Annotated in this window: 50 protein-coding genes and 2 tRNA genes (1 of these 52 running past the window's edge); 27 read left to right on the top strand and 25 right to left on the bottom strand. The window is 45.7% G+C overall.

Annotated elements, in window-relative coordinates:
• From OL444_RS00255 to OL444_RS00245, 3 genes are all read right to left on the bottom strand, one after another.
• On the bottom strand, positions 1-2063 hold the 5' portion of the coding sequence (locus tag OL444_RS00255; RefSeq protein WP_264735257.1) for a sensor histidine kinase. 55 nt of this gene lie to the left of the window's left edge; only the first 2063 of its 2118 coding nucleotides appear in the window; its start codon is at positions 2061-2063; the stop codon falls past the left edge of the window.
• Positions 2064-2178: 115 nt separating this feature from the next.
• Complete coding sequence (locus tag OL444_RS00250; RefSeq protein ID WP_264735258.1) at positions 2179-2808, bottom strand: hypothetical protein; 630 nt, start codon at positions 2806-2808, stop codon at positions 2179-2181.
• Positions 2809-2921: 113 nt separating this feature from the next.
• Positions 2922-4019 (bottom strand): ThiF family adenylyltransferase, encoded by a 1098-nt coding sequence (locus OL444_RS00245; RefSeq protein ID WP_264735259.1) that lies wholly within the window; start codon positions 4017-4019, stop codon positions 2922-2924.
• A gap of 490 nt (positions 4020-4509) precedes the next feature.
• Here OL444_RS00245 and OL444_RS00240 point away from each other — a divergent pair, with 490 nt between their 5' ends.
• Positions 4510-5241, top strand: a complete 732-nt coding sequence (locus OL444_RS00240) for a superoxide dismutase (RefSeq protein WP_264735260.1) — start codon at positions 4510-4512, stop codon at positions 5239-5241.
• An 82-nt stretch (positions 5242-5323) separates the two neighbouring features.
• On the opposite strand, the gene OL444_RS00235 is transcribed toward OL444_RS00240, so the two are convergent.
• The 3 genes from OL444_RS00235 to OL444_RS00225 form a co-directional block, all read right to left on the bottom strand.
• The gene (locus tag OL444_RS00235; RefSeq protein ID WP_264735261.1) at positions 5324-6958 is read right to left on the bottom strand and encodes an ArnT family glycosyltransferase; all 1635 of its coding nucleotides are present in this window, start codon (positions 6956-6958) and stop codon (positions 5324-5326) included.
• Between the two features lie 124 nt (positions 6959-7082).
• Positions 7083-7760, bottom strand: coding sequence for a phosphatase PAP2 family protein (locus OL444_RS00230; RefSeq protein WP_264735262.1), 678 nt, complete (start codon positions 7758-7760; stop codon positions 7083-7085).
• A 12-nt stretch (positions 7761-7772) separates the two neighbouring features.
• Positions 7773-9212 carry an LptF/LptG family permease gene (locus tag OL444_RS00225; RefSeq protein ID WP_264735263.1) on the bottom strand — a complete coding sequence of 480 codons (1440 nt, stop codon included), beginning with the start codon at positions 9210-9212 and terminating at the stop codon, positions 7773-7775.
• Positions 9213-9379: 167 nt separating this feature from the next.
• Between OL444_RS00225 and OL444_RS00220 the strand changes: the two genes are divergently transcribed.
• Entirely contained in the window at positions 9380-9997 is a 618-nt protein-coding gene (locus tag OL444_RS00220; RefSeq protein WP_264735264.1) for a hypothetical protein, read from the top strand.
• Here the strand turns inward: OL444_RS00220 and OL444_RS00215 are convergent.
• On the bottom strand, positions 9994-10374 hold the full coding sequence (locus tag OL444_RS00215; RefSeq protein ID WP_264735265.1) for an START-like domain-containing protein: 381 nt from the start codon (positions 10372-10374) through the stop codon (positions 9994-9996). The two genes, OL444_RS00220 and OL444_RS00215, sit on opposite strands and share 4 nt — an antisense overlap.
• Before the next feature lie 364 nt (positions 10375-10738).
• Between OL444_RS00215 and OL444_RS00210 the strand changes: the two genes are divergently transcribed.
• The 9 genes from OL444_RS00210 (at position 10739) to OL444_RS00170 (ending at position 18839) form a co-directional block, all read left to right on the top strand.
• Positions 10739-11605: a sigma-70 family RNA polymerase sigma factor gene (locus OL444_RS00210; protein WP_264735266.1), complete on the top strand. Its 867-nt coding sequence runs from the start codon at positions 10739-10741 to the stop codon at positions 11603-11605.
• Positions 11606-11821: 216 nt separating this feature from the next.
• On the top strand, positions 11822-13147 hold the full coding sequence (gene ffh / locus OL444_RS00205) for a signal recognition particle protein (RefSeq protein ID WP_264735267.1): 1326 nt from the start codon (positions 11822-11824) through the stop codon (positions 13145-13147).
• A gap of 108 nt (positions 13148-13255) precedes the next feature.
• Positions 13256-13717 (top strand): 30S ribosomal protein S16, encoded by a 462-nt coding sequence (rpsP, locus tag OL444_RS31745; RefSeq protein WP_307734751.1) that lies wholly within the window; start codon positions 13256-13258, stop codon positions 13715-13717.
• Between the two features lie 141 nt (positions 13718-13858).
• A complete protein-coding gene (gene rimM, locus OL444_RS00195) occupies positions 13859-14380 on the top strand; it encodes a ribosome maturation factor RimM (protein ID WP_264735268.1) in 522 nt (173 codons plus the stop codon).
• Positions 14381-14427: 47 nt separating this feature from the next.
• Positions 14428-15099, top strand: a complete 672-nt coding sequence (gene trmD / locus OL444_RS00190; protein WP_264735269.1) for a tRNA (guanosine(37)-N1)-methyltransferase TrmD — start codon at positions 14428-14430, stop codon at positions 15097-15099.
• Between the two features lie 118 nt (positions 15100-15217).
• The gene (rplS, locus tag OL444_RS00185) at positions 15218-15565 is read left to right on the top strand and encodes a 50S ribosomal protein L19 (protein ID WP_127044102.1); all 348 of its coding nucleotides are present in this window, start codon (positions 15218-15220) and stop codon (positions 15563-15565) included.
• Between the two features lie 210 nt (positions 15566-15775).
• Positions 15776-16009 (top strand): Sec-independent protein translocase subunit TatA/TatB, encoded by a 234-nt coding sequence (locus tag OL444_RS00180; RefSeq protein WP_264735270.1) that lies wholly within the window; start codon positions 15776-15778, stop codon positions 16007-16009.
• A gap of 63 nt (positions 16010-16072) precedes the next feature.
• The gene (gatA, locus tag OL444_RS00175) at positions 16073-17518 is read left to right on the top strand and encodes an Asp-tRNA(Asn)/Glu-tRNA(Gln) amidotransferase subunit GatA (RefSeq protein WP_264735271.1); all 1446 of its coding nucleotides are present in this window, start codon (positions 16073-16075) and stop codon (positions 17516-17518) included.
• A gap of 10 nt (positions 17519-17528) precedes the next feature.
• Positions 17529-18839, top strand: a complete 1311-nt coding sequence (locus tag OL444_RS00170) for a lytic transglycosylase domain-containing protein (RefSeq protein ID WP_264735272.1) — start codon at positions 17529-17531, stop codon at positions 18837-18839.
• Positions 18840-19102: 263 nt separating this feature from the next.
• Here OL444_RS00170 and OL444_RS00165 read toward each other — a convergent pair whose 3' ends face one another.
• The 3 genes from OL444_RS00165 to gap all read right to left on the bottom strand — a co-directional run bounded on the left by OL444_RS00165 (position 19103) and on the right by gap (position 22994).
• Positions 19103-20518 carry a cation:proton antiporter domain-containing protein gene (locus tag OL444_RS00165; RefSeq protein WP_264735273.1) on the bottom strand — a complete coding sequence of 472 codons (1416 nt, stop codon included), beginning with the start codon at positions 20516-20518 and terminating at the stop codon, positions 19103-19105.
• A 103-nt stretch (positions 20519-20621) separates the two neighbouring features.
• Positions 20622-21821 (bottom strand): phosphoglycerate kinase, encoded by a 1200-nt coding sequence (locus OL444_RS00160; RefSeq protein WP_264735274.1) that lies wholly within the window; start codon positions 21819-21821, stop codon positions 20622-20624.
• 156 nt (positions 21822-21977) lie between these two features.
• Positions 21978-22994 carry a type I glyceraldehyde-3-phosphate dehydrogenase gene (gene gap, locus OL444_RS00155; RefSeq protein ID WP_264735275.1) on the bottom strand — a complete coding sequence of 339 codons (1017 nt, stop codon included), beginning with the start codon at positions 22992-22994 and terminating at the stop codon, positions 21978-21980.
• Positions 22995-23135: 141 nt separating this feature from the next.
• Between gap and OL444_RS00150 the strand changes: the two genes are divergently transcribed.
• The 4 genes from OL444_RS00150 (at position 23136) to OL444_RS00135 (ending at position 27743) form a co-directional block, all read left to right on the top strand.
• Positions 23136-23207, top strand: a tRNA-Glu gene (locus tag OL444_RS00150).
• A 144-nt stretch (positions 23208-23351) separates the two neighbouring features.
• Positions 23352-24038: a DUF1345 domain-containing protein gene (locus OL444_RS00145; protein WP_264735276.1), complete on the top strand. Its 687-nt coding sequence runs from the start codon at positions 23352-23354 to the stop codon at positions 24036-24038.
• A 248-nt stretch (positions 24039-24286) separates the two neighbouring features.
• Positions 24287-24358: transfer RNA gene (locus tag OL444_RS00140), tRNA-Glu, on the top strand.
• Between the two features lie 229 nt (positions 24359-24587).
• On the top strand, positions 24588-27743 hold the full coding sequence (locus OL444_RS00135; RefSeq protein ID WP_264735277.1) for a ligand-binding sensor domain-containing protein: 3156 nt from the start codon (positions 24588-24590) through the stop codon (positions 27741-27743).
• A 65-nt stretch (positions 27744-27808) separates the two neighbouring features.
• Here OL444_RS00135 and OL444_RS00130 read toward each other — a convergent pair whose 3' ends face one another.
• Genes OL444_RS00130 through OL444_RS00110 form a run of 5 tightly spaced genes read right to left on the bottom strand, consistent with a single transcriptional unit; the run spans position 27809 to position 33528 of the window.
• Positions 27809-29215 (bottom strand): MBL fold metallo-hydrolase, encoded by a 1407-nt coding sequence (locus OL444_RS00130; RefSeq protein ID WP_264735278.1) that lies wholly within the window; start codon positions 29213-29215, stop codon positions 27809-27811.
• Positions 29216-29247: 32 nt separating this feature from the next.
• Positions 29248-29757: a DUF4442 domain-containing protein gene (locus tag OL444_RS00125; RefSeq protein WP_264735279.1), complete on the bottom strand. Its 510-nt coding sequence runs from the start codon at positions 29755-29757 to the stop codon at positions 29248-29250.
• 7 nt (positions 29758-29764) lie between these two features.
• On the bottom strand, positions 29765-30268 hold the full coding sequence (locus OL444_RS00120) for a thioredoxin family protein (RefSeq protein WP_264735280.1): 504 nt from the start codon (positions 30266-30268) through the stop codon (positions 29765-29767).
• Positions 30269-30297: 29 nt separating this feature from the next.
• Positions 30298-32289, bottom strand: coding sequence for a polyphosphate kinase 1 (gene ppk1 / locus OL444_RS00115; RefSeq protein WP_264735281.1), 1992 nt, complete (start codon positions 32287-32289; stop codon positions 30298-30300).
• Positions 32290-32295: 6 nt separating this feature from the next.
• Positions 32296-33528, bottom strand: a complete 1233-nt coding sequence (locus tag OL444_RS00110; protein ID WP_264735282.1) for a Pycsar system effector family protein — start codon at positions 33526-33528, stop codon at positions 32296-32298.
• A 161-nt stretch (positions 33529-33689) separates the two neighbouring features.
• Between OL444_RS00110 and OL444_RS00105 the strand changes: the two genes are divergently transcribed.
• The 3 genes from OL444_RS00105 to OL444_RS00095 all read left to right on the top strand — a co-directional run bounded on the left by OL444_RS00105 (position 33690) and on the right by OL444_RS00095 (position 38757).
• Positions 33690-34538, top strand: coding sequence for a hypothetical protein (locus tag OL444_RS00105; RefSeq protein WP_264735283.1), 849 nt, complete (start codon positions 33690-33692; stop codon positions 34536-34538).
• Positions 34535-38188 (top strand): BamA/TamA family outer membrane protein, encoded by a 3654-nt coding sequence (locus OL444_RS00100; RefSeq protein WP_264735284.1) that lies wholly within the window; start codon positions 34535-34537, stop codon positions 38186-38188. The genes OL444_RS00105 and OL444_RS00100 overlap by 4 nt, the downstream gene beginning before the upstream one ends.
• Before the next feature lie 107 nt (positions 38189-38295).
• Positions 38296-38757, top strand: coding sequence for a nuclear transport factor 2 family protein (locus OL444_RS00095; RefSeq protein ID WP_264735285.1), 462 nt, complete (start codon positions 38296-38298; stop codon positions 38755-38757).
• Between the two features lie 21 nt (positions 38758-38778).
• Here the strand turns inward: OL444_RS00095 and OL444_RS00090 are convergent, their stop codons facing one another.
• Positions 38779-38964: a hypothetical protein gene (locus OL444_RS00090; RefSeq protein ID WP_264735286.1), complete on the bottom strand. Its 186-nt coding sequence runs from the start codon at positions 38962-38964 to the stop codon at positions 38779-38781.
• 298 nt (positions 38965-39262) lie between these two features.
• On the opposite strand from OL444_RS00090, the gene OL444_RS00085 reads away from it, so the two are divergent.
• A complete protein-coding gene (locus OL444_RS00085; RefSeq protein ID WP_264735287.1) occupies positions 39263-39454 on the top strand; it encodes a hypothetical protein in 192 nt (63 codons plus the stop codon).
• Positions 39455-39466: 12 nt separating this feature from the next.
• On the opposite strand, the gene OL444_RS00080 is transcribed toward OL444_RS00085, so the two are convergent.
• From OL444_RS00080 to OL444_RS00055, 6 genes are all read right to left on the bottom strand, one after another.
• Positions 39467-40114 carry a hypothetical protein gene (locus tag OL444_RS00080; protein WP_264735288.1) on the bottom strand — a complete coding sequence of 216 codons (648 nt, stop codon included), beginning with the start codon at positions 40112-40114 and terminating at the stop codon, positions 39467-39469.
• A gap of 178 nt (positions 40115-40292) precedes the next feature.
• Positions 40293-42623 carry a GAF domain-containing protein gene (locus tag OL444_RS00075; protein WP_264735289.1) on the bottom strand — a complete coding sequence of 777 codons (2331 nt, stop codon included), beginning with the start codon at positions 42621-42623 and terminating at the stop codon, positions 40293-40295.
• A gap of 358 nt (positions 42624-42981) precedes the next feature.
• Positions 42982-44202: a diaminopimelate decarboxylase gene (lysA, locus tag OL444_RS00070; protein ID WP_264735290.1), complete on the bottom strand. Its 1221-nt coding sequence runs from the start codon at positions 44200-44202 to the stop codon at positions 42982-42984.
• Between the two features lie 352 nt (positions 44203-44554).
• On the bottom strand, positions 44555-44956 hold the full coding sequence (locus OL444_RS00065) for an RNA-binding S4 domain-containing protein (protein ID WP_264735291.1): 402 nt from the start codon (positions 44954-44956) through the stop codon (positions 44555-44557).
• A gap of 86 nt (positions 44957-45042) precedes the next feature.
• Positions 45043-46413 carry a dipeptidase gene (locus OL444_RS00060; RefSeq protein WP_264735292.1) on the bottom strand — a complete coding sequence of 457 codons (1371 nt, stop codon included), beginning with the start codon at positions 46411-46413 and terminating at the stop codon, positions 45043-45045.
• Positions 46414-46583: 170 nt separating this feature from the next.
• Positions 46584-47048, bottom strand: coding sequence for a response regulator (locus tag OL444_RS00055; RefSeq protein ID WP_264735293.1), 465 nt, complete (start codon positions 47046-47048; stop codon positions 46584-46586).
• Between the two features lie 388 nt (positions 47049-47436).
• Between OL444_RS00055 and OL444_RS00050 the strand changes: the two genes are divergently transcribed.
• The 4 genes from OL444_RS00050 to OL444_RS00035 all read left to right on the top strand — a co-directional run bounded on the left by OL444_RS00050 (position 47437) and on the right by OL444_RS00035 (position 50339).
• The gene (locus OL444_RS00050; protein WP_264735294.1) at positions 47437-48015 is read left to right on the top strand and encodes a LemA family protein; all 579 of its coding nucleotides are present in this window, start codon (positions 47437-47439) and stop codon (positions 48013-48015) included.
• 105 nt (positions 48016-48120) lie between these two features.
• A complete protein-coding gene (locus OL444_RS00045; RefSeq protein ID WP_264735295.1) occupies positions 48121-48576 on the top strand; it encodes a TPM domain-containing protein in 456 nt (151 codons plus the stop codon).
• A gap of 39 nt (positions 48577-48615) precedes the next feature.
• Positions 48616-49401 carry a TPM domain-containing protein gene (locus OL444_RS00040; protein ID WP_264735296.1) on the top strand — a complete coding sequence of 262 codons (786 nt, stop codon included), beginning with the start codon at positions 48616-48618 and terminating at the stop codon, positions 49399-49401.
• Between the two features lie 20 nt (positions 49402-49421).
• Positions 49422-50339, top strand: coding sequence for a hypothetical protein (locus OL444_RS00035; protein WP_264735297.1), 918 nt, complete (start codon positions 49422-49424; stop codon positions 50337-50339).
• Between the two features lie 182 nt (positions 50340-50521).
• Here OL444_RS00035 and OL444_RS00030 read toward each other — a convergent pair whose 3' ends face one another.
• Together OL444_RS00030 and OL444_RS31865 are read right to left on the bottom strand one after the other, a co-directional pair.
• Positions 50522-50761 carry a helix-turn-helix domain-containing protein gene (locus tag OL444_RS00030; protein ID WP_264735298.1) on the bottom strand — a complete coding sequence of 80 codons (240 nt, stop codon included), beginning with the start codon at positions 50759-50761 and terminating at the stop codon, positions 50522-50524.
• A gap of 18 nt (positions 50762-50779) precedes the next feature.
• The gene (locus OL444_RS31865; protein WP_371878169.1) at positions 50780-51010 is read right to left on the bottom strand and encodes a helix-turn-helix domain-containing protein; all 231 of its coding nucleotides are present in this window, start codon (positions 51008-51010) and stop codon (positions 50780-50782) included.
• A 203-nt stretch (positions 51011-51213) separates the two neighbouring features.
• Here OL444_RS31865 and OL444_RS00025 point away from each other — a divergent pair, with 203 nt between their 5' ends.
• Positions 51214-51390: a hypothetical protein gene (locus OL444_RS00025; protein ID WP_264735299.1), complete on the top strand. Its 177-nt coding sequence runs from the start codon at positions 51214-51216 to the stop codon at positions 51388-51390.
• Between the two features lie 99 nt (positions 51391-51489).
• Here OL444_RS00025 and OL444_RS00020 read toward each other — a convergent pair whose 3' ends face one another.
• The gene (locus OL444_RS00020) at positions 51490-54039 is read right to left on the bottom strand and encodes a M1 family aminopeptidase (protein WP_264735300.1); all 2550 of its coding nucleotides are present in this window, start codon (positions 54037-54039) and stop codon (positions 51490-51492) included.
• Positions 54040-54175: 136 nt separating this feature from the next.
• On the opposite strand from OL444_RS00020, the gene OL444_RS00015 reads away from it, so the two are divergent.
• From OL444_RS00015 to truA, 3 genes are all read left to right on the top strand, one after another.
• Positions 54176-54673, top strand: a complete 498-nt coding sequence (locus OL444_RS00015; protein WP_264735301.1) for an acyl-CoA carboxylase biotin carboxyl carrier protein subunit — start codon at positions 54176-54178, stop codon at positions 54671-54673.
• 36 nt (positions 54674-54709) lie between these two features.
• Complete coding sequence (locus OL444_RS00010; protein ID WP_264735302.1) at positions 54710-56185, top strand: DUF4476 domain-containing protein; 1476 nt, start codon at positions 54710-54712, stop codon at positions 56183-56185.
• A 123-nt stretch (positions 56186-56308) separates the two neighbouring features.
• On the top strand, positions 56309-57067 hold the full coding sequence (gene truA / locus OL444_RS00005) for a tRNA pseudouridine(38-40) synthase TruA (RefSeq protein ID WP_264735303.1): 759 nt from the start codon (positions 56309-56311) through the stop codon (positions 57065-57067).
• Positions 57068-57671: the final 604 nt, after the last annotated feature.

Below are 57671 nucleotides of genomic sequence, written 5' to 3'. Positions count from 1 at the left end.
TCTCCGGGCGCTGAATTCACGATGATCTTACCTTTATGTTTTTCTATAATACTGAATACAATAGATAATCCCAGCCCGGTGCCTTCTCCCACATCTTTGGTGGTGAAAAAAGGGTCAAATATTTTTTCCTTGACAGCCTGCGACATACCGATACCCGTGTCTTTGATGGTAATAACGATGTTATCGTTTTCCTGCCGGGTATGGATGGAAATGAACTCGTCGTGATGTGTTGGCTTGCTTATAATGGCATTCAGTGCATTGGAAAAGATGTTCATGAATACCTGGTTCATTTTCCCTGCATAACATTCTATTTTGGGGAGAGATGAATAATCCCGGACAATATTTACGTACGGAGGGATCGCGTTGCGTAATAGTACCAATGTAGAGTCCAGCCCTTCGTGTATATCGATGGATTTCACTTCACTTTCATCCAGGCGGCTGAACGTACGTAGCCCTTTCACAATTTCTGCCGTACGGGTGGCGCCGTCTTCGATGCCTTTGATAAGGGAGGAGATTTCTTCGTGTATATAATCGATATCAATTTCTTTTTTGAATGCTTCAATACCCGCCAGTGATTTAGGAATATCTGTGCTGGTAGCCAGTTCGTCGTAACGGTTCAGCAATTCGCTGAGATCCGCGATATCCATTTTCAGCGGCTTGATGTTGGAGGTAACGAAGTTGATCGGATTGTTGATTTCGTGCGCAATACCGGCGGTCAGCTGACCCAGGGATGCCATTTTTTCTTTTTCCACCAGTCGTGTTTGTGTGTCTTTCAGGTCGTTCAACGCATTGTTGAGTTCCAGGTTGGTGGCCTGGAGGTCTTCTGTACGGTCTTTTACTTTGCTTTCGAGGATGATATTCTGTTCTCTTACCAGTCTTTCATTCTCCAGGGAGATGGTCAGTGCCAGCTGCTGGGAATGTTCCTTTTCTGCCTTGAACACGTTTATTTTATGGGCCAGGGCAAAGGACAGCAGCAGTACTTCCAGGCCGGAGCCTATTTGCAGGGCATAGAAGGTGAAGTTGTTGTAAGGCAATACATTAAAATTGCGCAATACAAATACAAAGATGCTGACCAGGAATATCGACCATGCCACCAGGAAGAAGCGGGCAGCACTGACGCCTTTCAGGCTTACCCCGTAACCCACTACAAAGGCCAGTACTGCGGCCAGGAAAGCATCCAGCTGTACGAGAATCTGTGCATAGGTATACATATCCAGGAACGTCGGAATAAAACACAGGAGATACAGCCAGATCCCAATATTGATCAGCGTATGCCCCAGTGGGAAATTCTGTTTGGTATGCAGGAACTTTTGTATAAAGAACAAGGCCGTAAGTCCGTTGAATATGGGTACCAGTACTGTGGCGTGCATGGCCAGCCAGGGACTGTCCGGATAAAGAAAGCGGAACGAATAACCCTGGAGGGTAGCCTGCGTAAGTCCTACGCAGATAATATAACTCACATAAATCAGGTAGCTGTTATCCCGTGTGGATATATAGATGAAGAGATTATAAAAGGCCATGGCGAAGATAACGCCAATGTATATACCGAAAATAAGTTCCCGTCGGTTGTTTTTTTCAGAGATCAGCTCCGGTGCACTGAGGTAAACCGGCAGTTGCAGTTGTTCGCCTGCTTTTACCTTCATATAGTATTCCCGGGTGGTACCAGTAGGAATGTTCAGCTCAAACTGATAATTCTGGTGATCGTATCCCCGGTTTTTGTAAGACGTGAATTCACCCAGGCGTTTGCTTTGGGTGCTGCCATCCGGCAGTATTTCATAGAGGGTGATATCGTCTATGATAGGATATTCCACTTCCAGTATCAGGTGTTGCTGCTGAGAGTTATTGAAAACGGAAAACCGGGCCCATTGCGTATAAGGGGTGATTTGCAGGTTGGGTACATCCTGGCTGGATAGTTTAAAGGGTTGTTGTTTTACTGCCGCCAGCTCGAGGGTATTGGTCTTGTCTGTGTATAGTTCCAGGTTGCCACCGATTTGTAACAGGGTTTTGCCGCCATTATAGAGAATGGGTTGGGCCGTTACCGTTACAGTAAATAGAAGTGACAAGGCAAAGATTGACCATAATGCAATTATTCTGGACAACATCTCAACGAAATTATATTGTTTAAATGTATATGTTTTCTGGTAATTACCGGTAGCTTAATTGTTGGCAAAGATCGTATTACTTAAGCGTAGCAGAAGGGGTAAGGGTCGGAATTTTAAGATTATAATTTACCTCATAGGTACCTTTGGGACCCACTTCTACTTTTGTTTGTACCAGATTTTCACGTAAGTCGGCAATCAGTAATTTTTCTTTGGGATCAGCATGATCCAGGTTATAGCAATCATTGATAACCATGGCGGTAGCCAGGAAATCGTCTTTCGGATAAAAAAAAGTGCCTTTATTACCCAGTGATTCATCGATAACGAATCCAACGCGTTTGCCTACACGGGTAGTAATCGGCGCACACAACACATGAAAAATATCGATAGGTAGCTGGGCGGCCAGTACTACGCCTACGCGGGCCAGTACCTGACTACCGATACCCATTCCGGCAACCTCCTTTGAGTTCCACATGCCGCAGATCTCCGCGCTGCCATTTTTTACATAAGAGTATATTTTAGGATCATATTTGCCTATTGCTGTTTCAATGGGCAGTGGCAATAAGCCGTCTGCTATCTGTACACGCGCTCCCCCGTAAGTTTTGGTACGTGTTTCGTCCTCAACAATTATTACAATTGTATTTTCATGTTGCATCCAATCTGCACTACCGGATGTTACCTGGGCAATACCGAAGTATATCTCCAGCAACCTGAGGTGACCGTTGTAAAACCTCAGGCAAGCCTCAGGGTCAGCCGGTGCCCTAAATACCCTTACATTAATCATGACATTACGGAATAGCGCTTATAAAAGGCATAAGTCTGTTAAACAATCAACTGCTCAAAATCTATGTAATATCTGCCTGAACTCTTTAGCTGATCCAGTAATACCCGGCGACAGGTATCTCCAATAATAGCACCTCCCAGTACAACCGCAGATGCTAATTGGGGCCATGTGGTAATTGTTTTGCCGATTTCGCCCAGTGAAAATTTCATACGGGAAGAAACCTTATCTAATGCCAGCATAGGACTGAAAATGGGTAATTTTTCCGCATCTGTCAGACCTTTCAGGGTGGAAATATCTACTTCAGGAATCAATCCGTGGAGCAAAGGTCTGTCTGGTTCCAGGTCAAACCGCTCAATATCCAGCATACCCCGGTCGCTCATTTCCATCAATACCGGAATTTTTAACTCCTTTGCTTTGATTCTGCTCAGTATTTTTATATCTACGCTATCACACTCTTCAACAAACAGATCCAGTTTCCCGCCTTCCAGAAAAAAGTCTTCCAGATTATTTTCTGTCATGCCATCGGGGTAACATTTCACCCGGATGTAAGGGTCTATTTCTGCTATTTCACGTGCTGCAATGATTACTTTATTCGTTTGGATATTATGCACACCGCAGCGGATGCGGTTCATATTTGTTAGTTCCAGGTTATCAAAATCTGCCAGCCTGATTTCGCCACAGGTACGTTCCATAGCAATGGTCAGTGCCGCTGATTGTCCTACGGATAAACCTACGATACCTACTTTTTTGGTAGAGAGTAATGTTATTTCTGCTGCGGTAATTTTATGTTGATTCCTGCTGGTGCGTAATTCAATAAAATCTACCTCATTTACCAGGTGTACTACCCGGTCACTCCAGGGATAATATACCCATATCCCAAACTGTTCAAGTGGTGTGTTGCCTACATAGGCTTGTATTTTTGCGTCCGACTCTTCCTGGGTAAGCTTTTGTGTAGGATTCCTGATTTTCATCAACTCACGCAACTGCGAATATATATTATCGTTGATTCGTATGTAGGGCCGGGCTTCCAGCAAGGCCACAAGGGCCTGATGGTCTTTTTCCTGGCTCAGGTCATAAAAAACAGGCTGATAGTCATTGGATTCGTCTCTTTGTTGCCTGAGATGTGCTTGTATCATACTTTCCAGCTTTATCGAGGTAGTCTTAGTATATCGTTGGATTTGATTATATTACATATCAATTTGTATGTAATGTTGTTGTGAACTGTTATGCTTTGCTACAACAAAGTACCTGCATGAAATCATGAAATATAATCAGCATTTAATTTATCACGCTTAATTTATTACGTTGGCCATTGGCGGGTTAATAGACTATTGTCTTTTATTGCCTGTAGAGCCCGGGATAAATAAGTTTGGCAATTATAAATCAATCACAATTATAGCGTGTATAATTCACATGAAAATAAGGTAAAATAGCAATTTAATAGAAAAGAAAGTAAAAGTTTGCCTTTATTTTGATATTAAATTAGTGCTTCTCTAAATTTTTCCCCGTTTCCCTGATGCTTTATCTACCACGTTGTTAAATCAGACTGGTGTAATATTTGTTGCTTTTTTCCCCGTTTACGTCGATCTTTATAACTCCTCTTTAGTATATAAAAAAAATTTAAATATGAATAAAAGAGAATTTCTCAGACTCACCAGCCTTGCCGGTGCGGCTGTTTTAAGCGCTCCCTTAAGCAGCCTGGCTACTACTGGTTTCAGCCCGAAACCATTCCTGGCAGATCCTAAAGCTCCCTTTGTATTGCCGGCACTGCCTTATGCATTTGATGCCCTTGAACCCAATATCGACAGGCAAACCATGGAAATCCATCATGATAAGCATCACGCGGCATATGTGAAAAACCTGAATGATGCCGTGAATGGTACCACCTTTGCCAGCCTTACACTGGAGCAAATACTGCGTAGAATAACCTACAAAGATAATGCTATCCGCAATAACGGCGGTGGACATTATAACCATTCGCTCTTCTGGACCTTGCTTTCTCCCAATAAAACCAATCCGTCTGATAAACTGAAAGGGCTTATCAGCAAGGCTTTTGGATCATGGGAACAATTCCAGCAGCAATTTAATGATGCGGCAAAAACACAGTTCGGATCCGGATGGGCCTGGTTGATTGTAACGCCCGGTAAAAAACTGGCCGTTATCAATACGCCTAATCAGGATAATCCGCTGATGCAAAATATTGTGAAACAAAGAGGTACGCCGATACTGGCGCTGGATGTGTGGGAACACGCTTACTATCTGAAGTACCAGAATAAACGGCCGGATTATATCAACGCTTTCTGGAACGTGATTAACTGGGATGAAGTAGAAAAAAGATATAACGCTGCCATCGTATAAGATGGTCTTACATGATAACTGCATGATGCCACAGGTATAGGCGGAAACCCACCACCTGCGGCATCATGCATTTTTTTTGACATTACGGCTGTACCGTACGGCGTTTTAAAAATACAAACCCATTCTTTTCCCCGATGACTTCGAGGTTGGGATGTTGACGGTAAGGCGCACTGTCTGTAATACGGCAGATGAAATATACCGGCTTATCCACTGCACCATTCAGTAACCAATCGGTCTGGTAATACTGCGGATTGGCAGGAGGAAGTTCCCGGGTATAAAAATGCTGGGCATAACTATGATAGTCGAGTGCTTTCACATAAACATCTTTCCCCTGCAGAGAACGGAAGAAATCAATGGCAGCTCCCTGTGAATACCGTTCTATCTTCGGCACAAAATGTACGACTGTTACCTGAATCATCAGAATAGTACTGATGAAAAGACATAACAACCCTCCTGTAATTTTGCGGCGTAGCAGCAGACCCGCACTCACCAGTATTAATATCATATAGGCGATACCGTAGGCCATTTCTCCAGGTGCCCACGATACATCTGCCTGCAGGTTGCCCACTGCAAATGCATCCCCGATGTGAGGAATGAGCAGGTGTTTATATATACCAGCTACCGGCAACAAAACAAGCGCGCTGCCTATCAGTAAACCGGTTACCAGCAACAGGGCGATGTGCCAGCCACGCAGGCGCAGCCGACCTCTTGATAACTTGTTGATCTGATATGCTGCCAGGAAAGACAACGGGAAGTAACAAAGCGAAGAGTAATGCACAATTTTGGTTTTCACCAGCGAAAACAGGATCAGCACCACCCAGAATAATACCCACATCCACACTTTGAAATCCTTGATTTCAGGAGCGGGCGGCGTCTGGTAGATAGATTTTTTTCTGCCTTCAAAAGCTGTGAAGAGGAAGGTGCTGGCAGGAAAACATCCGATCAGCAACACAATCCAATGATAGAAGAACGGACCGCCATGACCGGCATCAGCTGTGGTTAACAGCCGGATCTGGTAGATAATGAATTCGTTCACGAACCACCAGCCATGCAGTGCGATTTCATATCCGAACCAAAGCAGGGTAGTCAGACTGGCAAACAAGGCAATGAGCCCCAGATGCGCCGGCCGGATCGCCGTTTTACCTTTATTCCAGATCCAATAGATCAGCAGGGTGAGTAGTGCTACCAGTATGGCTACGGGGCCTTTGGTCAATACAGCCAGACCCAGGCTGGTACCGCTGAAAATGGCCATGCGCATCGGCTGGTTGCTAAAGGCAATCCGATAGGCGAAATAAACGGCTCCGAAAATAAACAGGTTAAATGCCGGATCAATAATACCGGACTTGAAATAAAAATGCGGCAGCCAGGATCCGGCATATACCAATGCCCACCATAAGCCCAACTTATCATCTGATAATTTTTTGCCGATGCCATACAAGCTCAATAAAGTAAGGATACCGATAATGGCATTCGGGAAACGGGCTGCAAATTCGTTGACACCAAATAACAGCATACTGCCCGCCTGCATCCAGATAAACAACGGCGGTTTTTCCCAGAAGGGTTTAAAGTCAATCTGCACCTGACTATAGTTGTGCGACACAATCATTTCACGGGCTGCTTCTGCAAAATTAATTTCATCCCAGTCGAACAAATGAACAGCTCCCAGAAAAGGTATGAACAGCAACGCAGCCACCAAAGCAATCAATAAATATTTCATTCCGTCTTTTTAAATATCTGTCACTACAGGACCAGCCATAATAAATAACGGATTTGTAAGGTAGATATACGGGAGATCTACCCACAAATCCGTCATTCAACTATTTCTAATACCTGTGAATTCTCTACACAGCGGAGGTATTTGCTTTCAGCAAAGCCTCCCTACATAACTCCGGGGATCCTTTGGTATCCCGGAATTTAAAGAAACCATATACAATAATGGTGCTAAGTGTGCCAATAATACTGCCCACATATACATCTGCAAAAAAGTGCTGTGCCAGATATATACGGGAATAGCCTGCCAGTAAGGCCAGCAGCACAAATACGATACCCAGTTTTTTATTGCTGGAAATAAGCGCCAGGAAACTGAACATGCCAAATGCCGCAGAGGAGTGACCGGAAGGGAAGCTGCAGCTGGAATGAACAGTCACCCATTTCACGGTATGTACCAGGGTAGATGCTTCATCTCCGAAAAAGATAATGGGTCTGGGCGCATTGAAATAATGTTTGGCTACCTGTACAATCAGGGTAACCAACAGTAATACGGCCAGTCCAATGAAGAACAATCTGAACCTTTGCGTGACCAGCATGAGGAACAGCACTACGCCAAACATAATTCCATCACCGAGGTAAGTTAACCCGGTCACAATTACATCTCCCCAGTGGGAGTGTTCTCCGTTGATGCTCAGGAATAAATCCCTTTGGCTGTGGGTTGCCAGCAACACCCCGCCCACTGCAAGCCATAGCAGAAAGGGCAGGAAGAAATAAAGATTATTTCTGAACAGTGTAAACAGCGTTTTCAATTCTGTACGTTTTTAAATTGTAGGTTGTTTCTTGAATCGTTGCAAGAACTTTTTCATTTTCTGTATACTACGAAAATAATACTCTTTATTAAAAAGTTGTGAATCATTCATGGCTTTATAAATTAAAAAAGCGGCAATCGGCAGCAGCACTATGTTTGAGAGCCACATCCCCGACCAGGTCATCATCACGCCGCTTCTGGCCATTTTTTCGCCAATCATGAAAAACACGTTAAAAATTACAAAGAAAATAACCGCGAATACCAATGGTGTACCGAGGCCTCCTTTGCGTATAATAGAGCCGAGTGGGGCGCCAATGAGGAACATCACCACGCAGGCCGCTGCGAGGGTAAATTTACGTTGCCATTCTACTTTGTGCATGAGAATGGAATTGTGTTTGTCTTCAAATTCCAGGGTGGGACTTTCCAGGGAACTTTGGGTTTCACGGATACTTTGTTCTGCTCTTTCCACTACAGCGCGCAGGTGCTTTTCAGGAACGACGGAGGCAAAGTTTTTTGTTTTCAGGGGTGGGGCAGTAGCTACCCAACCGGTGTCTTTCCAGCGATAGAATGGGTAACGTGTACTCACGTACGAATTAACGGTTTTACTGTATTGCGCTTCTACCTTCTGGAGAGAATCGATGGCTACATCCAGCTGGCGTACATTCAGCATCTGCTGGTTGGAAGCAAAGAGGTCCATGTTCAGCCGGTTGAAGGCGAAAGAGCTGAGGTCAAAGGCCTTACTGTATTTTTTAAAGCCCAGTCTTATCATGTCGCCGGGAACCGTGTAGCCCCGGTTGCCGCGTTCTTCATATCTCCAGCCATTTTCCAGGATGAAATAGAGAAAGCGTTTGTTGGCGGTCAGTACCATCTGGCCTTTTTCGGCGAGGATAATTTTGTCGCCGCCGCTGCCGGCAGTATTGTCAAATATCATCACCTGATGAATGGTCTGATTATCTTTATCTTTCTGGGCTACCTTGATGGTATAATTGGGAATATCGCGATAAAAAACGCCGGCTTTGATGTTAAATGCCGGTTTGGAATTGGTGATATCGTAGAGCAGGGATTTGGCCTGCAGGTTGGCTACGGGAATCACGTAGTTGGCAAACAGAAAGGCCAGCACGCCAATGATACTGCACACGAAGAGCAGGGGGCGGATAAAACGCAGCAGCGAGATACCGGAAGATTTAAGCGCTACCAGTTCAAAACTTTCCCCGAGGTTACCAAAAGTCATGATAGACGAAAGCAGCACGGCCAGTGGCAGCGCCAGCGTTACCAGGGTGGCGCTGGTATAGGCTATCAGCTGGATAATTACGCCGGTATCCAGGCCTTTACCTACCAGGTCATCTACGTACTTCCAGAGAAACTGCATTACCAGTACAAATAAGGTTACGAAGAAGGTGGCAACGAAGGGGCCCAGAAAAGTTTTTATGATTAGTTTGTCGAGTTTTTTCACTGATAATGCTATATTAAAAAAATGGGAATCCCGATATTCGTATACTTTGCTGATTAAACGTTTGGTTATTCACAAATATGCAAAGTATCGGAAAGCTACTAAACCGTAAAGTTAGTATGATTTCACAAAGCTATGGTAAGTAGCACCTGAAAATACCGTTAAATTATATGGAAAATTTTTGTTTGACGCCAGCAGAAGCTGCCATTGTGTCCAGCCCGACAGTTATTGAGCTGAAAAACAGCGCAATAGACAAAGTAATGGGGTTGATGGGACAGTTACAGGAAGTGTTGGCTGCTTATGACCGGACCACTGACTTTCCCTTTGATCCGGAGTGGGTGTTACAGGGAGGTAAGATTTCGAAGGGAGAGCAGTATAAACAGCTGCCCTGGGTAATGCTGGATTATCCGCGGTACTTCAATAAATCGGCTGTATTTGCCTTCAGAACGATGTTCTGGTGGGGGCATTACTTTAGTTGTACGCTGCACCTGGCAGGTACGGTAAAGGTCCGTTTCAGCGATGCTTTGGTGAACGGTTACGAAAAACTGGCCTTGGCTGGGTTTCAGGTATACGTGCAGGAAGATCCCTGGGAGCATGATTTCGAAAATGGAAACTATTCCCTCATAGGCGAAATGACTTTTGAAGACTGGAAACGATTAGTTGGCCGGCATGATTTCATTAAACTGGCAAAACCTTTTGCACTGGAGCAATGGGGAGAAATAATAACAGCAATAGCGGAGGCTTATGCAGCCCTGCTCAGTTTGCTGCATGTTAAACGTTGCAATTAGTTCCCGATGCGATGGAAGAGGTCTTTTACCTGGTATTCCCATAGCTGGCTTTGGTCCTTGATTTCCTTCTTTTCTGCGAAGTCTTTCACCACCAGGATGGTTTCGTTCGTTACTTCAGAAATTTGTATGCGGAACTCAAAATATTCTTCTTTGGGGGCATGTGTCCAATGAAGCCGGATGAATTCATCTTCAGCCTGTTCCAGTACTTCAGCTTCCTCCGCAGTGCCATTCCAGGAAAAGGAAAAAACATTATCCCTGAAGTCGACTTTATCCGCGAACCACTCCTGCAATCCGGCGGGCGTAGACAAGAATTCATACAGGATACCGGGTGAGCACCTTACCGGAAATTCTAACTCATATAGCACTTTCTTTGACATCTCTCAAATAATTAGTAAATCAATATCATCCAGTTGCAATTATAGAAAATATTTTATTCTGTCAAAATAATTTACGGATTTTTTTTAAGGAATCTCAGAAAACTTTATACACTTTAATTTTTCTATAACTATTAGAGAAAAACATAATGCGATGCGCCTATATAGGGAAACTTTCCCGCTTTTCCCTCTCTAGTGGCTGTTTTTATGTAAAATTTACAAGTGCTTAATGATCAATCGATTTTATTTGGAAATGATTTAAAAACACCAGATTTTTTTTGGGAGCTATCTAAAAAAAGTTATTTTTGTCAGGCATTCATCAAATCTTAACTTTTTCTTAACCTGTAACTGTTCCGACTCTATGTCAATGCGCCAACTTAAAATCACTAAATCCATTACCAACAGGGAATCTCAGTCCCTGGAAAAGTATTTACAGGAGATTGGGAAAGTGGATTTAATTACGCCGGAAGAAGAGGTAAACCTGGCTATCCGGATCAAGCAGGGCGATCAAAGAGCGTTGGAAAAGCTGACTAAAGCTAATTTGCGCTTTGTGGTATCCGTTGCCAAACAGTATCAGAACCAAGGCTTGTCGCTCAGTGACCTGATCAATGAGGGCAACCTGGGGTTAATTAAAGCTGCTCAACGTTTTGATGAAACGCGTGGTTTTAAATTCATTTCCTACGCTGTATGGTGGATTCGCCAGTCTATACTGCAGGCTTTGGCCGAACAGTCCAGAATCGTAAGGCTGCCACTCAACAAAGTAGGATTGAGCAACAAAATCAGTAAAGCCTATTCCCAGCTGGAACAGGAATTTGAACGGGAACCCTCTCCGGACGAACTGGCTACCATCCTCGAAATCAATACTGATGAAGTAGAGGCTACCCTGGGTGTAGCTGCCCGTCACGTATCCATGGATGCGCCGTTTGTAGATGGGGAAGATAATTCCCTCCTGGATGTACTCGAAAATCCGAATGCCGTTAGTGCAGATGAGGAACTGGATCACCACGACTCACTCCGCCGCGAAATAGAACGTTCCCTTTCCACCTTAACAGACCGTCAGAAAGATGTAATCATGCTGTACTTTGGTATTGCAGTAGAACATCCCATGTCGCTGGAAGATATCGGGGAGAAGTTTGGCCTCACCCGCGAAAGGGTACGTCAGATCAAAGACAAGGCTATTACAAAGCTGAGAACTACTTCCCGTAGCAAGTTGTTGCGCAACTACCTGGGATAGCCATGCCTGCAGACAGGTCCTTGATTGAATTAGTTATAATCATAATATTTAAAACAGAGCGAAGAAGGAAGTATACACAAAGCTTCCCCTTCGCTTTGTTTTTTTACGCGATCTCCGTCCGGACGCTAATCTTTGCTTGTCTGGCGGTAATTCCCAGGTTCTCTTTCTGCTTTCAGCCAAAAACTATACTTTTGCAATCCGTTTAAATAACCGACAATGTTTGAATCATTATCAGAGAGGCTCGATTCCGCGTTTAAGCAACTTAAAGGGGAAGGCCGCATTTCCGAAATAAATATAGCAACCACCGTAAAAGAAATCCGTCGTGCACTGGTGGATGCGGATGTGAACTATAAAATTGCCAAGGAATTTACTGATAAGGTAAAGGATAAAGCGCTGGGTGAGAAGGTATTGACTTCCATTTCCCCGGGTCAGCTGATGGTAAAAATCGTTAAAGACGAACTGGCGGAACTGATGGGTGGTACCGAAGCTGAATTCGATATCAAAACCAATCCGACGGTTGTGCTGATAGCTGGTTTGCAAGGTTCCGGTAAAACAACCTTTTCCGGTAAGCTGGCCAACTTCCTGAAAACCAAAAAATCAAAGAAACCTTTACTGGTAGCTGCCGATATCTATCGTCCGGCTGCGATTGACCAGCTGAAAGTGCTGGGAGAGCAGATCGGCGTAGAGGTGTACAGCGAACCTGAAAATAAAAATGCCGTACAGATTGCTGAAAATGCGATCAAACATGCCAAAGCACAGGGATACAACATCATCATCATCGATACGGCCGGCCGCCTCGCGGTAGACGAGCAGATGATGACCGAGGTAGCCAATGTGAAGGCAGCGGTAAAACCGCAGGAGATCCTCTTCGTGGTAGACTCCATGACGGGCCAGGATGCGGTGAACACCGCCAAAGCGTTCAACGAACGGCTGGACTTCACCGGTGTGGTACTGACCAAACTGGATGGTGATACCCGTGGTGGTGCGGCGCTGACCATCCAATACACCGTTGAAAAGCCCATCAAGTTCGTGAGCATGGGCGAAAAGATGGATACGCTCGATGTGTTTTACCCCGAACGTATGGCACAGCGTATCCTGGGGATGGGAGATATTACCACCCTGGTAGAACGCGCGCAGGCTCAGTTCGATGAAGAACAGGCGAAAAAACTGGAGAAAAAGATCCGCCAGAACCAATTCGACTTTGACGACTTCAAGGAACAACTGCAACAGATCAAGAAAATGGGTAACCTGAAAGATCTGATGGGGATGATTCCCGGAGTAGGTAAAGCGGTAAAAGACCTGGATATCAGCGATGATGCTTTTAAGGGCATTGAAGCCATGATCAACTCCATGACCGCAGCAGAACGCGGTAACCCCGATATCATCGACGGAAGCCGCCGCAAACGTATTGCAAAGGGTTCCGGTAAGGATATTCAGGACGTGAACCAGTTCATGAAGCAATTCGAACAGATGCGCCAGATGATGAAAATGATGAATAAGTTTGGCGCTGGTGGCAAGGGTTTGAAAGGTATGATGCGATAATAATTCAGGCGTATATAAATTTTTTTTGCAAATATCAACTTACTGATTACATTTGCATCCCTAATTAAACAATATTTCCTAACTCGCAAAAAATAACTCGACTTATTTATGCCAGTAAAAATCAGACTGCAGAGACATGGCGCAAAGAAGAGGCCTTTCTATTTTATCGTAGTAGCCGACGCACGCGCACCAAGAGATGGTAAATTCATCCAGAAAATTGGTACTTACAATCCTTTAACAGTTCCGGCTTCCATCAACATTGATACTGAGAAAGCATTACGTTGGTTGCAGAAAGGTGCACAACCTACCGACACTGTTAGAAGAATCCTGTCTTTCAAAGGTGTATTGTATCTGAAACACCTGTTAAGAGGTGTGACATTGAACCTGTTCGATGAGCCTACTGCTTACCAGAAGTTTGCTCAATGGCAGGCTGAACACGAACAAAAAGTTTCTGCCCGTCGGGATGGTCACAAAAAAGCAAGAGTAGCTGCACCAATCGTAAGAAAAGTGGAAGATACTCCAGCTCCGGCTAACCAGGCTCCGGCAGAAGGAGAAGGTACAGAAGCATAAAACGGCAACGTTTTAACAAATACCTGAAAGGAAATATTTGCAACCGCAAATATTTCCTTTTTTAATTTCATCCGGCGCTTTCCGGTTGACCAATTCCCTTCAATGGCTGCCCGGTACCGGACCACAGCCAAAAGCTAAAAGATGAGTAATTATTTCAGCATAGGTAAACTGGCTTCGGCACATGGCCTGCAGGGCGACCTGCTGTTACGGCACAGTTTAGGCAAACGATCGGCCCTGAAAGGGGTGACCGTTATCTTCCTGGAAGAAAGGAAAAACAGCTTTATTCCCTACTTCGTGGAAAACGTCACTGTAAAGGACAGCGAACATGTATACATCAAGCTGGAAGGCGTTGACAGTAAGGAAGCGGCCCATAAGCTGATGCCCGGACAGGTATACCTGCAGGAAGAAGACTTTAAACAGCAGACGGCTTCCTCAGCGCCCCTGGCGATGCTGGGTTTTGCCGTGGAAGATAAACAGCATGGCTTGCTGGGCAATATTGAAGAAGTGATCGAAATGCCCATGCAGGTGCTGATAAAGGTATTTATCAAGGGAAAAGAAGCCCTGTTGCCGGTCAACGAACAGTCGCTCATTAAGGTCGACAAGAAAAACCAGGTGGTATACCTGGACCTGCCGGATGGCCTGATTGAATTATACACAGCCTAGCCGTACACGGTGGATTACCCCCGGCCGGCTGCTAAAAGTTAATAAAGATGCGTATTGACATCATATCGGTATTACCGGAACTGCTGGAAAGTCCGCTTTCCCATTCCATCATGAAAAGAGCACAGGCCAAAGGGTTGCTGGAAGTACACCTGCATCCGTTGCGGCAGTACTCTTCCCTGAAACACAACCAGGTAGATGACTACCAGTTTGGCGGTGGGGCAGGCATGGTCATGATGCTGGAGCCGATTGTAAATGCGATTGAGTCGTTACAGGCCAAAGTGCAGTACGATGAAATCATTTACCTGACGCCCGATGGGGAAACGCTGAATCAGCAAATGGCCAATCAGTTATCGCTGAAAGGCAACCTGCTGATGCTTTGCGGCCACTATAAAGGCATCGACCAGCGTATCCGGGATCATTTTATTACCAAAGAGATCTCCATCGGGGATTATGTGCTTTCCGGCGGTGAGCTGGGGGCAGCTGTTTTGGTAGATGCGATCGGGCGGTTGCTGCCCGGCGTACTGAATGATGAAACCAGCGCTTTATTTGATTCTTTTCAGGACAATCTGCTGGCACCACCGGTATATACCAGGCCGGTAGACTTCCGGGGCTGGAAAGTACCGGATATCCTGCTGAGCGGTGATCATAAAAAAATTGATGACTGGCGGCACCAGCAAGCCCTGGACAGAACCCGGGAACGTCGCCCGGATCTATTGTAAATGAATGATTTATAAGTTATAATGAGAGTATTATTTACCAAACAGCAGATTTGTTGTTTTTTAATTTGGTAAATGCTATTTCTTGACTTACTTTTGCACTCCCATAAATATTTGAAAGATGAACGCAATTTCGTTTGTTCACGAACAACTGACAGCAAATAAACAGTACCCGAAGTTTAAAGCAGGCGACAACGTCACTGTCAATTATAAAATCGTGGAAGGTAATAAAGAAAGGATTCAGTCCTTTAAAGGTGATGTGGTGAAAATCCAGGGTACAGGGTTTACTGCGTCTTTCACCGTTAGAAAAATTTCTGATGGCATTGGTGTGGAAAGACTGTTTCCGCTTTACTCTCCTAACATCGATGGTATCGTGTTAAACAAGGTAGGTAAAGTAAGAAGAGCGAAACTTTATTATCTGCGTGAGCGCGCTGGTAAGAAAGCCCGTATCAAAGAAAAAAGGGTTTAGTATAAATACAGGGAAATTTGTTAAAGGCGGGGCCATCCGGTTCCGCTTTTTTCGTATGCTTAAAATGGTATTAAATATCTCCGGGAGATACCGATACGGGTGAAAAACCCGATTTTATCAGCTATCTTTGCCGGCAGAACTTTATAAACTTTTAAGATAATGACTGCTGTTTTTGTAAAATCATCTTTTTTAATTCTTCAGGATATAGGTATGTCTGAGCTGTTGCTGATTGCCGTGGTGGTTTTGTTGCTGTTTGGAGGTAAAAAAATCCCCGAATTAATGCGTGGCCTGGGTAAAGGTATCCGTGAGTTCAATGACGCCAAAAACAATGTGCGTCAGGAAATTGAAGAAGGCATGAGAGAAAAACCCGCTCAGCCTGCACAACCAGCCACTACAGATACACCACTGGCTACTGCGAAAGATACGCCAGCTCACAACGGTTAATATATTGATTTGCCGCTTTGGAGTATTGAACCCTGATTTATTTCATCTTTAACTGATTTAGCTTTGTCTGAATTCAGCAGTATAATTACTTTCCATAAAGCATTATACGCCGGCAGCACAAGTTGCACGGAGAAGGTACGCTATTACCTGAACCGGATAGCACAGTTAAAACATTTGAATGCCTTCCTGGAAGTATTTGAGGAGGAGGCGCTGGAGAAAGCACGTGAACTGGATGAACGTATAAAAAACGGACAACCGGTAGGTGCCCTGGCAGGTGTGGTGGTAGGTATTAAAGATGTAATCTGCTATAAAGGCCATAATATAAATGCCGCTTCCCATATACTGGAAGGGTTTACTTCTCTTTTCTCTGCTACGGCAGTAGAAAGACTACTGGCTGCTGATGCCATTATCATTGGTAACCTGAATTGCGACGAGTTCGCGATGGGATCTACCAATGAGAATTCCGCATTTGGCCCTACGTTGAATGCACTGGATAACTCCCGGGTACCGGGCGGCTCTTCCGGTGGATCAGCTGTAGCAGTACAGGCAGACCTTTGTCAGGTGAGTCTGGGAAGTGACACTGGCGGCTCTGTTCGCCAACCGGCCGATTTTTGCGGTATAGTGGGCCTGAAACCCACTTATGGTCGCATATCCCGGTACGGATTAATCGCCTACGCGTCATCTTTTGATCAAATAGGCATCTTTGGCAAGGATATTGCCGATGTGGCGGCAGTTCTACAAGTGATGGCAGGACCGGATGAGTTTGATAGTACGGCTTCTCAAAAGGAAGTACCTGATTATCAAAAACATCTTACAGACAATAAATCCTTCAAATTCGCGTATTTAAGAGATGCGCAGTACCATGACGGATTAGATGCAGAGATGAAAGATCGCTACATCGACTTTTTTGAGGAATTGCAGACATTAGGACATACCGTTTCCGGGAGCAGTTTTGAATACCTGGATTATGTAGTGCCAGCCTATTATGTGCTCACTACAGCGGAAGCGTCCTCCAATTTGTCCCGGTATGATGGGGTGAAATTTGGACACAGAACAAACGAACAGAACCTGGATCTGACAGAATTTTACAAAAAAAACAGATCAGAAGGATTTGGTAAAGAAGTAAAACGTCGTATATTACTCGGGACTTTTGTACTAAGTGCGGGATATTATGACGCATATTATACTAAGGCACAACAAGTTAGGCGTCTGGTTACCGATAAACTCAACGATATTTTAGAGCAGTACGACGCCATTTTAATGCCAACTGTGCCATCCACAGCATTTAAGATAGGGGAAAAGATGGATGACCCTATAGCTATGTACCTCGCAGATATTTATACGGTACTGGCAAATCTGGCAGGGGTTCCGGCTATTTCCGTTCCCTTGTACCGGCATTCAAACGGAATGCCTTATGGTGTACAGATCATCACAAAGAAGTTTAACGAAGCGAGCCTGTTGCAAATAGCCAACCAATTAATGGCTAAAGAGCAGGTTACTGTTGTTTAAAATAAATTGTATGACAAGAATCTTTTTACTACTGCTGTTGCCAGCATTGTGTTTAGGAAGTGTAGAAGTATTGGGGCGCAATAGCAATCCTAAAGAGACGGTGTATGCTGTAAATGCACCCGATACCACTGTAAGAGTGAATCATAAGGTGCGTTTACCTAAGGATACCACTATTCAGGCCACACCGACCACTGTAGCGGTAAAACAAGCAGCGCAAAGCCTGCCCAATACTATTCGCAGCGCGAAAGTATATGAGCAGATCAACAATAACCTCGTTGCAGGTTATGTGAACAATTATGCTACCCGGTACGGCCAGCACCTGCAGGTGATGGTTGACAGGGGCCAGCCTTATTTTGTAATGATCGAAAAAATCTTCCGGGAACATGGTATTCCGGAGGAAATGAAATACCTGGCTGTTATCGAATCCAGCTTTAATACCAACGCCCGTTCCAGGGTAGGGGCAGTAGGCGCCTGGCAGTTTATGGCCGGCACCGCCCGTATCTTCGGTCTGAACGTAGGTAAGAAAGTGGATGAAAGAAAGGATTTCTATAAATCTACGATGGCAGCAGCCCAGTACCTGACCCGGTTATACGACCAGTTTGGAGATTGGTTGCTGGTAGTAGGAGCGTACAACTGTGGTCCCGGCGGCATACAACGTGCCATGAAAGCCAGCGGCCGCGAAGACTTCTGGGGCATGCAATATTTCCTGCCTGCAGAAACCCGCAATCATGTGTACAAATTTATCGCTACCGGTTACATCCTGGATCGTTTCAACAACTTCTTTGGTGTAAGCGACGATAACACAGTTGCCCTGGCACAGCCTACTGAAAATGTAACGGCTTCCTATGCTACTGTATCTAAAGGTGCACTGACCGAAGACGAAATTTACAATACCGTAGAAATCAATGTGAGTGGTAAATACCGCCTGGAAGCTATCGCTAAAAAGCTGGACATGCCTGTAGCAGAACTGGATCGTTTCAATCCGGGTTTCGCCAAAGCTATGGCTAGTGCTGAAAACAGCTATGACCTGCGTATTCCGAAAGAGAAGATGAAGCAGTTTATGGCGGAGAAAGACGAAATGCTGAAAGAATCGGTGCAACTCACCCTGGATGATAAAGCCACCGGTGTAGACAGATCGAAGTTCCCGCCACCAGCTAAAATGCCGGAAAAAAATGCGGTAGCGAAGAAAACGACTACTGTTTCCGGTGCAGGTAAGAAACATCATTCCGTTTCCAGAAAACACAGCTCCGCTAAGAAATCAGCGGCTTCCAAAAAAGCGAAAACAACTACCGGAAAAAAGAAAACACATAAAAAGAGATAATCTCCGGTATACCTTATAGCAAAACGGCTGTATCATTATTTGATACAGCCGTTTTGCATTTATATACAATTTATACTGTTAACCGGAGACCAGCGATGGGTATCCCGGTAAAGGAATGCGTACTTGTTTTAAGCAGCAGATACTCCCTTGTTATTGCTTCAAGTAAAAGGGGTGGTATCCAAACAGGATACCACCCCTTTTACCTGGAAGCTGATTACTGATGTACATTTCCATCAACTATCAGCACTGCTGATGCACGATTGTTATAGCATAAACATCTTTTTCCTTTTCTCCGCAAACGCTACCAGGTCCAGGAGAGGGCCGGTCATAAAGGTCGTGGCCAATGCCATCAGTACCATCATGGTGAATATCTCCGGAGAAAGAATACCTAAATCAAAACCGATGTTGAGTACTACCAGTTCCATGAGTCCCCGGGTATTCATCAGCGCGCCGATAGACACCGCCTGGCTCCAGGATTGTCCCATCATACGGGCCGTAATGGCACTGCCACCGAACTTACCGGTTACCGCTACCAGCATGATCATACCAAATACCACCCACAACCAGCTGGCATCCAGTAAGCCGATATAGGTGCGGAGACCCGTAAAGGCAAAGAAAATAGGCAGTAATACTACCACGCTTACATCTTCCAGTTTATCGGTGAGTAATTGTTTGATATCGCTGTTGGCGGGCATGATCGCTCCGGCCAGGAAGGCGCCGAATAAGGCATGTATACCAATGGCTTCTGCCAGCCAGGCTGCAATCAGCAAGGTGAAGAAAACGAGGGATACAGCTGCTTTCTGCCGGCCTTTCTGCAGATGAAACTGAATGGTGCGGGCCAGCCAGGGGCGTATCAGCCATAGCATAATGCCTACAAAAAGGAAAGCCAGTACAATCGTGATAACGGCGCTCCATACGCCACCGGCATTTACAATGGCAACAATGACAGCCAGCACACACCAGGCCGTAACATCATCGGCGGCCGCACAGGTAATGGCCATGATACCGAGTGGGGTGTGGGTTAGTTTTCTTTCCTGCACGATGCGCGCCAGTACCGGAAATGCGGTAATACTCATAGCGATGCCCATAAACAGCGCAAATGAGAGGAAACTGACGTTGGCAGGGGCGAAGTCCGCAAACAGAAAATAAGCCAGCCAAACGCCCAGAAAAAACGGAATAATGATGCTGGCATGGCTGATCATGACGGCATCATGTGCTTTATTCCTGATTTTGCTGAGGTCCAGCTCCATTCCTACAATGAACATAAAGAAGGCCAGACCGATCTGACTGAGGAACTGCAGGTTCTTCAAAGATGCTGCGGGGAACAAAAAGGTAGCGAAGGAAGGGGATAACCAGCCTAATAAAGAAGGCCCCAGTAATACGCCGGCAATGATTTCGCCTACTACGGCAGGTTGCCCGATTCTGTTGGCCAGCCAGCCAAAGCAGCGGGATGCCAGCATGATCACAATGATCTGCAATAATAACAGGCAAAGCGGATGTTGCAGGTTACTGAAGTATTGCCACCAGGAATCGGTTGTGGCGGCGTGTGCAGCGGTTGTTACAGCGGCAGCAGCTTTGGCAGGATGCACAGGCAGGGATTGTCCTTTCTGGAGGATAATCCAGATCAGGGCTGCAAATATGCCGATAACAACCGGATACAGGAGCAGGCGTTTGTTCATGGTGGAAAGATTGATGCGGAGGGTATAAATAAGGGAGAAGATATACACGAATCAATGCCGCCTTTATCTTCTCCCATATACATGATTTTTTTACCGGTGTTGATTATGCCCCTTTGATAGCTGCTACACCTGGTAATTCTTTTCCTTCAAAGAATTCCAGCATGGCGCCACCACCTGTGGATACATAGCTTACTTTTTCTGCCAGTCCGAACTGATTCACGGCTGCTACAGAGTCGCCGCCGCCTACCAGTGAGAAGGCGCCCTGGGCAGTGGCAGTAACGATAGCATCAGCTACGCCTTTGGTACCTGCCTGGAAAGGAAGCATTTCAAATACACCCATCGGGCCATTCCATAAAATGGTTTTGGAAGCCAGGATGGTCTGCGTAAACAGGGCTACGGAATCCGGACCAATGTCCAGGCCCATCCAGCCGGCAGGAATATTATCGTTGGAAACTACCTGTGTAGCTGCATCTGCGGCAAATTTATCAGCTGCTACAGAGTCTACTGGGAGCAGGAATTGTACGCCTTTTGCTTTGGCTTTTACCAGCAGTTCGTTGGCGAGGTCCAGTTTATCATTTTCGCAGAGGGAGTTACCGATTTCTTTTCCCTGTGCTTTCAGGAAAGTATAGGCCATACCACCGCCAATAATGATATTGTTGGCGCGCTCCATCAGGGTTTCGATGATCAGAATTTTGTCGCTTACTTTAGCGCCACCCAGGATGGCGGTAAAAGGAGCAGCAGCATTGTTGAATACTTTTTCTGCATTGCTTACTTCGGCTTCCATGAGCAGGCCGAAGAGGCGGTTTTCAGGAGCGAAGTACTGCGCAATGACAGCGGTAGATGCGTGCGCGCGGTGAGCCGTACCAAATGCATCATTGACATATACGTTACCGAGTTTAGACAGCTCTTCTGCAAATCCGGCATCCCCTTTTTCTTCCAGTTTGTGGAAGCGCAGGTTTTCCAGCAACAGCACTTCACCCATCTGCAGATCAGCCGCCGCTTTTTCCGCTACCGGACCTGTACAGTCGGTTGCGAATTTAACGGTAACGCCATCCAGCAGGGAAATGAGGTGATACACCAGGTGTTTTAAAGAGTATTTATCGGTAGGACCGTCTTTCGGACGACCGAGGTGGGACATGAGGATGACAGCACCGCCATCTTTCAATATCTTTTTAATAGTAGGAACGGCTGCCCGCATGCGGGTATCGTCGGTGATTTCAAATTTATCGTTCAGGGGAACGTTGAAATCTACGCGTACCAAGGCTTTCTGGCCGTTGAAGTTATAATCGGAAAATTGGCTCATATATGTCGGTTTTGCTAATGGAAAGATGGCTCCATAAAAAAACCGCGGACCAACAGCACAAAGCAGGTATCAACCAAAGAAATCTGGCATATTGCTGTGATGGTGTAGTTCCGCGGAATGAACAACTCCCGGTTTGCACCGGGAGTGTATAAAATATTATTTGCTGATCAGACCGGCGAAGTACTTAACAGTACGCACCAGTTGTGATACATAGCTCATTTCGTTGTCGTACCAGGAAACGGTTTTTACCAGCTGCTGCTCACCTACAGATAATACTCTGGTTTGGGTAGCATCGAACAGGGAACCGTAGTCGATACCGATGATATCGGAGCTAACTATTTCGTCTTCTGTATAACCGAAAGATTCGTTGGCAGCGGCTTTCATCGCAGCATTTACTTCATCAACGGTTACTTTTTTGTTCAGGATGGAAGTCAGCTCAGTGAGGGAACCTGTGATAGTAGGTACACGTTGTGCGCTACCATCCAGTTTACCTTTCAGTTCTGGCAATACCAGGCCGATTGCTTTGGCAGCACCGGTGCTGTTAGGCACGATGTTGGCTGCAGCAGCGCGTGCGCGGCGCAGGTCACCTTTTGGATGTGGTGCATCCAGGGTGTTCTGATCGTTGGTATAAGCGTGTATAGTGGTCATTAAACCGGAAGCAATACCAAACTGGTCGTTCAGGACTTTCGCCATAGGAGCGAGACAGTTGGTGGTGCAGGAAGCGCAGGAGATAACGGTTTCGCTGCCATCCAGTAAAGCGTGGTTCACGTTGAAAACGATGGTTTTCAGATCACCGGTAGCAGGAGCAGAAATTACTACACGTTTAGCACCAGCGGTGATGTGTGCGGAAGCTTTGTCTTTGTCAGCAAAGAAACCGGTACACTCGATCACTACATCTATATCGTGCTCTTTCCATGGAATCTGGGAAGGATCTTTTTGTGCATATATCTTCACATCTTCACCGTTCACATTAATTGCGTTGTCAGAATGTGTAACTGTTGCATCAAATCTACCCTGCGCTGAATCATATTTCAGCAAATGCGCCAGTACGTTGGGGCTGGTGAGATCATTGATAGCTACCACATCAATGCCGGGCATTTTGTAAATCTGGCGGTATACCAAACGGCCGATACGACCGAAACCATTAATACCAATTTTGAGAGTAGTTCCCATTTTACATCGTGATTTGAGTATGAAAAAATCGAGAGCGAATTTACAATCTATACCTTTAGGAATCAATAGAAATTTAGAACATTGAAATATTTTTTGGAAATTTAAAATAAGATCATACATTTGCAATCCCAAACGAGACATGCCGCGTTGGTCAAGGGGTTAAGACGCCTCCCTTTCACGGAGGAATCACGGGTTCGATTCCCGTACGTGGTACAAGAGAAAGGACTTCTGCAAAGAAGTCCTTTTTTTATTTCCCCCCTGCCCATCCTTCCTCCGCTGTCAGCATCTGCATAAATCTATCATTGACAATTATTTAATATCATTTAGTCGTAGTAAATTTCCATAAAGTCTGCGCCCATGAAAAAGAAGAAAGCAGTGAATATCCTGTTGAATATGCATCCGCTACAGCGGGTATTGGTTAGCCTGGGGCTTACACTGGCCGCGTTGCTGGGGCTGCAGCTCAGTAAAATTCATTTGCCGGACCTGGTATACTACATGCTGCTGTGGGACGTATTTGCGCTCTCCTATATCACTACCGGCTGGATTGTATTCTTTAACCGGTCGGTGGAACAGATCCGGCAATGGGCCCGGGTAGATGATGGCAGCCGCTTTTTTGTATCTTTTATCATTCTGCTGGCCTCTTTCTCCAGCCTGTTTACGGTGTTGCTGCTGATGTTATCTCCGGATACCTCCCATACACCCAAACTCCTTTACCTGCCGGTGGCCATTACCAGTATGCTGGCATCGTGGGTGATGGTACATACTACCTTCTGTTTTCATTATGCGAACCTGTACTATGATGATGACGACCAGGATAGTACGCGGCATGCAGCAGGACTGGAGTTTCCCAAAGAGAAAAGACCGGACTACCTCGACTTTGCCTATTTTTCTTTTGTAATCGGGATGACCTTTCAGGTGTCTGATGTACAGATAGACTCCCGGGTGATCCGTCGCACGGCATTATTGCATGGGTTAATATCCTTTGCACTCAATACTTTCGTCGTGGCATTGACCATTAACCTGATTGCCGGGTTAAAAGAATAAAGCAGACGTGTAGGCTTAGCCGTTATATCGCCGGAATATTTTTTATGATTACGTCATATAACTGATTGAAATACTTACATCTCTTTGCTATAGCCGGTTTGCGTAGGATGTTATATTGTTATCCAGTAGGTGAAAAGACAATATTATTACACAGACACATCCATTATTTTCTTATTTTTATAAAAAGAAAGAAAAAAAATTTTGCATTGTTAAACATTTGTCTATCTTTGCAATCCCAAACGAGAAATGCCGCGTTGGTCAAGGGGTTAAGACGCCTCCCTTTCACGGAGGAATCACGGGTTCGATTCCCGTACGTGGTACAAAAAAGAGGACTTCTATTTTAGAGGTCCTCTTTTATTTTGGGGTAATACCCATTATCTTTCTCCTCAAATACAGTTATACCAACTACCCATTTGTTACACCTGTATACGCTTTCCCTGTCTGGCTATTTATTCCGGTAACATTTAGTAAATTTATCCATACGATCCCACTTCCCAATCCGCGATGATTCAACAGCACCTTAAGCTGATATTACAGCGACGACCAATTATGACCAGGTGTTTTTTCTACCTGCTGGGAATCATGCTGCTGCTAACCACAGCCATCACTGCCCAGCGCCCGAAAGTTTCCTACAACTTTGCCCATCTCAATATCAGTAAAGGATTGGCCAGCAATCACGTATCTGCCATTCTGCAGGACCGGAAAGGATTTATCTGGATTGCCAGCACCGCCCTCCAGCGATATGATGGTACCAACCTGGTAACGATTGCCAACTTCGACCGGGTGCCCGGCTCCATCTACTATGACGATATTTGTTTGTGTGAAGACAGACAAGGCAGGATATGGATGGGTACTCCCGATAATATTCGTGTATATGACCCCGTTACGGCCCTTGTAAGGATATTGCCGATCGATAATAGCATCGCCCGGCCGGAAGGGCTGAAATGCAGCCAGATTATCCAGGATCATGACGGGGTGATATGGGCTACTACCTACGACGGCTTGCTACGCTACGACGAAAAAGCCGGCAGCTTTAAAAAAGCACTGATGATTCCGGAAGCTATCCGCAGTGATATGAAAGACGCGATCATGGAAGATGAAAACGGTAATCTGTGGATCAGCGGCGCCCATGAATTGTATATCCTGGACCGGGAACGACAGCAGTTTTTCTCCGCTTCCCACAACCCGAAAAAATTACCGGTACTCCATATCCGCAACAGTTTCAATAAAATTATTACAGATAACCGTCACCGCATCTGGCTGGCCGGCCGCTCCGGACAACTGTATTGCTATAACCCAACAGCCCGCGACCTGCATACCTATACTTTTCACACCACCCCGGCTAAAAGAAAACCGGATGACGACATCAACGATGCCATCTTCGACGTGTCTATGGACGGCGAAAACCAGGTGTGGGTAGCTACAGAGAAAAGCGGCATTTTCCGTTTCAATGAAACAACCCAAAGCTTTGATGTGAATATTACCGCAGAAAATGAGGATGAACAAGGCCTGCATTACGATTATGAAGCCAACTGTTTTCTCAGCGACAGGGAAGGACATTTGTGGATAGGTACCGACCGGGGCGTGAATATTCTGAACCTGCATAACAATTCCTTCCGGATCTTTGATCACCGCAGCACTTTTTCCGGTACATCGGAACGCCTGCCGGTAGCGGAAGTAACGGGTATTTACCAGGCGTCGGATGGTGCAGTGTATGTCGGTTACTGGGGAAGAGGTTTCAGCAGGCTATCCCCGCAGTTAAATCTGGTGCGTAATTATATCCATCATGAAGGACATGAAAGAACGACGCTACCGGAAGAAAGAGGATTGGTATGGAGCTTCTCGGAACTAAAAGACGGGACCATCCTCGTAGGCCAGGAAAATGGGCATCTGTCGCTGTTTAACCCGGCTACCGGCTACTTTACCAAACACCTGACGGCGCCGGAACTATGCGAACAAACCTTGCTGCATCTGCAACCCTACAACGATAGCCTGGTTTGGATTGGCCTGTACAAAAGAGGACTGGCCAGCTGGAACCCGCAACGCAACACCTTCCGGTATTACCACGAATTAACGGATGCCCTGAATAAACCCGTATCTGTGATGGATATGATACCCGAAGGAGATTCATTGCTATGGCTGGGTACCAGCGGCGGAGGCCTGATTGGTTTCGATACCCGTACCTATCGGCTTACCAGCCAGACAGCGTTCAAGTTGGAGAAATCACTCTACAACAATATCACCTGTTTATTAAAGTACAATGACAGCACCATCCTGGTGGGAACAGATCATGGGTTGTGGGTTTTTAATACCCGAAACCATCATTACCGGCCACTCCAGATCAATAACCACCTGTTTGACGGCTGGATATTGAGTATGGCAGAAGATGTACCGGGTAAAATATGGTTTACTACCCTGTATGGGTTTTACCGGTACGACCTGCCGCAGGATGACCTGGAAACTTTTGTACAGGGCGACCTGATTATAGATAATACCCGGCGGGTACGTCGTCGGATTGTGAAACTGCAGAACGGGAACCTGCTGATAGGCGGTGCTAACCGCTTTGTATCATTTGATCCGGCAAGTCTGAAAGAGGCGCCACCACCACCGGATGTGAGCATCGTCAGCCTGCGCGCGATGGATAGCAGTATCCTGATCGAAACAGCCCTGCGTGATAAGGTGCCCGTGACTTTATCCTACAAACAGAATTTCATCAGCATCACTTTTAAAAGCCTGCAATATCACCATCCGGTGAAAATCCGTTACTTCTACCAGCTGGAAGGCGTGGATGAAAACTGGGTGAGTACAGAAGATCTGCTAACGGCCAAATATACCAATCTGCCGCCAGGCCGGTATACCTTCCGGGTACGGGCGGTGAATACGGTGGGTACTTTTTCCGCACGTATCACCAGTTTACAGTTGTTTATTAAACCGGCTTTCTGGCAAACTACCTGGTTTCGTTTATTGATACTGGTGATAACTGCCTCGCTGATTTATCTGTACTACCGGTTTCGGATTGCAGGTATTAAAAGAGAAGCCAAACAGCGGGAGGCCATTCAGCAACAGATGGCGCAGCTGGAAATGCGGGCATTACGGGCGCAGATGAATCCACATTTTATTTTCAATGCGCTTAATTCCATCCAGACATTTATGATGAAAAGTGAAACGGAGCAGGCATTGTCTTATCTGGCCCGTTTCGCAAAACTGATCCGGAATGTTTTGGATAACTCTCAGCTCAACAACATTCCGGTTTCCAAGGAAGTAACGATGCTGGAGAATTACCTGGAATTGGAAAAGCTACGGTTTGCAGATCAGTTTGAATATCATATTCTGATAGATCCTTTACTGGATGCAGATATGGTGGAGATACCCACCATGATTATCCAGCCATTTGTGGAAAATGCCATCTGGCATGGACTATTGTACGAAGAGCGGAAAGGTAAGCTGACCATTACTTTCCGGCAGGTAGGCCACCAGCTTTATTGCACCGTGGAAGATAATGGCATCGGGCGGGAGAAAGCGGCTGCGATGAAACGAATGGTATCGCATCAGTCGCGCGGCCTGCAAATTACCCGCGACCGGTTGGCGTTATATAACCGGCGTTTTAATGCGGATGCCGGTTTTGCTATTGAGGACCTGACCAATGAAAAAGGGGAGCCGGAAGGTACCCGTATTAATCTGTGGTTTCCCCTGATCGGTGAATAATGGTAACGCCCCGTACAGCAATGATCCGCTGCACAGGGCGTATTGTATAATGGAAGTGTGATGACTTAACTTAATCCTACCTCGTAATGTTTGTCGGGGATTTCGATATCCAGGAAATCTCTTTTGAGCAGCCAGTTTTTAAAGATGGTCTGCACATCATATTCCCCATGTACCAGGAATAGTTTTTTAATACGCCTGGGGTCCTGGCAGGCCAGCCATTGGCGCAGGTCTTCGTAGTCGCCATGGGCACTCATAGAGCGGATAACGCCTACTTCAGCTTTTACCTCAAAACGGGTACCATAAATAGATACTTCTTTGGCGCCGCGCATCAGCCGTCCACCGAGCGATTGTGGTTCACAATAACCTACTATCAGGATGGTATTCTGTGGTTCATCAATATTATTGGCGATGTGGTGTTTTACACGCCCGGCTTCCGCCATGCCGGAAGCGGATATAATGACACAAGGCTCTTTACGGTAGTTGAGTAGTTTGGATTCATCGACGGATTTAACATACCGTAATCCGGGGAAATCAAACGGGTCATCATCTCTCTTCAGCAGATCGGATACTTCCCGGTTGAATACTTCGGGGTGGGCTTTGGTTACTGCCGTTGCTTCTGTAGACAGCGGGCTATCCACAAAGATATCTACTTTGGGCAGGGTACCTTTCAGCTGGGCATTGTTTAAGGCGTATAACAGCTCCTGGGTACGTCCTACGCTGAATGCCGGAATGATCAGCTTCCCTCTTTTTTCAATACAGGTTTCCCGGATGTAACGCAGCAGCTCAGCATCTGCCGGCGCGGCATCGGCATGCAGGGTACTGCCATAGGTAGATTCTATCAGCACGTAATCAGCCTGTGGGAAAGTAGCCGGTGATTTCAGGATGGCGTCATTATAACGACCAATGTCACCGCTGAAAGAGATCTGTTCTGTTTTACCGTTTTCTGTAATCCGGAGATGTACAGAAGCGGCGCCCACAATGTGTCCGGCATCGGTAAACATCAGGGCGATATCCTCATCTATATTTATCCACGTATCGTATTTCGCTACGGGCTTCAAAGATTTAATAGCTATTTTGGCATCATCTACCGTATACAAAGGTTGCAGGTAGGGAAGGCCTTCTTTTGCTCTTTTTTTGTTGGAGAATTTCACATCATCTTCCTGTATTTCGGCAGAATCCATCAGGAGGATTTCTGTGAGATCGCGGGTGCCTGGTGTACAGTAAATGTTGCCTTTGTATCCCATTTTCACCAGGCGGGGAATCAGCCCGGAGTGATCGATATGGGCATGCGATAGCACCATGTACGTGACTTCCTGCGGATCAAATCCAAAGTCGCGGTTCAAACTCTCGGTATCTTTCCCCATGCCCTGGAACATACCACAATCCAATAATATCTTTTTTCCGTTCCTGAGTGTAATCAGGTGTTTAGATCCTGTAACGGTGCGTGCAGCGCCATGAAATGCTATTTTCATATCTGTATTTTAAGGTGAATGGAGTTCACCGTTTACGATTTGCTTTTAAAAGACCAGGTGACAGCGAAGGTGGCAATTAATGTGCCGTCTTTGTCTTTGCCTTCGGTGTGTATGGTAACGGTCACGGGTTCTCCGGAACGGATGGCCTGTGCCATGGCATCTCTTAATACAGGTACTTCTGTGCAGGTAAAGAAAGTAAGCCCGGTAGCTTTTTTAACGAAGGTGGCCTGGATGTTTGTTACCAGCATGGATACCCGTTTCGGGGCGCTGCGTACATACATCATGGCGGGCAGGCCGGTACTCAGTTCCGCGGCCATTGCCAGGCAGGCAAAATAGGTAGATTGAAAAGGATTCTGGGATATCCAGCGATAAGGTACGGAGGTCACACATACATCGGGGGTTAATGATTTTGCCCGCACACCACACAACCAGGCTGATGGTAATTTCCAGAACAGGAACGCCGAAAACTTAAACGGATGCTGCGCAAATCTGATAAAAGATTGCACAGCATCCGCGTTGAAACTGGTAATGCCCGTATTCATATTGGAATTATTCGTTGATATAATTGGAAGGCAACAAGGCAGCGGGAGACCACTGTTTAAAGAACTCCTGCAGTTTCTTTTCGTCGTAGGAATCCGCAGATTCCAGCAGGCCGGAGTTTTGGGTATGCAGTCGTTTGCCCTGTGCATCGAGTACTACCAGTACCGGAAATCCGAAACGTTGCGGGTAGCCCAGTTCTTTCAGGATAGGCAGGTTTTTATTTTCTTTACTATAGTTCAGATGATATACTACGTAGTCTTTTTCCATAGCAGCTTTCAGGCTGGTATGATCATCCACGAATTTATAGAGTCGTTTGCACCAGATACACCAGTTACCACCAATTTGTAATAAGACGTGTTTATTTTCTTTCGCGGCTTTTTTTACGGCAGCAGCCAGGTCGGCTTTGGCATCGGCTGTTGGGTTGTAGATGTGTGCGAGGTCCTGGGTTTGTGCCTGTGCGGCCGGTATAGCAAAACCAATACTCAATAACAACATCCATACATACTTCTTCATAAAATACTCGTTTAATACTTCTTTCTAAATTACACTATATTTTGCACATAAGACTGAATCGCTTTTTGTGCCAGGTGGCTGTCCTGCAGCTGCAGGGCAATGATATCTTTCAGTTGCTGCTGTAATACAGGATCGTATACCGGCACACATACTTCGATGCGGCGGTGCAGATTCCTGTTCATCCAGTCGGCAGACCCCATATATACTTCTGCAGTACCGTTGTTATGGAAAATAAATACCCGGGCATGTTCCAGGTAACGGTCTACAATGCGGGTAATGCGAATACCACTGCTTTCCGGTATATCAGGTACCAGACAATTAATACTACGGATGATCAGGTCTATCTGTACGCCGGCCTGACTGGCCTCATACAGTTTGGCAATCATCTCTTTTTCCTGCAGGTTGTTGAGTTTAATAGTGATATGTGCCGGTCTGCCTGCCTGGGCATGGGCTATTTCCCGGTCTATCAGGGCGGTAAAACGGTCGATCATATTAAACTGCGCCACCAGCAGATGCTCAAAACGCAGGAAGTTATAGGCATCCGGTTGGGAACGGCTTTGCAGGTAGATAAACAACAGCTCCATTTCCCGGGTGATACCGGTATGGGCGGTGAATAATACATGATCTGTATAGAAACGTGCCGTGCTTTCGTTGAAATTGCCGGTGGCAATCAGTCCCGAATAATCCCATTGGTAGCCGCGTTTCCGTTTTACCAGCGCTGTTTTGGCGTGTACTTTCATGCCGGGAATACTATAGATCAGTTTTACACCGGCATCTTTCATTTTCCTGGCCCAACGCACATTGTTGGCTTCATCGAAGCGGGCTTTCAGCTCTACAAATACGGTGACCTGTTTGCCGTTTCTGGCAGCGCTGATGAGTGCCTGTGCAATCCGGGAGCCGGAGGCAATCCGGTACAAGGTCACATATATTTCCTGTACACTGGTATCGGTGGCGGCTTCATTGAAGAAGCGCAGAATAGGATCGTATTGCTGATAGGGGAGATGAATGAGCATATCCTGTTGCTGAATATGGTCCAGTAACCGGTCGGTATGACCAGCTGCCGGATTTACAGCCGGCGCTATCCGGGGGTAGCTGGCTTGTGGTATATCACCCGGCACCGGCAGGTCTGCCAGGTCTTTCAGATTGTGATAACGCCCGCCGGCAACCAGCTCGTGTGTTTCCACTTCAAACTGATGTGCCAGGAAATGCAGTAAAGGCAAAGGAATGGCTGCATCATACAGAAAACGGGTAGGAATGCCTAACTCACGTTTACGTACCAACGTTTCTACTTCTTCCAGGATATCTCCTTTCATTTCATCCATATCCATTTCTGCATTCCGGGTTAGTTTAACGCTATATGCGCTGTATATCTGGTAGCCGGGAAAGAGATAGGGAAGATGCGCGCGGATAATGTCGTCCAGGAAGGCGATGTAGTGCCTGCCGTTCAGGGAAGGCAGCTGCAGGAAACGGGGCAATGCTGCCGGAATATTGAGGATCACCTGCTCCTGTACGACCGGGTTGTTATCGGGTATTAAAGTGATGGCCAGGTACAGGGCATTGTTTTCCAGAAATAGTTTCTTCGGTTCTCCGGTGAGCCATACCGGCTGCAGCCAGCCGAGGATGGTGGTCAGGAAATAATCTTTGCTGAAAGCGGTATGGGCTGCTTCCAGCGGCTGATTGAAATAGAGTTGTATTTGTTGTTCCAGGAGTGCCGGCAATATTTTGCCGGTGAATATCTGTCCGTATTCCTGCTGCTGCCGGTTGATTTCCTGTAATACTTCCTGCAGGGTGCCGGTGGTGAGGGTTTCATCGCCGCCGGCGCCGGGATCTTTTTCCAATACTTTATGGATGGCCTGTATAGTGGGCATTCGTACGCGGAAAAATTCATCCAGGTTGGAAGAGAATATAGACAGGAATTTAATACGTTCGTATAGGGGTACCTGTGGGTCTGCTGCCATCAGTAATACCCGGTAATTAAACGACAACCAGCTCAGATCGCGGTTATATAAAGGAACACTCATGAATCACTATGCTTTTACCGGGAAGAAAATTGCTGCAATGACAAACGCCAGTACGGAGGCGATTAAACCAAACATGAAGATATTATAGGAAATTCGCAGCAGCCGGTATTTGTGGCCCAATACAACGCCCAGGTAATACACATCTTTGGTCATACTGCTGTACAGGAAGTCGCTGTCTTCCATCATTTGTTTCATGCCCCACTGATACTCTTCCAGTTGCATTTTATAGAAGTTACCAAAGAAGAGCAGGTTGGCGTCTTTCTTAGCAATATCATTTTTAGTAAAGGTACCGCTGGTAACGTTGGGTCTTGTAGCCAATACAGAAAAAATAACGGTGGTAACAGAGGTGGTCAGGAAGATGATCGCGGGAATAATCATGTTGGGATAATCTTCCAGCCGGCGTACCAGTACTGTGAGCATAAATGAGATGATGATGGAATTCACCGATATCATGATATGCGCTTTGCTGTCGGCCATGGAGCTAAGCCGGATATGATTGGTAGACGTAATCCGGAACATGGTTTCCACACCTCTTTCCGGTTTTTTTAGTTTCTTCTCTTTTACCTTTTCTGTAGCGGTGGCGGGTGCGCTACCGGCAGCCGGAACTACGGCAGCGGCAGAATCCTGCGCTTCTTTATTTTTTTTCTCCAGCTTCTTTTTCAGTTTCTCGATGTTTTCTTCTTTCTGTTGTTTTTGTAAGGTGCGGGCATAGTCTGTCCAGTAGTGATGTTCTGTCAGGAACCGGATATTGCCGGCGAGCCATTGCGTAGCCGGAATCTCTTGCTCATGGGTCAGCGCTACTTCCTGCCGCAGCAATTTGTTGCGGGTACTGTAAGTGGCAGAGCCGAGGTGAAAGAGGTCGGCATCACAAACAATCTGTTCTACCAGGTTCTTGGGCGACTGAGGCATTTTGGTAGCCATGATAGCTCCCTGCACCATTTGCTGAACATTTTCTGCTACCTGTTGTTGCTGTAGAAAATGCAGGGCTTCTTTGGCGCCGTTTTCTTCGTGTTGATTGCCGGGACCATACAGATAACCAGCATCATGAAACCAGGCCGCAATATAAACAGCCAGCAGTTCATCGTCCTGTAAACGGTAATGTGCAGCTATCTGTGAGGCTGCCTGCACTACCTGATGGGTATGTTCCAGATTATGATATACCAGGTCCGGTCGGGGATGTTGCTGATATTGAGCGGTGACATAATCCCTGGCTGCATCTATAAGGAGTGAATTTTGCATAGTGACGATAGCTGTTAAAATGAATGCCTGCGAAACGAACGGAAGATAGTACCGGTCTTTGTATGCAATTTATCAATAAATGGTAACTACCTGCCAATGAATTCAAAATTGAACCTAAGTTACTGCATTTTTGAGTTAAATTTATGGTATAAAGTCACACTATGAATGTAAGATTGTTGGTGCTTGTTTTGTGTTTGCTGTCGTGTAATAGCTTCAGTGATAAAGAACAGAAAGTATATGCATCGCCCCGGGGATATGATTTGAAAGAACCGGTACGTTACCGGGTACGGGAGTCTATGCAGGAGATTTCAGGTATTGAACTGTTTCCGGATGAGCATAATATACTCGCTGTAAATGATGAAGAAGGGAAAATTTATCAGATAGATGTTACCGCCAACAAACCATATCCTTCCTGGAAGTTCGCTAAAAATGGCGACTATGAAGACATTTGCCATGCCGATAGCACCTGGTTCGTGCTAAAAAGCAATGGTGCACTCTACGAAGTATATGGGCTCTTTACCGACTCGGTTGGCAGTACCCATTATAAGTTTCCGAAAGCAGGCAAACATGAATTTGAAACCACTTATTATGATCCACAACTACACAGCATTGTCTTAATTGCTAAAAATAACGAAGCAGATAAAAAAAGCGGCCATACCAGTGCTTATCGCTTTAACCTCGCTACCCGCGATTATGATACCGCCGCCCTGTATCACTTAGATAGCCGTGAGATAGCCCGGTTAGCCGGTACGGATATGCGTTTCTTCAAACCATCTGCTGCGGCTATACATCCTATTGAAAAAAGATTATACATCGTGGCATCCGTAAATAGTTTGCTGGTAATCGCCGATTTACAGGGGCATGTACAGGAAGCCTACAACCTGAAACACCGGTTGTTCCTACAGCCCGAAGGCCTGGCCTTCGCTGCCAACGGCGACATGTATATTTCCAATGAAGGCGGATATGATGGTACCGCCAATATTCTCAAATTTACTTATCAATTGAAATGATCCGCAGAACAATACGCTATATAACCCTGCTGCTCGGCATATCCGCTTCGTTGCAGGCACAAACGCCTGCCGTGGTAAACCGGATAATCCTGATAGGAGATGCCGGCGAATTGCACGACAATGACCGCAATCCGGTGGTAGATGCTGTCCGGCAGCAATTTGACCTGAAGGATAGTAAGAACACCATCCTCTTTCTGGGTGATAACGTATATCCGCGCGGCCTGCCCGATTCCACCAGCCGCAGCTATCCGGTTGCACGGGGGATCCTGGATTACCAGATTAACCTGGTCAGGGGAACAGCCGCAAAAGGATTTATTATCCCCGGTAATCACGACTGGGATAAAAGTAAACCCGATGGCTGGCAGGTAATCCGTAATCAACAGCAATATGTGGATTCCCAGCACCTGGATAATGTTACCTTCCTGCCTAAAGATGGTTGTCCCGGCCCCGTGGAAGTAAAGCTGGCCGACAATATTACGCTGATCATCATGGACAGCGAATGGTGGGTATTTCCTTATGAAAAGCCCGGTGTGGAATCTTCCTGCGACTGCAAGGATAAAGATGAAATACTTTCCCGCCTGAAAGAAATCGTTGCGCTGAACCGGAATAAGCTGATCATCTTCGCCAGTCATCATCCTTTCCGCAGTTATGGTATTCATGGTGGTTACTATACCGCCAAACAACACCTGTTTCCGCTGACAGATCTCCGGCCCTGGCTCTATGTTCCGTTGCCGGTTATCGGTTCCATCTATCCTATTGCAAGAGGGGTATTTGGTACTGCAGAAGACCTGCCCAATCCGAAATATCAGCAAATGGTAAAAGGTGTGGAAGCAGCCCTGCAGGCACATGGCCCCGTGGTATATGTGTCCGGCCACGACCACACGTTGCAGTTGATTAAAGATGCACAAAATGCGTATGTCATCAGCGGCAGCGGCGCCAAAAACAACCGCGTGCGGAGAGGACCTAAATCATTATTTGCCACAGCTGGTAGTGGTTTCAGCGTATTGGAAGTGATGTCCGACAGTACCGTGCGGGTACAGTATTACCTCGCAGATCAACCCGGACAACCGGTGTTTACCAACACCTTACTGCATTTACGCGACCTGCCGCAACAGGGCCTTACCTACACCATGCCGGCTGCATTGCCGCCGTATATGGTGATGGCGCCCGATTCGCAATACAACCACGTGAATAACTTCCACCGCTTTTTACTGGGAAACAACTACCGCGATGTATGGGCGACGCCGCTGAAATTTCCGGTACTGAACCTGCATACGGCGAAAGGCGGTTTAAAGATCCTGCAGCGTGGCGGCGGTAAACAAACCCGATCGCTCCGGCTGGAAGACAGCACCGGCACTGAATACGCGATGCGTTCCCTGAAAAAATATCCGTTGGCAGCCATCCCCGAAATACTGCGGGAAACAGTTGCACGGGAAGTAGTACAGGATCAGATCTCCGGCGCCAATCCCTATGCACCGCTGGCGGTAAGTGTACTGGCGGAAGCTGCAGGGGTACCGCATACCCATCCTACTTTTGTGTACATGCCGGTGGATACTGCGCTGGGCGTATATGCCACGGATTTTGGTCATGACGTATACCTGTTTGAAGAAAGAGAACCTAAAACCGGTAGCAACGATAAAACCTATAATACCCCTAAAGTATTAAAGAAACTATGGGGAGATAATGATGTGGAGATAGATCAGAAGTCAGTGTTGCGGGCACGTATCTTCGATATGTATATCATGGATTTTGACCGGCATGATGATCAGTGGCGCTGGTACCGCGAAAAACATAAAGGCCGCGAGATTTATTATCCGGTACCACGCGACCGTGACCAGGCTTTCTTCCTGAATGAAGGCCTGTTACCCCGGGCAGTATCCCGTCCGTGGCTGATACCGGGTATACAGGGGTTCCGGGATTACATTCCGGATATCAACGGCTTTAATTTCAGCAGCCGGTATTTCGATCGCTCTTTCCTCCATGAACTGGATGAAAAAGACTGGAAAAAGCAAACGGATAAATTCCTGGGGCGTATGACAGACAGCGTGATACAGGCTGCCGTAAAAGCGTTCCCGGATACGATACAATCGCTTGTCGGGCCTATGATGGTACACCGCTTATCGGTACGCCGTAATATCCTGGAAAAAAATGTGATGAAATACTACCGCTTCCTGGCTAGAGGAGTGGATGTACCGGCTACCGAGAAGAATGAGCTGATATCCCTCGAGAAACAAGCCGGCGGCAAGGTAGCGCTGAATATCTTCAAAATCAGCAAAAAGGGAGAAGTACAGCAAAACATCTACTCCCGCACGTTTGATCCGTCGGATACCAAAGTGCTGAATGTATACGGATTGGGTGGTAACGATCGCTTTGAAATAAAAGGGAACCACGGTACGCCGATCCGTATTCGGCTGATTGGCGGTAAAGACCGTGATACCTACATCGACAGCACCACCGTAAAGGCAGGTAAACGTATACGGGTATACGATCAGCAATCCGGTAAAGACAGCTTCGCATTAACCCGCAATGAACAACGGCGGCTGTCTGATAATCCGGAGAATATCAGCTACAAACGAGATGCTTTCAAATATGAGAAAACAATGCCGCTGATTGCGGGCGCCTATAACCGCGACGATGGTTTATTGCTGGGAGTAGGATTACAACTGATCCGCCACTCTTTCCGCAAGGAACCGTTTGCAGCCAAACATTTGTTTACGGCTACCCACTCGCTGGCAACACGTGCCTGGAACTTTAAGTATACGGGCGAACTGACAGACGTCATCGGTAAATCAGACCTGCTGCTACTCGCCAATGCAAAGGCGCCTAATAATACCATCAACTTCTTCGGCTTTGGTAATGAAACCGTGTTTGATAAATCCGGTAATAAAACCATTTCCTATTACCGGGCACGTTTTAACCTGTATAGTGCAGAAGCATTGCTGCGTACCAGTTTTGGCCGGCATGTCAGTATTGCCTACGGTCCGCTGATCAATCATTATGCATTTAATAAAGATGAAAATGGGGGACGTTATATTACCAACTTCCAGCAGAACAAATTGGATTCGGCCAACACCTTCCGGAATAAATATTATGCCGGGGCGAAAATAGCTGTGCAGTTCGATACGCGCGACAATAAGATCATCCCTACCCGTGGTATCTTCTGGAATACTACCTGGACGGGTAACAAAGGACTGAGTGGCGACAGCCGCAATTTTATGCAGCTGCAATCTGACCTGAGTTTGTACATGAGCTTCCGGATACCAGCCAACTTCGTGATCGTAAGCCGCTTTGGTGGTGGTAAGATCTGGGGCGATTATGAATACTTCCAGGCGCTGACAGTAGGCGGTACACAAAATCTGCGGGGATATCGCAACTATCGTTTTGCGGGCAATGCAGCGGTGTATAACAACACCGAGATCCGGGTAAAACTCTTCGACCTGAAAACGTATATCTTACCTGCCGGCGTAGGTATTGTTGCCTTCAATGATATTGGCCGGGTATGGCAGGATAATGAAACCTCGCATGTATGGCATGATGGCTATGGTGGTGGATTATACCTGGCGCCGGTGAATACTTTTATTATCACTGCGGTGGTAGGGCATTCAAAAGAAGAAACCATTCCCTATGTAACATTGGGCTTTAAGTTCTAACATAAGACAGAACGCATTTTCCGGGTAACAGCTACAGCGCATCGTTGTATATCTTCCGGAAAATGCGTTTTTCTTTATCGCTTAATTCGTATATTCAGTTTAAAAAAATGCGTTCCCTGTTTTGTTCCCTCGTACTCTTATTATCCTGTGCTGCTGCCAGTGCCCAGAAAACCGAAGATGCCGTGAAGGCTGCCGTTACCAGATTATTTACTGCCATGCGTAACTCCGATAGCGCTGCTATTCAGGCTTGCTTTACACCGGAGGCAGTGATACAGTCTATTTCCACCGACAAAGATGGCCAGACTGCGGTGAAAACCACCCAGGTGATTGCCTTCGCCAGTAATGTTTCCCACCTGGAAAAGAATGCGGCCGATGAGCAGGTAATATTCAGCCTGATCAAAGTAGATGAACCACTGGCAACCGTGTGGACGCCATTTCGGTTTTTACTCCGGCAAAAGTTTTCCCATTGCGGCGTGAATTCTATTCAGCTGGTGAAAGGGTCAGATGGCTGGAAGATCCAGTATTTGATTTATACAAAGCGTAAGGAGGGGTGTCCGGAAGGGATTTAAGAGAAGTTTATCCGGATTACACTAAACAGGAAGAAGTAGACCGAGTTCCTTCTTAAGAAGGCTTAGAGATTTGTCTTTATGTGCTAATATAAACTGCTTATACTCCGGAAAAATTCTTTCTACTGCTATAATACCTTCATCTAGGAAAAGACTAAAAACCAAGAGCATATCGTTAATCTGTTTTCTGTTTTTTTCTGCATTTTTCATACAAATGAAATTACTAAAAAGCCTTAGCTTCTATACAAAGAAGGAGCTGATGTTTTATTTCTTTTAATCTGAAATGTACCTCTGATTATAATAGGGAGATATAGATAATATCAGACTTAGGATGTTAAAATCATTTTGATGTTTCGATGTATATAATTATATATTAATTAGCAATGTGCTATTTTATAATCGATTGATACTTTTTGGATTTAGAAAAGTATTTGCAACCAGGAGAAGATAGCTGGCTGTTTTTTATTTTTCGGGAGAAAAGCAATTTATTTTCAGTAGATTTGTTTATATGAAAAATGCTGCTGAATATAGAAAGAAGGCTATCATTAATGAAATGATTCTCGCTTTTGTTCTCTTTAAAGATGAGGGAATTAAAGCAGTAGAGAGGATGTACCCTCAACATGTACTGTTTGTACTTGAAAATAAAAATAAGGCTACTAGTACCGTTCAGGATGAATTGCTGCATCTGTCAGATGTTTAGCCTGTATCTATGTTATAAATACAGTGCTATATTTTTACTTTGTAAATAGCTTCTTAAATTATTCATTGTCTCCGATTCATCGTCCAGATGAAATTCTGCTCTCCAGGTATATCCATGGTTTTTCCACAGTTGCCGACCTTCTATTGTTGCTAATAATTCATGTAATGTTTTTTCTTTTCGATTAAAATTATTTAACCAACGGAGAAATTCAACTTGCTCATCTTTCATCATCTGATAACCTAATCGCCCCCAACAATAATACCCCCACCATTGAATATCATCTCCTTCATCAGTTGCTCTGGCAACCGTCTTCAATTTTAACATTTTCCTGGATCGTGCTGTTTTGACTTGGTGAAGAAAAAGATTTGTACCTATCATTTGCTGTGGTTTATAAACATGCATATAACTGTTGTCAATAAACCTGTAATCAAAATTAATGGAGCGAACTATTTCATACAAATCCGTGAATATTTTTATATGTATGATGTCTTCATGAGTGGAAATGATTTTGATAGCTAATTCCGTGATTCTCTGAGGAGGAAATCCCCCGCAAAGATTAATAACATCTCTTATATCAAGACCATGTTTATCCAATGCTTTTTTGGGGTCATTAATTGTAGTGGATTTTTCTAAATATTTAAGCGCGTATCTTGAGTACACAAGGATAAATTTGCGGCAAAGTACTGTTTAAAACAGCTAGTTATCTTAATCAAACTAAAACAGGAAAATATTCTGGAAGCATTTAAATGAGAAAGCGCATATGCTTTCCTGTTAACAGGAGCATATGCGCGCTTATTGGTGGTGTATATTATTTAGTAAGCATACCTACCGGTATTCACTACGCCGCTTCTATATTTACTTTCACCCGTAATGCCTTTAATCCGCTGACGCCTTGCAGCTCTTCCAGATCCAGCATTTCGATGTCGGGTAGCAGCAGTTTTTTGCTTTGGAGGAAGCTGATATATTTTTTGAGTTCCTCCATTTCCTTTACATGGGAATAGACGATGGCGATAGTGCCGGGTTGGGTGAGACGTTCACCGGTATCTTTCACATGTACTTTATCTATTCTCTTTTTGATGATTTCATAGCGGATGTTATAGGCACCTTCCACATCAAACCGGCGTTCATCGCTGCGGAAGCTGATGGTAATGGCGGCGCTGTGCATGAGAATCATCTGGGTAGTTTCCAGCGGTGTTTTCAATTGCGGTCCTAACTGGTGGGTGAGTTTCGCAATGTGTGCCATGGATGTCAGCTGCCATAGACGCAGGTTACGCAGGTAGAGGTGATCAAACTTTTTGTCCTGCGCAATGGATTGTCCGATGTAAATCGTGTATTCGATACCGTCTGTCCGGTATTTCTCGAAATAGCAGGGGAAGGACTGTTGGATATAGTCCCGTTCTTTTTCCAGGTATTGGCTGATAGCCATATTGAGGGAAGACAGGCTTTCCTCATATTCCCGGCGGTGATGGAAAACGTATCCTTCTGTTTTATCTATTTTCGAGAAATAGTTGCGGAGTAAAGGTTTCAGCTGTTCGTTGCCTTCGCACAGGTGTTCCAGTACCGGTTGTATTTCCTGGTCCATGAATTCATTCACCTTCATATCTTCTCCTGCCTGTAGGTTGTTGCTGAGGTTCTGCAGCATATCGGCTGTTTTGAACTGCAGTTCTTCCAGGAGGGGCAGGTGTATTTCCTGACTGATGGTTTCGAGAGTGTCGCGTATCAGTTCCAGCTGTTCCTGCAGGTCTTCGCGGATAGCGTTGCCTTGCTGGATGGAAGAGTTACGGATATCTACAGCGCCATACAGCGGGTATACTTCTTCAAAGGTGATGTTTTCAATATCCTTTCTTTGGTCTTTAGGTGTGAGCAGATAGCGCCATGCTTCTTCCACGAACTTCCATTCCACAGAAGGCTGGAGGGCCGTGAACTGATCTTTGATCACTTCATTCAGACGACTGTCCAGGATGTTCATGCTGCGATTGAGCATGAGTACCAGCAGGGGATAGGTGCTTTCGAGGAGCCAAAGAGGATCGGCATTCAAGGTATTTTCTTTGGCAGATGCCAGTTCCAGTACCCCCAGGATTTCCTTTTTATGTACGATCGGGAACAGTACAAAGCTCCGGATGTTTTTGATAGGTAGAAATTTCAGGAAGTCGTAGGAGCTAACGGTAGCTTCATTGACATCTGAAATAATCAGTGGACCATGGTGGCGTTCCAGGTAGGATAACATCAGCTGAAAGAAGTGTTGTTGCTGTTTGGTATTGCCAATACCCAGGATGGGATCTATGGCAGAAAACTGCTCTTCCAGTACGTGTTTGCCATTTACTTTCGGGAATGGCACCAGGTGTGCCGTAATACCAGGCAGCTGCAATATAGATGGCAGCATTTTTTCCAGGTTACGGTAGCTATCTATTTCATTGCTGGTGTTCATGTTCATCACCAGACTTTTGATATTGTTGAGTATTTCTGTCTGGGTGACGTCTTCCACGGTCCAGATAACGAAACCTTCCAGGGCAAATGCATCCAGCGGCAGTATCTCCTGGAGGTTTTCCGGAGAGTTCTGACAGGAACAAAACCGGTTGTAATCCAGGGGAGGTGTATCGCCTTTGACCTTCACATCCACAAAACGCGGATCGATATTCACTTTCACATAGCGTTTCTCTCCTGCCTCTATTTCGAGGGTGTGGATGATATCATTCTGATAGTTGACGGGGAAATGATATACCCGTTCCAGGATCAGTTTATAGAGCCAGTTTAATTTATCTTTTTTGATTTTATTCAGGGAAACGCCCTGTGGTACTGCTGTCAGTTGGTAGCCATTTTCTGCAAATGTTTTTTTGAACAGGTCAGAGTAATAGAAGATGGCAAACTTAAAAGGGACGCCAATGCCATAGATATCTTTGTTGGTATCGGTGGTAATGGGAAATATAGCAGCGATCAGCAGATCGAGGTATTCTTTATATTGGGAGAGGTCATCAGTAGCTGCAATGGGCAGCATGGTATCCGGGTTCCGCTCAAATTTCTCTACCATCAGTTTGTAAAAAGTGGATCGGCTATCGGACTCATTTTGGGCCTTTTCCTTCAGGAACCGGAGGAAAGGGGCGAATGAGATGTTGGAGTCTATGACTTTCTCATCATTAAATATTCCCGGGTGTGCAGTTAAAACTTTCATAAATCTGGTATAAAATTATCACCAAAGGCTGTCTTTTTTTAGTCAGCAATCATCATTATTTGTTACGATTTCAGTAAACGCAGTGTAGGAGTAGTTGTGGGGATTACATATGTAGACGCAAAGGTAGGAGAGATATTTTATATTCCCTGATGAAATTCAAATTAACAAGTGTGAAATCTTGGGTAGAGATGGGGGCATCTGATTTTAGCTAATATTTTGATTGATTATCAATTATATGCCAAAATATGGCGGGAAGGGTAAAAAAATAACAGCCAAACGGTATAAATAAAGTCTGTACCGCGTGGCTGTTATGTTTAAATATAGTTATCTGCTAATATAAATAGCAGGGATGTGGTATTTAGAGTTCAATCTGGTTTTTCAGCAGATCTTCCAGGGTATCCCGGCGGCGTATCAGGGCTGGTTTGCCGTCTTTTACCAATACTTCTGCCGGTTTAAGGCGGGAGTTGAAGTTAGAGGACATTTCGAAACCATAGGCGCCGGCATTGTAGAACACGAGATAGTCGCCTTCTTTTACTTCATTGAGCTTCCGGTCCCAGCCAAACGTATCTGTTTCACAGATGTTACCTACCACGGTATAGATCCGTTCAGTACCTTTTGGATTGGAGATGTTGCGGATCAGGTGGAAGGCATCGTAGAACATAGGGCGGATCAGGTGATTGAATCCGGAGTTCACGCCTACGAATACATTGGCAGTGGTTTGTTTGATCACGTTGGCTTTTACGATGAAATAACCGCATTGGCTTACCAGGAATTTTCCGGGTTCAAACCACAGCTGTAATGGCCGGGGATAGGTAGCCGCAAAGTGGTTGAAAGCAGCTGTCAGCTTTTTACCCAGCAGCTCAATGTCTGTTTCGGGGTCGCCTTGTTGGTAAGCTACTTTGAAACCGCTGCCCAGGTCAATGGATTCCAGATCCGGGAAGTGTTGCGTCATTTCGAACATGATTTCCACGCCGCGGAGGAATACATCCACATCTTTGATTTCGGAGCCGGTATGCATGTGCAGACCGGTTACTTTCAGTTTGGTGGATTTCACAATACGCTCGATATGGCGCATCTGGTGAATAGAGATACCAAACTTGCTGTCGATATGCCCGGTGGAGATTTTAAAGTTACCACCCGCCATGATGTGCGGATTCAGGCGGATACAGATCGGGTAGCTATCGCCGAAGGTATGGCCAAACTGCTCCAGAATGGAGAGGTTGTCGATATTGATGATAACACCCAGGTCTTTCGCCGCAATAATTTCCTGCAGGTCTACGCAGTTGGGGGTAAAAATAATGTTTTTAGGGTCGAAGCCTGCTTTGAGGCCCAGTTGTACTTCCTGTATTGACACAGTATCCAGTCCGCAACCAATGGAGTTGATATACTTCAGGATGTTGATATTGGTCAATGCCTTACAGGCGTAAAAAAAGCGGGTGTTAGTCTTCTGAAAAGCATTTTGCAGCTTCTCATACTGAGTTTTGATCTTTTCGGCATGGTATACATATACCGGGGTGCCAAATTCTTCCGCGATTTTCACCAGGAAATCGGTAGCAAGTACGTCGCTTTGTTTAGGCATTGATTTATCCTTGATTTATGAATGAGGAGGCAAAATTACTACGCAAATGTGAGAATTTATAGAAAAAAGGGTCTGTGTGGTTAACATCCTGTGACGGTCAGCTGGCATTCAAGCCTGGTAAATGAGCATTCAAGTGCGGTTAACAGGCATTCAAGGGCTGTCAGCAGCCGGAAAAGGCTGGTCAGCGGGTTACCTGATCCTGTAAGTGGGTATTCAGGTCTTGTCAGCAGCCGGTCTGTGGTTGCAAACTGACAGTAATAACGTGTCAGCAGGCTTCCTGTGCCGGTAAGCTGACATCCCGGCAGTGTCAGCAGGCAGTCAGGCCCCGGCAGTACATGCCGGGGTGCCGCCACTATGCTTCTTCCTCTTCCGGTTCCATAAAGCCGTCGATACTGCGGCGGTCTTTTTTGGTAGGACGGCCAATCTTGCTTTGGCGTTTACCGGTCTGGAATACAGAAGGCGTAAAGGCAGGTGCCAGTTTATCTTCTTCGGGTGTGTTATCAATATAATATTTGATGGCTTCACTATAGGCAGCCCGGTTGGCTAACAAGCCGGTTACTTCAATGAGCCATTTGCGGGCGGGTGTCCGGATTTCAAATTTATCACCTACGTTCACACTCTTGGCTGCTTTCACGGTAGCGCCGTTTAGCTTTACTTTACCACCATCGCAGGCATCAGATGCCTGGCTGCGGGTTTTAAACACTCGGATGGACCATAGGTATTTATCTACACGTAACTTTTCATTCGTACTCATAATAACAGATTTAACATCTGTTGCCGTGCGTCCGGGAGTAAAGGGCTAATCGGGTGATTATTCCTTTACTCCTGGCAGGCAACAGCTTATTTGCTCAGTTCCGCAAAGAACTGGTGGAAATAAGGAATGGTTTCGATGCCTTTGTAATAGTTGGCAACACCGTATTTCTCGTTAGGAGAGTGCAGGTTGTCGCTATCCAGGCCAAAGCCCATCAATACGGTTTTCAGGCCCAGTTCTTTTTCGAACAGTGCTACGATAGGAATACTACCGCCACCGCGAACAGGAATAGGATCTTTACCGAAAGTAGCATGTACGGCTTTGTGAGCAGCCTTGAACGCGATAGAATCTACCGGTGTTACATACGGGCTGCCTCCATGGTGTTTGGTAACCTTTACCTGTACACTCTTCGGCGCAATGGCTTCGAAGTGTTTGGCAAACAGGTCGGATATCTCGTGCCAGTCCTGGTTAGGAACGAGGCGCATGGATATTTTGGCAAATGCTTTGGATGGCAATACGGTTTTGGAACCTTCGCCGATGTAGCCGCCCCAGATACCGTTTACTTCCAGGGTAGGACGGATACCGGTTCTTTCGATGGTAGAATAACCTTTCTCTCCCCACAGTTCATCTACGCCGAGGTCATTTTTGTATTCGGCTTCATCAAAAGGAGCTGCGTTCAGGTCGGCTCTTTCTTCCGCGCTCAGTTCCTGTACGTTGTCGTAGAAGCCAGGAATGGTGATGTGGTTATTTTCATCATGCAGGGAAGCAATCATTTTAGCGAGGATGGTAGCCGGGTTAGCGACAGCACCGCCGTATACGCCACTGTGCAGGTCGCGGTTAGGACCGGTCACTTCTACTTCCATATAGGCCAGACCACGCAGACCGGTATCGATAGACGGGTTTTCGAGGCTGATCATGGAGGTGTCGGAAATCAGTACTACGTCTGCTTTCAGGCGTTCTTTATTTTCTTTCAGGAAGATGCCCAGGTTGGCAGAACCTACTTCTTCTTCCCCTTCGATCATGAATTTGATATTGCAGGGGATGGTGTTGGTGCGGTTCATGGTTTCAAAGGCTTTTACGTGCATGTAAAACTGGCCTTTGTCGTCCGCGCTGCCGCGGGCGTATATGTTTCCGTCTTTGATAACCGGTTCAAACGGACCGCTGTGCCACAGTTCCAGGGGATCTGCGGGTTGTACGTCGTAGTGGCCGTATACCAGTACGGTAGGTAAAGCAGGATCTATAATCTTTTCTCCGTAAACGATGGGATGTCCGGCAGTAGGGCATACTTCTACTTTGTCGGCGCCAGCTTCCTGCAGGCGTTGTTTTACAGCTTCCGCACATTTTTGTACATCTCCGTTAAAGCGGGAGTCTGCACTCACGGAAGGGATACGTAACAATTCCAGTAATTCATCCAGGAAACGGTCTTTATGTTCCGCCTGGTAATCTTTCCAAACTTGCATGATTCAGGAAATTAAGTTCACAATGTGGTGCAAGTTAAAGGAAAAACAACATTCGGGAACGGCGGGGAAAGGATTTTGTGATAACCGGTGTGGGGTTATGGGAAATGACTATAGGCTGCCGGTTGGGAGCAGATTCCAGTAGGGAGTGCCATAAAAAGGGTAGTAAATGATCAGGAAATCAGTTTCTGACGTACCAGGAATTCCAGCTTTTCATTTACGTCCAGCAGTTTGGCAGTCAGTTCTTTATTTTCTTTGCGGAGAGAATATACTTCGAATGCTTTCTCGATATTATGTTTTAATTCTTCTTCGTTCCAGGGTTTGGAGAAATATTTATACACCTGTCCTTTGTTGATAGCGTCTACTACAGCGTTGATATCAGCATATCCGGTCAGCAACATACGTATAGGTTCCGGGTATTTTTCCAGTATGGATTCAAAAAATTCGATGCCGGTAGTTTTGGGCATACGTTGATCTGAAATAATGACATGAAACTCCTGGTGCTCCAGTAATTTTTCTGCTTCCTCTGCTGAGGTGGCAGTAACAACATGGTAAAGTCTCCTGAATGAAGCTTTAAATGCGTTCAGGTTGTGTATTTCATCATCAATATAGAGTATATGGATGTGTTGTGCACTCATTTAAGCAGACTTAGTTACAAATTAGTAATAATAAATGAGTTAGAAACAATGAAACCCTCAAAGTCGATTTGTATCCATTCTGCCCCATTCACCTATTGCAAGCATAATAAAACCTTCAACGGTTTATACGCTGCAAAGGTACATATAAACATACTGTTTTATAATGAATTTTTCAAGGTTGAATGAACTTTTTTTAAAATTTGTGGTTTCCCATAGCAGTAGCGGTTTACTGCTTTAGTTTCCATATTTTCGTGGTACTATGAAAAGGGGGCTTTTACCGCTCATTTTTGAGCATTCACCGGAAAAAACACTACTTACACCGTTAGTGGTGTAAAATGGGAATGCCTTTTGCACGATTGTCGACACTTAAAACTTAAATTAAATTCAGATGAAAAAAGGAATCATTGTAATCATTGTTATCGTATTACTGGGTATGTTCGGTTGCGGAAAGTACAATGGATTAGTGAAGAACGAAGAAAATGTGAAAAATAAATGGGGTGTGGTACAAAGCAGCTATCAACGCCGTGCAGACCTGATCCCTAATCTGGTATCCACTGTAAAAGGGGCTGCCAATTTTGAAACAGAAACATTGACTAAGGTAATCGAGGCCCGCGCCAGTGCTACCCAGATCAAACTGGACGCCAATGACCTCAGCCCTGAAAAAATACAGCAGTACCAGGCTGCCCAGGGTCAGTTGAGCCAGGCTTTAGGTCGTTTACTGGCAGTATCCGAAAATTATCCGGAACTGAAAGCCAACCAGAACTTCATGAACCTGCAGGCACAGCTGGAAGGTACCGAAAACAGAATCAACGTAGCCAGAAACGACTTCAACGAAGCGGTGAACAGCTATAACAGTTCTGTACGTACGTTCCCGAATAACCTGGTAGCTGGTATCACCGGTTTCAAACAAAAAGGTTATTTCGAAGCACAGGCGGGTGCTGACACTGCACCGCAGGTGAAATTCTGATAAAGTTCGTTGAACCTGTATACCGGGGGAGGGTACTTACCGGTATCCTCCCTGTTATGCAGGGCGTTACAAAGCTGTTTCAACCTAAGCAATCATCAATTGAATATGGGCATTTTCCCTTTTAAACGAAAAGAGATTTTTTCTGAACCGGAGAAACACAGACTGGTAGAAGCCATCAGAATAGCTGAGCGGCTGACCTCTGGTGAGATCCGGTTGTTTGTGGAAAACCATTGCACGTATGTTGATCCTATCGAACGCGCCAAAGAAGCATTTTTGTCGCTCAATATGGAAAAAACGAAACAGCGTAATGGCGTGTTGGTATACGTGGCCATTAAAGACCGCCAGTTTGCCATCCTGGGCGACCAGGGTATCCACGAAAAGGTGGGCGATGATTTCTGGCTGAAGGAAGCAACTTTGCTGAGAAGCCATTTTCAGGGCGGTCAGATCATTGAAGGCATTGAAGCCTGCATACAGGAAATCGGCATCTCACTGCGTACGCATTTCCCACATGAAGCAGGCAGCGACGAGAATGAACTGCCGGATGATATTGTATTCGGATAGTGGTGGTCACTCTTTTTAAACGATTTTAGCTTAGATACAATGAGGATATTACGCTGGTTTTTACCGGGATTGTTAATGATAGCAGGTTTGCTGGCGAATGCCCAGCAAATTCCACCCCGGCCCAATCCTCCAACGTTAGTAAATGATTTTACCGGTACCCTGTTAAAGAATGAGGAGGATGCATTAGAGCAGAAACTGGTTACTTACTACGACAGTACTTCCACACAGATCGCTGTAGTGATACTCAAATCCGTCGGGGATTATGATATCAGCCAGGTATCGCTGAAGATATTGCGCGACTGGGGCATTGGTACCAAAGGAAAAAATAATGGCGTACTGTTGCTGATAGCGCTGGACGACAGGAAGTTAAGAATAGAAACCGGCTACGGCATGGAAGGTGCTATTCCGGATGCGGTGGCCAATGAAATTATTTCCAGGATACTGAAACCTGCCTTCCGCGAAAAGCATTACTACGAAGGCCTGGATGCTGCTACAGATGCATTGATCAAGGCGGCTGCCGGTGAATACCGGGCAGACCCCCGGCAAAGCAAACCGGGTATCGGCGTAGGCACCCTGTTTCTGTTGATCATGGTCATCGTGATTATTATCTCCATCATTAGTCGCGGTGGCGGCGGTGGCGGACGTGGTGGCGGTACTACCTATAACAGACGTGGTGGCTGGATCTGGCCGGTAATTGGTGGATTGAGCGGTTTCGGCAGCGGTAGCCGTGGTGGTGGATGGTCTGGTGGTGATAGCGGCGGCGGCGGATTTGGTGGCTTCGGCGGTGGTTCCGGCGGTGGCGGTGGCGCCAGTGGTAGCTGGTAATAACCCTTGAAAACTATTTTATGTCATACCTGCATGTGTTAAACGGAGATGCTATCCTTGCTTTGTTTCAGCAGAGTAAGGTACCAGGTGAGTTGGTAGTGTGCCGGGAGATGATGTGTGAAGGAAAGGTAAAGCATACCAATGATCCGGTTGTTTTTTTCGAAAGCCGCGCCAAACATCTGGAATTCCAGTATGGGATTGACAAACAAACTTATTATACCAATGTCGTACAGGAACTGGAGAAAATAACCACCTCCGGTCCCTGGCAGGAAATTGTTCTTTGGTTCGAGTATGACTTGTTCTGCCAGATAAACCAGTTGTTTATCCTGCACTACATCACTACGCGGATCAAAGAACATCCTCCTATCAGTATCGTGGACCTGCCACACCAGCGGTCTGCTACTGACTTCCCCAAGCTGTTGGAACACCGGCAGCTGTTATCTCCCGAAGACCTGCAGCTGGCAGCAGACGCCTGGGACGCTTTTTGTATGGACACTCCCCAGGCACTGGAAATGATCTCCAAATTACCTCCGGGACAACTGACCCATCTGCCGGCAGCTATTCATGCACATCTGCAACGATTTCCCCATATAGAAAGCGGTCTTTCCACCATCGAAAACTTCTTCCTGCAACGGATCGCACTGGGTAACTACCGGCGCTACGACCTGTACAAAACATTCTGGGATGAACTGGCCATTTATGGCTTCGGTGATTTCCAGCTGGATATCATCATTCAGCGGATGGATCGTGCCGGTATCGCAGAAGTGGATAACCAGCTGATAAAAATTACTACCCTGGGAAGAGAAGTGCTGGCCAAAGAAGAGAATTATCTCGATTATGTATCGCTGGAGCATCGCTGGCTGGGTGGTGTACGGCTGGCTAAATCACCCTGGAGATGGAATCCGCAGCTGGATAGTGTAGTGGCACTGGAAGGTTAACCTGATCTTGTAAAAGATGGCATCGCTATAAGTACCAGTAGCTACAGCTGGTGCTGCTTTATTACTCCGCTTATATATGTCTTTATAAAAATCTTCACTGGCCTGATGAGAAACCGTGCGTAACAACGTACCACAAACTGTTTCAACAGATTTAACAAACATACAGGTGAGTCATGTCGCGCCTATAACATTTTCTCCGGTAAAAAATCGCGGGGCGAACACCCGAATATACCAGCCAGTGCATTGAGATGGTTAAGGTTGTATTTAGCCCTGTATTCAGGATTTTCTACATCTCCGATAAAACCTGGTGAGACATGCAACATATTTGCGAGCACTTTTTGAGAATAGCCCTTTTCCATTCTTTTCTGTTTAACAACAGCTATCACATATAATTCCATTGAAGTGTGCACGAAGGTTTCCATGGGGTGGGAAATACCGGGTTAATCAAATTTGAAGTTCAATAACATGCTGGGAGGAACATCTAATCCGAGCGCCAATTCCTTAATGGTTAATAACGTGATGTTAATCTCTCCTCGCTCCATCGCGCCAATCTTACTATAATCTACCTTACATAAATACGATAGCTGCCTTAGACTAAGCTGCTTTTCCTGCCTGATCCTCCTGAGATTAGCTCCAAATCGTACCAGTATTTCAGTATCATCAATCGTCATCGGCAGGCTGATTATATTTTCCCTGCAAACAATCAACTAATATTTAAAAATATCGTGTACCTTTAAGTACACAACAAAGCATTTCCTGATATTTCTGACAGGAAGTAGTTTAATCAGATAGGGTTGTAAACGGTAGGCGCAACTGGCTTTGTAATAGGTGGTTTGATCATCAGCAGCACCATCATCTCCAAAACAATTTATTTATGACCGAGAAAGAATTCCTGGTATCAGCTATTGCTTCTCTGGAAGCACAGAATAAGTGGTTGAAAGAAGAGTTGCCCAAATTAGAAGAGACGATGGCAGCGCTTCGGAAAGATGTGGATGAGATCAGGGCAACAGGAACTGCTTTATATGCGCTTCCCGCAACAGGCAGGCCATAAATACTACCGCCATTGATAAAGTTGGTACCCATGAAAAAAGCGTTACACTTTTTTGCAGCGATGCGACAAAAAGGTGTAACGCTTTTATTATGGATTGTTTTATTCCTTGATTTTTGCTTTCAGGGCTTCGGAAGCCTTGCGCATGTAGTCTGCCTGTTTCAGCAGCTCTTCCCGCGGAGTACCGGTAACAACAGCGGCATCATCGGATTTCTTTCTGGAAATCTCATCCAGCCAGTTACTGATATAAGTATTTACCTGATTGCTTTTGAACTGATCTGTCATCCCTTTTATCTGACCAAGACCTTTTACCACAGCAGGTGTATTGTTTACTTTGGATAAGAAGCCCAGGTATTCAAAGGCGGCATTGAGTTTATCCTGTCCGCTGGTTTCTTCAAACCGGGTAGATACAAAGCCGGTATCGGCAGCATTACCTTTTTGTGCATACACCCCAACAATGGCGCTTACCAGTTTGCCTTTGGCATCACTTTCCAGTTTTTTGGCAATGATATAGGCGCTATCGGCATCGAGCGTTGCGAGACCAGACAGTCCGGCTGCTTCTACACCATAGGATTTATCTTTCGTCGCATTTACAAACAGCGCTTTGTATTGCGGATCTTTCAGTTCTGCCAGGTTTTCCAAGGCAGCGGCACGTACCAGCGCATGTGGGTCCTGTTTCGCGATCTCTGTCAGGATACCAATGGTAGCTGCTTTTACCGCTGAATTTTTCAGCTTCAATTTGCCGGCTACCATGGAACGAAGGCCATGATATTTATCTTTTAATGCCAGTTGCAGCAGCTTTATTGCCTGTGGATCATTGCCCTGGCGCTGTATGGCTTCTTCAATCGCGTCGCGGCGATCCATGTATAACGGCGCGTGCGTGTACTGGTAGAAATAGGAGCTGAAATCACGGTGATCATCCATCTTAGCCAGCAGTACTTTGTCGGCATCTACATTTACCAGATCTGGTTTCACCGTATAGCTATAGGTAAAGGAATCTATGCGGTTATGCATCGTCAGCTGATGACGGGTGGCTTTACCTCCTTCGTAAATATCCACCGCCATCGGCAGTTGCCATACTTTGGGATCTCTTTGGATCTGTTGGAGTATAACCGTTACCGTTTTAGCGGTTTCATTGTATTTGTAGCTGATATCCAGTTCCGGGAATCCTTTACCAAAGTACCACTGGTTGAAGAACCAGTTTAAATCCTGGCCGGTTACTTCTTCAAAGGCGAGGCGCAGATGATGAGCTTCGGTGGCTTTAAAGGCGTTGGTTTTCAGATAAACCTGCAGGGATTTAAAGAAAGCAGAATCGCCTATTATATTGCGGAGCATATGCAGGATACGGCCACCTTTCTGATAGGTGATGGCATCAAACATATCTTCTTTGTCGTGGTAATGAAAACGTACCAGGTCTTTATCGCCACTGTAACGGAGAGAAGTCAGGTAGTTGACACCAGCTTCATAGCCATTTTCATCAGCGGCATCTTTGCCATATTTATGTTCCAGCCAGAGGTATTCGCTGTAGTTGGCAGAAGATTCATTTACTGTGAGGTTGCTCCAGGATTCTGAAGTAGCCAGGTCACCAAACCAATGGTGATACAGTTCATGCGCGATAACGGTTTCGTTGTAATTGTTGTTGTCCAGCAGTTCCCGGTCGGTTTTCTGCATAAACTCTCCATGCAGGGTAGCCGTCGTATTTTCCATCGCGCCGGAAACATAGTCGCGGCCGGTTACCTGCGCATATTTTACCCATGGATATTCGTATCCCAGCAGCTGAGAGAAGAAGGTCAGCATCTCGGGCGTATTGCCGAATATCTGTTTCGCATACTTCTCATAGGGCTTCTCCAGGTAATAGCTGACTTCTTTCCCGCGCCAGCTGTCTTTTACCACAGCATATTCACCTACCGCCATCATAAACAGGTAAGGAGAGTGGGGGAGATCCATCTTCCAGGTATCGGTACGGGTACCGTCTGCATTATTTTTCTGACTCACCAGTTTACCGTTGGACAGCGTCACATACTTCTTCTGCACGGTCATGCTGATTTCCTGGGTACATTTCTGGTTGGTTCTATCGATAGTAGGGAACCAGACAGAAGAAGCTTCTGTTTCGCCCTGTGTCCATATCTGGGTAGGTTTGTTCGGCTCGGTACCATCGGGATTGATGAAATATAACCCTTTGGCATCCGTGATCGCTGCACTGCCTTTTACTGTGAGCTCATTCGGTTTGGCGGTATACTCAATGAAAACAACGTACTGTGTAGCAGCGGTGTAGCTTTTATCCAGCCGGATCTGCAGCTGTTGCTGATCGTAGGTGTATTTCAGCGGTATGTTTTTGCCATCTTTTACGATAGCCACGGTCTTAATATCCATTCCCTTGGCATCGAGTGTCAGGGAGTCTGTGGTATAGAAGTGCGGTTTCAGGGTAATCCATGCTTTACCATACAGGTATCTTTTCGCATAATCGAAACGCACATCCAGTTTGGTATGCACCAGGTCATTTACCTTGGTGGCAGCAGCACGGTAGATCTTGAGTGCAGGGTCTTCCTGGGTAGTTTTATCTGATTGTGCCAGTAGCGGGGTACTCATGCCCAGCCCGGTCAAACCTCCAATCAGCACGCCCCAGAGAGATTGCTTTAAGTAATGATTCATTATCAAGCGACGGTTTTAAACAAATGTATCGGCTAGCGACTATTAACAGGGCCAAATTTAAACAAATGGGCCAAATATGAGGTGAGTGGTTAAAAATGCTATTTTTGTAAGGCTTACAGGCCAATAAAACAGCACTATGATCAAAGCAACCGTAAATGGGAAGTCTACCTTTACCATTAATAGAGATACACAGCTTACCTGCAATAACGAAGCCGTGGATTGGTCGGCAGCCAGGCTGCCTTCCGGCGATTACAGTATTATTATGGATGGTCATAGCTATCAGGCCCAGGTGCTGAAGGTAGACCGGGATACCAAAACAGTGGTACTCCAGATCAATCAACAACCCTATGAAATAGCCATTGAAGAACCAATAGACCAGCTGCTGGCCTCTATGGGTATTAAAGATGCCCTGACCAAAAAGATAAACGATATCAAGGCGCCTATGCCGGGATTGGTACTGAAAGTACTGGTAACACCCGGACAGGCTATCCGTAAAGGAGACCCGGTGCTGATTCTCGAAGCCATGAAAATGGAGAATGTGTTCAAATCCGGTTCAGATGCAATCGTAAAGGAAATTAAGGTAACAGAACGCACTGCAGTGGAAAAAGGCGAAGTGCTGATCGTGCTGGAATAATATTTGCACAAGGATAGTTTTATACCAATTTATAGTATGCATCTTAAGTACAGGACATTTATATACATCTGGGTATGTTTGTTATGGTGTGGCCGCCTATGGGCACAGGAGCAACGACACTATGTATATATTCAGAGCGAAAAGGGACAACCATTTTATGTGAAACATAAAGGGAAGCTCCTCAGCTCTACAGAGCGGGGGTACCTGATCATCCCTCAGCTGGAGAATGGAACCGTACCGTTGACGGTAGGGTTTCCGAAGAATGAAGGGCCCGAACAACAGTTTTATCTGAAAGTAGGAAAAAATGATCAGGGCTTTTTGTTGAAGAAGAGCGCAGACGCTGGTTATACGTTATATAATCTGCAAACTTTCCGGGAACTGAAACCGGATAACGGAGAAGAAGCCCCTGCTGTAGCAGCAGCTGCAGAAGCGCCGGCCCCTCCCGAAGAAACAACAGCCGCTGCTTCAGATACCGCTAAGAAAGAAATGATGGGCAATCTCCAGAAGGACCTGGAAACCACCTTTGCCAATAAAGCCACCGTGACCGGCCCGGCGAAACCCGCCAACGGTTTTTCATCAGCCCTGGATAAAGTAGTGGTAACGGGTGAAGACCGGAATGGCTCCATAGCAGAAGCGCCTAAAGAAAAAGCAAAAGATACTGTTGCGGTAGCAGATGCCGGTGATAAAAAGGCAAAAGATACCAAAGCACCGCTGACAGCAGAAGAACAGGCTATCCTGAGTGAGGTGATGGTAGAAGAACGGAAAGCAGCTGCCGGAGAAGCGGCGGCTGAGGAAGCTGCTAAAGCTGCTGTGGTAACGGAAGAAACACCCCGGAAACCCAAGAACCGCAAGAAAAGAGAAGGCGATCCGGATTTCATAGAGTTTCAGGACGACAAAAATCAGCCTGCAGCGACTACAGTAGCACCTGCAGTAGTGGAGGAAACACCTGCGCCCGTAGCGGAACAACCGGAGCGTAGCAAAAAGAAGAAACGTAAGTTATTCGACGATACAGAGAATCCACCCAATGTGATTACAGATCCGAGTGGTTATGGCGTTGCCGCTGCAGTGCCGGTGGATGCACCGGAAAAAGGCAGCCGCAAGAAAAAGAAGCGGGGAGAAGAGGAAGTAACCGGTGCGCCGGAAGCGGCAGCAGTTGCCGGTACGGAAGTAGCAGCTGGTAAAAACAGTAAAGCAACCGATGCAAGACTCATCAATACCGATTGCGGGAACATCATGGATGAGGATACCTTCCGCAAGGTATTACGCAAGTTTGTAGCCGCGAGAAGTGATGATGGGATGATTGACGTATTCCGTAAACAAACCCGTAATTATTGTCTCGAGACGGTACAGATAAAAACACTGGCGCAACTGATGGCGGCAGATGATGGCCGTTACCGCCTGCTGGATCTGGCTTATTCAAAAACCTACGATACAGAAAAGTACGCAACCCTTGAAAGTCTGCTCACCGATACTTATTATAAAGGCCGGTTCAAAGCCATGTTACATAAATAAGTAACGGATAAGATAAATACGTACGCCCTGTACGACAGTAATAATGGAAGATCCTCCGCTATTTCTGTTGTACAGGGCGTAATGATTAATTGGAAACTGGTAATTCTTTATTTTCGCACCCATATGAGCAGGTATTTTATAGAAGTAGGATATAAAGGTGCGCAATACAGCGGCTTTCAGGTGCAGGAGAATGCACATACGGTGCAGGCAGAGGTAGACCGGGCGCTGAGTATATTATTCCGGGATAAGATAGAAAGTACAGGTTCCAGCAGAACTGATGCCGGTGTGAATGCCTACCAGAACTTCCTGCATTTCGATACGGAGTTGCCATTACATCCGCAGTTCCTCTATAAAATCAACGCCATTTTACCGGAGGATGTAGTATTAAGAGGCATATATGGTGTGCCACCGGAAGCTAACAGTCGTTTTGCTGCGTTGAGCCGCTCCTATGAATATACTTTATATACCCGCAAAGATCCCTTCATGAAAGACAGGGGGTATTTCTTTCCTTATAAAATAGACATCGTCGCTTTACAGGCAGCTGCAACTATCCTGAAAGAGTATCGTGACTTCTCTACCTTCTCAAAACGTAATACACAGGTAAAGACATTTATATGTGCTATTGAAGAATCTTATTGGACTGAATCCGAAGAACGTATAGTATATAACGTTACTGCCAATCGTTTCTTACGGGGAATGGTACGTGGCCTGGTTGGTACGATGCTGAGAGTGGGCAGGGGCAAGCTTTCGCTGGAAGCGTTTCGTGCGGCAATAGAGAGTCGCGATTGTACAAATGCTGATTTTGCAGTGCCGCCGCAGGGGCTTTTTTTGATGAAAGTACGGTATCCGGATAATTTTTTACAGCCTGTGGACGTAGTCTGATAATAATTTTTATCTTCTGTAATCCTTTGCTGTAAAGGATTACAGAAGATAATGCAAAAATAATTATAAGAAATAGTTGGTAGTGTTAAAAATCCGCCTACCTTTGCGCTCCGCTTTGATAGAAAGCACGGTTACAAAAGCTCTTCACGACACTGTATTTTTACCACATTCTGACCGCTGATAACAGCGTAGTTATTGAAGATTAATCAACAGAGATAACGAGAAAAAAAATCAGAAATTTTTTCAAAAAGATTTGGTAGAAATAAAAAGTTGCTTACCTTTGCAACCCCAACGATAACGGGGCAACAGACGGAAAGCGACGGTTGCGAAAAAGATGAAAAAAGATGTACGGCAAACGGCCACCGAGATCGGATCTCACACATCAACAACGACGGAGATTAAGTAGTTAATCGATAACGTCAAAAGTTCTTTGAAAGAATGGAAACAACAGCACGAATTTAAGTAGTGATACTTAAGTTCAAACAGGTAATGTTAAAGCTAAACATAATTAAATATCCGATTGATTTCGAGAGAAATTAGTCAGGTATCAACTTCTTTACAATGGAGAGTTTGATCCTGGCTCAGGATGAACGCTAGCGGCAGG

This window comes from Chitinophaga nivalis, from assembly GCF_025989125.1.
GTDB lineage: Bacteria > Bacteroidota > Bacteroidia > Chitinophagales > Chitinophagaceae > Chitinophaga > Chitinophaga nivalis.
Note: the sequence above shows the minus strand (reverse complement) of the source record. Positions and strands in the feature narration are given on the sequence as shown.

Excerpts from the sequence above, each read along its gene's own strand:
- OL444_RS00040 (WP_264735296.1), top strand. The coding sequence starts at position 48,616 with ATGAGGATATTACGCTGGTTTTTACCGGGATTGTTAATGATAGCAGGT.
- OL444_RS00010 (WP_264735302.1), top strand. The coding sequence starts at position 54,710 with ATGCATCTTAAGTACAGGACATTTATATACATCTGGGTATGTTTGTTA.
- OL444_RS00025 (WP_264735299.1), top strand. The coding sequence starts at position 51,214 with ATGACCGAGAAAGAATTCCTGGTATCAGCTATTGCTTCTCTGGAAGCA.
- OL444_RS00055 (WP_264735293.1), bottom strand. The coding sequence starts at position 47,048 with ATGAGTGCACAACACATCCATATACTCTATATTGATGATGAAATACAC.
- gap (WP_264735275.1), bottom strand. The coding sequence starts at position 22,994 with ATGGGAACTACTCTCAAAATTGGTATTAATGGTTTCGGTCGTATCGGC.
- OL444_RS00075 (WP_264735289.1), bottom strand. The coding sequence starts at position 42,623 with ATGAAAGTTTTAACTGCACACCCGGGAATATTTAATGATGAGAAAGTC.
- OL444_RS00095 (WP_264735285.1), top strand. The coding sequence starts at position 38,296 with ATGCGTTCCCTGTTTTGTTCCCTCGTACTCTTATTATCCTGTGCTGCT.
- rimM (WP_264735268.1), top strand. The coding sequence starts at position 13,859 with ATGAGTAATTATTTCAGCATAGGTAAACTGGCTTCGGCACATGGCCTG.
- OL444_RS00245 (WP_264735259.1), bottom strand. The coding sequence starts at position 4,019 with ATGATACAAGCACATCTCAGGCAACAAAGAGACGAATCCAATGACTAT.
- OL444_RS00170 (WP_264735272.1), top strand. The coding sequence starts at position 17,529 with ATGACAAGAATCTTTTTACTACTGCTGTTGCCAGCATTGTGTTTAGGA.
- OL444_RS00090 (WP_264735286.1), bottom strand. The coding sequence starts at position 38,964 with ATGAAAAATGCAGAAAAAAACAGAAAACAGATTAACGATATGCTCTTG.
- OL444_RS00020 (WP_264735300.1), bottom strand. The coding sequence starts at position 54,039 with ATGAATCATTACTTAAAGCAATCTCTCTGGGGCGTGCTGATTGGAGGT.
- lysA (WP_264735290.1), bottom strand. The coding sequence starts at position 44,202 with ATGCCTAAACAAAGCGACGTACTTGCTACCGATTTCCTGGTGAAAATC.
- OL444_RS00135 (WP_264735277.1), top strand. The coding sequence starts at position 24,588 with ATGACCAGGTGTTTTTTCTACCTGCTGGGAATCATGCTGCTGCTAACC.
- OL444_RS00220 (WP_264735264.1), top strand. The coding sequence starts at position 9,380 with ATGGAAAATTTTTGTTTGACGCCAGCAGAAGCTGCCATTGTGTCCAGC.
- OL444_RS00065 (WP_264735291.1), bottom strand. The coding sequence starts at position 44,956 with ATGAGTACGAATGAAAAGTTACGTGTAGATAAATACCTATGGTCCATC.
- OL444_RS00015 (WP_264735301.1), top strand. The coding sequence starts at position 54,176 with ATGATCAAAGCAACCGTAAATGGGAAGTCTACCTTTACCATTAATAGA.
- OL444_RS00120 (WP_264735280.1), bottom strand. The coding sequence starts at position 30,268 with ATGAAGAAGTATGTATGGATGTTGTTATTGAGTATTGGTTTTGCTATA.
- rplS (WP_127044102.1), top strand. The coding sequence starts at position 15,218 with ATGAACGCAATTTCGTTTGTTCACGAACAACTGACAGCAAATAAACAG.
- OL444_RS00030 (WP_264735298.1), bottom strand. The coding sequence starts at position 50,761 with ATGGAAACCTTCGTGCACACTTCAATGGAATTATATGTGATAGCTGTT.
- OL444_RS00050 (WP_264735294.1), top strand. The coding sequence starts at position 47,437 with ATGAAAAAAGGAATCATTGTAATCATTGTTATCGTATTACTGGGTATG.
- OL444_RS31865 (WP_371878169.1), bottom strand. The coding sequence starts at position 51,010 with ATGACGATTGATGATACTGAAATACTGGTACGATTTGGAGCTAATCTC.
- rpsP (WP_307734751.1), top strand. The coding sequence starts at position 13,256 with ATGCCAGTAAAAATCAGACTGCAGAGACATGGCGCAAAGAAGAGGCCT.
- OL444_RS00060 (WP_264735292.1), bottom strand. The coding sequence starts at position 46,413 with ATGCAAGTTTGGAAAGATTACCAGGCGGAACATAAAGACCGTTTCCTG.
- OL444_RS00085 (WP_264735287.1), top strand. The coding sequence starts at position 39,263 with ATGAAAAATGCTGCTGAATATAGAAAGAAGGCTATCATTAATGAAATG.
- ppk1 (WP_264735281.1), bottom strand. The coding sequence starts at position 32,289 with ATGAGTGTTCCTTTATATAACCGCGATCTGAGCTGGTTGTCGTTTAAT.
- OL444_RS00215 (WP_264735265.1), bottom strand. The coding sequence starts at position 10,374 with ATGTCAAAGAAAGTGCTATATGAGTTAGAATTTCCGGTAAGGTGCTCA.
- OL444_RS00165 (WP_264735273.1), bottom strand. The coding sequence starts at position 20,518 with ATGAACAAACGCCTGCTCCTGTATCCGGTTGTTATCGGCATATTTGCA.
- truA (WP_264735303.1), top strand. The coding sequence starts at position 56,309 with ATGAGCAGGTATTTTATAGAAGTAGGATATAAAGGTGCGCAATACAGC.
- OL444_RS00100 (WP_264735284.1), top strand. The coding sequence starts at position 34,535 with ATGATCCGCAGAACAATACGCTATATAACCCTGCTGCTCGGCATATCC.
- OL444_RS00210 (WP_264735266.1), top strand. The coding sequence starts at position 10,739 with ATGCGCCAACTTAAAATCACTAAATCCATTACCAACAGGGAATCTCAG.
- ffh (WP_264735267.1), top strand. The coding sequence starts at position 11,822 with ATGTTTGAATCATTATCAGAGAGGCTCGATTCCGCGTTTAAGCAACTT.
- OL444_RS00110 (WP_264735282.1), bottom strand. The coding sequence starts at position 33,528 with ATGCAAAATTCACTCCTTATAGATGCAGCCAGGGATTATGTCACCGCT.
- OL444_RS00105 (WP_264735283.1), top strand. The coding sequence starts at position 33,690 with ATGAATGTAAGATTGTTGGTGCTTGTTTTGTGTTTGCTGTCGTGTAAT.
- OL444_RS00130 (WP_264735278.1), bottom strand. The coding sequence starts at position 29,215 with ATGAAAATAGCATTTCATGGCGCTGCACGCACCGTTACAGGATCTAAA.
- OL444_RS00160 (WP_264735274.1), bottom strand. The coding sequence starts at position 21,821 with ATGAGCCAATTTTCCGATTATAACTTCAACGGCCAGAAAGCCTTGGTA.
- OL444_RS00145 (WP_264735276.1), top strand. The coding sequence starts at position 23,352 with ATGAAAAAGAAGAAAGCAGTGAATATCCTGTTGAATATGCATCCGCTA.
- trmD (WP_264735269.1), top strand. The coding sequence starts at position 14,428 with ATGCGTATTGACATCATATCGGTATTACCGGAACTGCTGGAAAGTCCG.
- OL444_RS00235 (WP_264735261.1), bottom strand. The coding sequence starts at position 6,958 with ATGAAATATTTATTGATTGCTTTGGTGGCTGCGTTGCTGTTCATACCT.
- OL444_RS00045 (WP_264735295.1), top strand. The coding sequence starts at position 48,121 with ATGGGCATTTTCCCTTTTAAACGAAAAGAGATTTTTTCTGAACCGGAG.
- OL444_RS00125 (WP_264735279.1), bottom strand. The coding sequence starts at position 29,757 with ATGAATACGGGCATTACCAGTTTCAACGCGGATGCTGTGCAATCTTTT.
- OL444_RS00240 (WP_264735260.1), top strand. The coding sequence starts at position 4,510 with ATGAATAAAAGAGAATTTCTCAGACTCACCAGCCTTGCCGGTGCGGCT.
- OL444_RS00180 (WP_264735270.1), top strand. The coding sequence starts at position 15,776 with ATGTCTGAGCTGTTGCTGATTGCCGTGGTGGTTTTGTTGCTGTTTGGA.
- OL444_RS00035 (WP_264735297.1), top strand. The coding sequence starts at position 49,422 with ATGTCATACCTGCATGTGTTAAACGGAGATGCTATCCTTGCTTTGTTT.